Annotated in this window: 53 protein-coding genes (1 of these 53 running past the window's edge); 31 read left to right on the top strand and 22 right to left on the bottom strand. The window is 70.2% G+C overall.

The annotated features are described in order from the left end of the window. A protein-coding gene (gene typA / locus HNQ58_RS08730; protein WP_183948527.1) for a translational GTPase TypA crosses the window boundary here: on the bottom strand, positions 1 to 851 show its start. The gene continues 994 nt to the left of window position 1, outside the view; only the first 851 of its 1,845 coding nucleotides appear in the window; its start codon is at positions 849 to 851; the stop codon falls past the left edge of the window. Positions 852 to 1,039: 188 nt separating this feature from the next. Between typA and HNQ58_RS08725 the strand changes: the two genes are divergently transcribed. Together HNQ58_RS08725 and HNQ58_RS08720 are read left to right on the top strand one after the other, a co-directional pair. After that, positions 1,040 to 1,540 (top strand): peptidylprolyl isomerase, encoded by a 501-nt coding sequence (locus HNQ58_RS08725; RefSeq protein ID WP_183948526.1) that lies wholly within the window; start codon positions 1,040 to 1,042, stop codon positions 1,538 to 1,540. Positions 1,541 to 1,799: 259 nt separating this feature from the next. Next, complete coding sequence (locus HNQ58_RS08720; RefSeq protein WP_183948525.1) at positions 1,800 to 4,418, top strand: cation-translocating P-type ATPase; 2,619 nt, start codon at positions 1,800 to 1,802, stop codon at positions 4,416 to 4,418. Positions 4,419 to 4,433: 15 nt separating this feature from the next. Here HNQ58_RS08720 and HNQ58_RS08715 read toward each other — a convergent pair whose 3' ends face one another. Beyond that, positions 4,434 to 4,991 carry an NnrU family protein gene (locus tag HNQ58_RS08715; protein WP_183948524.1) on the bottom strand — a complete coding sequence of 186 codons (558 nt, stop codon included), beginning with the start codon at positions 4,989 to 4,991 and terminating at the stop codon, positions 4,434 to 4,436. A gap of 120 nt (positions 4,992 to 5,111) precedes the next feature. Between HNQ58_RS08715 and HNQ58_RS08710 the strand changes: the two genes are divergently transcribed. The 9 genes from HNQ58_RS08710 (at position 5,112) to HNQ58_RS08670 (ending at position 13,626) form a co-directional block, all read left to right on the top strand. Further along, positions 5,112 to 6,311, top strand: coding sequence for a pyridoxal phosphate-dependent aminotransferase (locus tag HNQ58_RS08710; RefSeq protein ID WP_183948523.1), 1,200 nt, complete (start codon positions 5,112 to 5,114; stop codon positions 6,309 to 6,311). A 9-nt stretch (positions 6,312 to 6,320) separates the two neighbouring features. Further along, positions 6,321 to 6,542 (top strand): type II toxin-antitoxin system HicB family antitoxin, encoded by a 222-nt coding sequence (locus HNQ58_RS08705; RefSeq protein WP_183948522.1) that lies wholly within the window; start codon positions 6,321 to 6,323, stop codon positions 6,540 to 6,542. Further along, on the top strand, positions 6,535 to 6,765 hold the full coding sequence (locus HNQ58_RS13670; protein WP_183948521.1) for a type II toxin-antitoxin system HicA family toxin: 231 nt from the start codon (positions 6,535 to 6,537) through the stop codon (positions 6,763 to 6,765). Before HNQ58_RS08705 ends, HNQ58_RS13670 begins: the two co-directional genes overlap by 8 nt. 19 nt (positions 6,766 to 6,784) lie before the next feature. Beyond that, a complete protein-coding gene (locus HNQ58_RS08695) occupies positions 6,785 to 7,771 on the top strand; it encodes a malate dehydrogenase (RefSeq protein WP_183948520.1) in 987 nt (328 codons plus the stop codon). Between the two features lie 127 nt (positions 7,772 to 7,898). Continuing rightward, positions 7,899 to 8,786, top strand: coding sequence for a methylisocitrate lyase (prpB, locus tag HNQ58_RS08690; protein ID WP_183948519.1), 888 nt, complete (start codon positions 7,899 to 7,901; stop codon positions 8,784 to 8,786). Between the two features lie 17 nt (positions 8,787 to 8,803). After that, on the top strand, positions 8,804 to 10,033 hold the full coding sequence (locus tag HNQ58_RS08685; RefSeq protein WP_183948518.1) for a nucleoside recognition domain-containing protein: 1,230 nt from the start codon (positions 8,804 to 8,806) through the stop codon (positions 10,031 to 10,033). A gap of 108 nt (positions 10,034 to 10,141) precedes the next feature. After that, a complete protein-coding gene (gene prpC, locus HNQ58_RS08680; RefSeq protein WP_183948517.1) occupies positions 10,142 to 11,290 on the top strand; it encodes a bifunctional 2-methylcitrate synthase/citrate synthase in 1,149 nt (382 codons plus the stop codon). Positions 11,291 to 11,423: 133 nt separating this feature from the next. Continuing rightward, positions 11,424 to 12,743 carry an MFS transporter gene (locus tag HNQ58_RS08675; RefSeq protein ID WP_183948516.1) on the top strand — a complete coding sequence of 440 codons (1,320 nt, stop codon included), beginning with the start codon at positions 11,424 to 11,426 and terminating at the stop codon, positions 12,741 to 12,743. 1 nt (position 12,744) lies between these two features. Further along, positions 12,745 to 13,626 (top strand): alpha/beta fold hydrolase, encoded by an 882-nt coding sequence (locus HNQ58_RS08670; protein ID WP_183948515.1) that lies wholly within the window; start codon positions 12,745 to 12,747, stop codon positions 13,624 to 13,626. 45 nt (positions 13,627 to 13,671) lie between these two features. Here HNQ58_RS08670 and HNQ58_RS08665 read toward each other — a convergent pair whose 3' ends face one another. The 5 genes from HNQ58_RS08665 to HNQ58_RS08645 form a co-directional block, all read right to left on the bottom strand. After that, complete coding sequence (locus HNQ58_RS08665) at positions 13,672 to 14,286, bottom strand: glutathione S-transferase family protein (protein WP_183948514.1); 615 nt, start codon at positions 14,284 to 14,286, stop codon at positions 13,672 to 13,674. Between the two features lie 104 nt (positions 14,287 to 14,390). Continuing rightward, the gene (locus HNQ58_RS08660; RefSeq protein ID WP_183948513.1) at positions 14,391 to 14,837 is read right to left on the bottom strand and encodes a cell wall hydrolase; all 447 of its coding nucleotides are present in this window, start codon (positions 14,835 to 14,837) and stop codon (positions 14,391 to 14,393) included. A 300-nt stretch (positions 14,838 to 15,137) separates the two neighbouring features. Continuing rightward, a complete protein-coding gene (locus HNQ58_RS08655; RefSeq protein ID WP_183948512.1) occupies positions 15,138 to 17,159 on the bottom strand; it encodes an NADPH-dependent 2,4-dienoyl-CoA reductase in 2,022 nt (673 codons plus the stop codon). 64 nt (positions 17,160 to 17,223) lie between these two features. Then, positions 17,224 to 18,009, bottom strand: coding sequence for a DODA-type extradiol aromatic ring-opening family dioxygenase (locus HNQ58_RS08650; RefSeq protein ID WP_183948511.1), 786 nt, complete (start codon positions 18,007 to 18,009; stop codon positions 17,224 to 17,226). A gap of 48 nt (positions 18,010 to 18,057) precedes the next feature. Then, positions 18,058 to 18,465 (bottom strand): DoxX family protein, encoded by a 408-nt coding sequence (locus tag HNQ58_RS08645; RefSeq protein WP_183948510.1) that lies wholly within the window; start codon positions 18,463 to 18,465, stop codon positions 18,058 to 18,060. Between the two features lie 110 nt (positions 18,466 to 18,575). On the opposite strand from HNQ58_RS08645, the gene HNQ58_RS08640 reads away from it, so the two are divergent. The 3 genes from HNQ58_RS08640 to HNQ58_RS08630 all read left to right on the top strand — a co-directional run bounded on the left by HNQ58_RS08640 (position 18,576) and on the right by HNQ58_RS08630 (position 21,406). Beyond that, positions 18,576 to 19,466, top strand: a complete 891-nt coding sequence (locus HNQ58_RS08640) for a LysR family transcriptional regulator (protein WP_183948509.1) — start codon at positions 18,576 to 18,578, stop codon at positions 19,464 to 19,466. A 212-nt stretch (positions 19,467 to 19,678) separates the two neighbouring features. Then, positions 19,679 to 20,722: an OmpA family protein gene (locus HNQ58_RS08635; RefSeq protein WP_183948508.1), complete on the top strand. Its 1,044-nt coding sequence runs from the start codon at positions 19,679 to 19,681 to the stop codon at positions 20,720 to 20,722. 114 nt (positions 20,723 to 20,836) lie between these two features. Continuing rightward, positions 20,837 to 21,406, top strand: a complete 570-nt coding sequence (locus HNQ58_RS08630) for a hypothetical protein (RefSeq protein WP_246417253.1) — start codon at positions 20,837 to 20,839, stop codon at positions 21,404 to 21,406. Here HNQ58_RS08630 and HNQ58_RS08625 read toward each other — a convergent pair. From HNQ58_RS08625 to HNQ58_RS08590, 8 genes are all read right to left on the bottom strand, one after another. Next, positions 21,393 to 22,421, bottom strand: coding sequence for an SAM-dependent methyltransferase (locus HNQ58_RS08625; protein WP_183948507.1), 1,029 nt, complete (start codon positions 22,419 to 22,421; stop codon positions 21,393 to 21,395). The two genes, HNQ58_RS08630 and HNQ58_RS08625, sit on opposite strands and share 14 nt — an antisense overlap. Positions 22,422 to 22,425: 4 nt before the next feature. Continuing rightward, on the bottom strand, positions 22,426 to 23,208 hold the full coding sequence (locus HNQ58_RS08620) for a DUF1295 domain-containing protein (RefSeq protein WP_183948506.1): 783 nt from the start codon (positions 23,206 to 23,208) through the stop codon (positions 22,426 to 22,428). After that, positions 23,205 to 23,762: a DUF2878 domain-containing protein gene (locus tag HNQ58_RS08615; RefSeq protein WP_221301229.1), complete on the bottom strand. Its 558-nt coding sequence runs from the start codon at positions 23,760 to 23,762 to the stop codon at positions 23,205 to 23,207. Before HNQ58_RS08615 ends, HNQ58_RS08620 begins: the two co-directional genes overlap by 4 nt. Next, positions 23,759 to 25,042, bottom strand: a complete 1,284-nt coding sequence (locus HNQ58_RS08610; protein WP_183948505.1) for an SAM-dependent methyltransferase — start codon at positions 25,040 to 25,042, stop codon at positions 23,759 to 23,761. Before HNQ58_RS08610 ends, HNQ58_RS08615 begins: the two co-directional genes overlap by 4 nt. Continuing rightward, positions 25,039 to 25,815 (bottom strand): DUF1365 domain-containing protein, encoded by a 777-nt coding sequence (locus HNQ58_RS08605; protein WP_183948504.1) that lies wholly within the window; start codon positions 25,813 to 25,815, stop codon positions 25,039 to 25,041. The genes HNQ58_RS08610 and HNQ58_RS08605 overlap by 4 nt, the downstream gene beginning before the upstream one ends. Then, complete coding sequence (locus HNQ58_RS08600) at positions 25,806 to 27,050, bottom strand: NAD(P)/FAD-dependent oxidoreductase (RefSeq protein ID WP_183948503.1); 1,245 nt, start codon at positions 27,048 to 27,050, stop codon at positions 25,806 to 25,808. Before HNQ58_RS08600 ends, HNQ58_RS08605 begins: the two co-directional genes overlap by 10 nt. After that, positions 27,047 to 28,015 carry an acyl-CoA desaturase gene (locus tag HNQ58_RS08595; protein ID WP_183948502.1) on the bottom strand — a complete coding sequence of 323 codons (969 nt, stop codon included), beginning with the start codon at positions 28,013 to 28,015 and terminating at the stop codon, positions 27,047 to 27,049. The genes HNQ58_RS08600 and HNQ58_RS08595 overlap by 4 nt, the downstream gene beginning before the upstream one ends. Positions 28,016 to 28,104: 89 nt before the next feature. Continuing rightward, positions 28,105 to 28,551, bottom strand: a complete 447-nt coding sequence (locus HNQ58_RS08590) for an OsmC family protein (protein WP_183948501.1) — start codon at positions 28,549 to 28,551, stop codon at positions 28,105 to 28,107. 66 nt (positions 28,552 to 28,617) lie between these two features. Here HNQ58_RS08590 and HNQ58_RS08585 point away from each other — a divergent pair, with 66 nt between their 5' ends. Then, a complete protein-coding gene (locus HNQ58_RS08585) occupies positions 28,618 to 29,451 on the top strand; it encodes a pseudouridine synthase (RefSeq protein ID WP_409616083.1) in 834 nt (277 codons plus the stop codon). Here the strand turns inward: HNQ58_RS08585 and kbl are convergent. Continuing rightward, the gene (gene kbl / locus HNQ58_RS08580; protein ID WP_183948499.1) at positions 29,414 to 30,607 is read right to left on the bottom strand and encodes a glycine C-acetyltransferase; all 1,194 of its coding nucleotides are present in this window, start codon (positions 30,605 to 30,607) and stop codon (positions 29,414 to 29,416) included. The two genes, HNQ58_RS08585 and kbl, sit on opposite strands and share 38 nt — an antisense overlap. A 166-nt stretch (positions 30,608 to 30,773) precedes the next feature. Here kbl and HNQ58_RS08575 point away from each other — a divergent pair, with 166 nt between their 5' ends. Then, positions 30,774 to 32,873, top strand: a complete 2,100-nt coding sequence (locus tag HNQ58_RS08575) for a toll/interleukin-1 receptor domain-containing protein (protein WP_183948498.1) — start codon at positions 30,774 to 30,776, stop codon at positions 32,871 to 32,873. Between the two features lie 120 nt (positions 32,874 to 32,993). After that, positions 32,994 to 33,470 (top strand): hypothetical protein, encoded by a 477-nt coding sequence (locus HNQ58_RS08570; RefSeq protein WP_183948497.1) that lies wholly within the window; start codon positions 32,994 to 32,996, stop codon positions 33,468 to 33,470. A gap of 15 nt (positions 33,471 to 33,485) precedes the next feature. On the opposite strand, the gene HNQ58_RS08565 is transcribed toward HNQ58_RS08570, so the two are convergent. After that, on the bottom strand, positions 33,486 to 35,192 hold the full coding sequence (locus HNQ58_RS08565) for a hypothetical protein (protein WP_183948496.1): 1,707 nt from the start codon (positions 35,190 to 35,192) through the stop codon (positions 33,486 to 33,488). 85 nt (positions 35,193 to 35,277) lie between these two features. After that, positions 35,278 to 36,633, bottom strand: a complete 1,356-nt coding sequence (locus HNQ58_RS08560) for a hypothetical protein (RefSeq protein ID WP_183948495.1) — start codon at positions 36,631 to 36,633, stop codon at positions 35,278 to 35,280. Positions 36,634 to 36,723: 90 nt separating this feature from the next. On the opposite strand from HNQ58_RS08560, the gene HNQ58_RS08555 reads away from it, so the two are divergent. Beyond that, a complete protein-coding gene (locus HNQ58_RS08555) occupies positions 36,724 to 37,404 on the top strand; it encodes a hypothetical protein (RefSeq protein ID WP_183948494.1) in 681 nt (226 codons plus the stop codon). A gap of 37 nt (positions 37,405 to 37,441) precedes the next feature. Here the strand turns inward: HNQ58_RS08555 and tdh are convergent, their stop codons facing one another. Next, positions 37,442 to 38,476, bottom strand: a complete 1,035-nt coding sequence (tdh, locus tag HNQ58_RS08550; RefSeq protein WP_183948493.1) for an L-threonine 3-dehydrogenase — start codon at positions 38,474 to 38,476, stop codon at positions 37,442 to 37,444. 177 nt (positions 38,477 to 38,653) lie between these two features. On the opposite strand from tdh, the gene HNQ58_RS08545 reads away from it, so the two are divergent. From HNQ58_RS08545 to HNQ58_RS08515, 7 genes are all read left to right on the top strand, one after another. Next, a complete protein-coding gene (locus HNQ58_RS08545) occupies positions 38,654 to 40,813 on the top strand; it encodes a S46 family peptidase (protein ID WP_183948492.1) in 2,160 nt (719 codons plus the stop codon). A gap of 104 nt (positions 40,814 to 40,917) precedes the next feature. Beyond that, a complete protein-coding gene (gene folC / locus HNQ58_RS08540) occupies positions 40,918 to 42,186 on the top strand; it encodes a bifunctional tetrahydrofolate synthase/dihydrofolate synthase (protein ID WP_183948491.1) in 1,269 nt (422 codons plus the stop codon). A gap of 106 nt (positions 42,187 to 42,292) precedes the next feature. After that, positions 42,293 to 43,252, top strand: a complete 960-nt coding sequence (locus HNQ58_RS08535) for an SPOR domain-containing protein (protein WP_183948490.1) — start codon at positions 42,293 to 42,295, stop codon at positions 43,250 to 43,252. Positions 43,253 to 43,271: 19 nt separating this feature from the next. Further along, a complete protein-coding gene (locus tag HNQ58_RS08530) occupies positions 43,272 to 43,805 on the top strand; it encodes a CvpA family protein (protein WP_183948489.1) in 534 nt (177 codons plus the stop codon). Between the two features lie 4 nt (positions 43,806 to 43,809). Beyond that, on the top strand, positions 43,810 to 45,279 hold the full coding sequence (gene purF / locus HNQ58_RS08525) for an amidophosphoribosyltransferase (RefSeq protein ID WP_183948488.1): 1,470 nt from the start codon (positions 43,810 to 43,812) through the stop codon (positions 45,277 to 45,279). A 122-nt stretch (positions 45,280 to 45,401) separates the two neighbouring features. Then, positions 45,402 to 46,205, top strand: coding sequence for a ferritin-like domain-containing protein (locus HNQ58_RS08520; RefSeq protein WP_183948487.1), 804 nt, complete (start codon positions 45,402 to 45,404; stop codon positions 46,203 to 46,205). 44 nt (positions 46,206 to 46,249) lie between these two features. Next, on the top strand, positions 46,250 to 46,966 hold the full coding sequence (locus tag HNQ58_RS08515) for a hypothetical protein (RefSeq protein ID WP_183948486.1): 717 nt from the start codon (positions 46,250 to 46,252) through the stop codon (positions 46,964 to 46,966). A 162-nt stretch (positions 46,967 to 47,128) separates the two neighbouring features. Here HNQ58_RS08515 and lpxH read toward each other — a convergent pair whose 3' ends face one another. Both lpxH and HNQ58_RS08505 read right to left on the bottom strand, forming a co-directional pair. After that, a complete protein-coding gene (gene lpxH / locus HNQ58_RS08510; protein ID WP_183948570.1) occupies positions 47,129 to 47,848 on the bottom strand; it encodes a UDP-2,3-diacylglucosamine diphosphatase in 720 nt (239 codons plus the stop codon). Between the two features lie 17 nt (positions 47,849 to 47,865). Then, positions 47,866 to 48,486: a peptidylprolyl isomerase gene (locus HNQ58_RS08505; protein WP_183948485.1), complete on the bottom strand. Its 621-nt coding sequence runs from the start codon at positions 48,484 to 48,486 to the stop codon at positions 47,866 to 47,868. Positions 48,487 to 48,595: 109 nt separating this feature from the next. Between HNQ58_RS08505 and HNQ58_RS08500 the strand changes: the two genes are divergently transcribed. From HNQ58_RS08500 to HNQ58_RS08485, 4 genes are all read left to right on the top strand, one after another. Continuing rightward, the gene (locus tag HNQ58_RS08500; protein WP_183948484.1) at positions 48,596 to 49,015 is read left to right on the top strand and encodes a DUF4399 domain-containing protein; all 420 of its coding nucleotides are present in this window, start codon (positions 48,596 to 48,598) and stop codon (positions 49,013 to 49,015) included. A gap of 108 nt (positions 49,016 to 49,123) precedes the next feature. Next, positions 49,124 to 50,536 (top strand): glutamate--tRNA ligase, encoded by a 1,413-nt coding sequence (gene gltX, locus HNQ58_RS08495; RefSeq protein ID WP_183948483.1) that lies wholly within the window; start codon positions 49,124 to 49,126, stop codon positions 50,534 to 50,536. Positions 50,537 to 50,567: 31 nt separating this feature from the next. Continuing rightward, on the top strand, positions 50,568 to 51,059 hold the full coding sequence (locus HNQ58_RS08490) for a transcriptional repressor (protein ID WP_183948482.1): 492 nt from the start codon (positions 50,568 to 50,570) through the stop codon (positions 51,057 to 51,059). Further along, positions 51,059 to 52,324, top strand: coding sequence for a succinylglutamate desuccinylase/aspartoacylase domain-containing protein (locus HNQ58_RS08485; protein ID WP_183948481.1), 1,266 nt, complete (start codon positions 51,059 to 51,061; stop codon positions 52,322 to 52,324). The genes HNQ58_RS08490 and HNQ58_RS08485 overlap by 1 nt, the downstream gene beginning before the upstream one ends. Positions 52,325 to 52,407: 83 nt before the next feature. Here HNQ58_RS08485 and HNQ58_RS08480 read toward each other — a convergent pair whose 3' ends face one another. Further along, positions 52,408 to 54,498 carry a TonB-dependent receptor gene (locus HNQ58_RS08480; RefSeq protein WP_183948480.1) on the bottom strand — a complete coding sequence of 697 codons (2,091 nt, stop codon included), beginning with the start codon at positions 54,496 to 54,498 and terminating at the stop codon, positions 52,408 to 52,410. 80 nt (positions 54,499 to 54,578) lie between these two features. Between HNQ58_RS08480 and HNQ58_RS08475 the strand changes: the two genes are divergently transcribed. Then, positions 54,579 to 55,001: a MerC domain-containing protein gene (locus HNQ58_RS08475; RefSeq protein ID WP_183948479.1), complete on the top strand. Its 423-nt coding sequence runs from the start codon at positions 54,579 to 54,581 to the stop codon at positions 54,999 to 55,001. A gap of 91 nt (positions 55,002 to 55,092) precedes the next feature. Further along, on the top strand, positions 55,093 to 55,239 hold the full coding sequence (locus HNQ58_RS08470) for a 30S ribosomal protein THX (protein ID WP_183948478.1): 147 nt from the start codon (positions 55,093 to 55,095) through the stop codon (positions 55,237 to 55,239). The last annotated feature ends 323 nt before the right edge of the window (positions 55,240 to 55,562 follow it).

Below are 55,562 nucleotides of genomic sequence, written 5' to 3'. Positions count from 1 at the left end.
CCGGAGATGGCGACGATGTCGCCGGCCTGCGCCTCCTTCACCTCGTGCCGCTCCAGGCCGTGGAAGCCGAGCACCTGCAGCACCTTGCCGTTGCGGGTCCTGCCGTCGCGGTCGATCACGGTGACCGGCATGTTGGTGCGGACGCGGCCGCGCTGGATGCGGCCGACGCCGATGATGCCGACGTAGTTGTTGTAGTCCAGCGAGGTGATGCGCATCTGGAACGGACCGTCCGGATCCACCGACGGTGGCGGCACGTGCCGGACGATCGCCTCGAACAGCGGGGTCATGTCGCCCGAGCGCACGTCCTCGGTCAGGCCGGCATAGCCGTTCAGGCCCGAGGCGTACACCACCGGGAAGTCGAGCTGCTCGTCGGTTGCGCCGAGGCGGTCGAACAGGTCGAAGGTCTGGTTGAGCACCCAGTCCGGTCGCGCGCCGGGGCGATCCACCTTGTTGATCACCACGATCGGCTTGAAGCCCATCGCGAAGGCCTTCTGGGTGACGAAGCGGGTCTGCGGCATCGGTCCGTCCATGGCGTCGACCAGGATCAGCACCGAGTCCACCATCGACAGCACGCGCTCGACCTCGCCGCCGAAATCGGCATGGCCGGGAGTGTCGACGATGTTGATGCGCCAGGTCTCGCCCTGCGGGTCGGTCCAGCGGATCGCGGTGTTCTTGGAGAGGATGGTGATGCCGCGCTCCTTTTCCAGGTCGTTGCTGTCCATCACCCGCTCGGCGACCTTGTCGCGTTCGCCGAAGGTGCCCGACTGCTTGAGCAGCTGGTCGACGAGCGTGGTCTTGCCGTGGTCGACGTGGGCGACGATGGCGATGTTGCGGAGCTTTTCGATGGACATGCGGGCGGGCGCCGGAGGCCGGGCGCCAAGGCTGCTGGGAAGGTAGCCGATCATTATAGCCGTCCCGGGTGGGTGCCTGCCTGTCGCCCCGGAACCTGTGGCACCCTATGCGGTTTCCAGGCCCGCCCGCCCGCCGCGCCGCGGCGGCCATTTCCGCAACCCCGCAACCTTCGTCCCGGACCCTGCCCATGACCGACCTGATCGCCACCTTCACCACCGCGCGCGGCGCCATCCGTGTCCGGCTGCATGCCGACCAGGCCCCGCTGACCGTGGCCAACTTCGCCAACCTGGCGCGCCGCGGCTTCTACGACGGCTTGACGTTCCATCGCGTGATCGCCGACTTCATGATCCAGGGCGGCTGCCCCGAGGGCAGCGGTCGCGGCGGTCCGGGCTACCGCTTCGAGGACGAGTTCCACCCCGAGCTGCGCCACGTCCGCGGCGTGCTGTCGATGGCCAATGCCGGCCCCGGCACCAACGGCAGCCAGTTCTTCATCACCCACGTCGACTGCCCGTGGCTGGACGGCCGCCACACCGTGTTCGGCACCGTGCTGGAAGGCCAGGACGTGGTCGATGCGATCCGGGGCGGCGACGTGATCGAGAAGGTCGAGATCGCGGGCGATACCGGTGCGCTGTTCGCCCGCTTTGCCGACCGGCTGGAAGGCTGGAACCGCATCCTCGACGCGGCCTGACCGGCCGGGGGCGGCAAATCGCCCCGTTCGGGAAGGTCTGAACACGTCCATCCTGGACTTGTCAGCCCACGCCGCATCCGGCGCGTGTCCGGACGCGGCTGCGACGAATCAGGCACTGGCGTGCTTGATTCGCGGGCCGGCCATTGCTGGCCGGCGGAACCTCTGAATTGATCAGCGGTTCCTTTGATCCAGGTCGGGGTGGCGCGCACGACCGCGGCTAGACTGCGGGCAGGTTCTTCGGCTTCCGCACCTGCCCGCCATGCCCGAGTCGTCAGCATCACGCGCTTCCCCGCCCGTCTGGCACGCGTTGCCGGTCGACGAGTGCCTGTCGGTCCTGTGTACCCATCGTGGCGGTCTGACCGCGGACGATGCCGAGCGTCGCCTGGCCGACCTCGGCCCCAATGCCCTGCCGTCGCCGCCGCGTCGTCCGGCCTGGCGGCGTCTGCTGGCCCAGTTCCACAACGTGCTGATCCACCTGCTGCTGGTGGCGGGCGTGGCGGCGGCGGCGCTCGGCCATCCGGTGGACGCGGCGGTGATTTTCGGCGTGGTGGTGGTCAATGCGCTGATCGGTTTCGTGCAGGAGGGCAAGGCCCAGCACGCCATGGAGGCCATCGGCCGGATGCTGGCGCCCAAGGCGCGGGTGCTGCGCGATGGCCATCGGCGCACGCTCGATGCCGAATGTCTGGTGCCAGGCGATGTGGTGCTGCTCAAGGCCGGCGACCGGGTGCCGGCGGATCTGCGGCTGATCGAGAGCCAAGGCCTGCGCATCGACGAGGCGGCGCTCACCGGCGAGTCGGTGCCGGTGGAGAAATGCACCGCGACGGTGGCGGAGGATACTGCGCTGGCCGAGCGGGTCGGCATGGCCTACGCCGGCACCATGGTGGCCGGCGGGCAGGGGGTGGGCGTCGTGGTAGCGACCGCGAACGCCACCGAACTCGGCCGCATCAGCGCCCTGCTCGGTCGCGTGCAGCCGCTGACCACGCCGCTGTTGCGCCAGATCGAGCACTTCGGACGCCGGTTGTCGGTAGTGATCGTCTCGCTGGCGGTGGCAATGGTGGTGCTGGGCTGGCTGCTGCACGACACCCCGCTGCTGGCCGGTTTCATGGCTGGGGTCGCCTTGGCGGTGGCAGCGATTCCGGAGGGCCTGCCGGCGATCATCACCATCACCCTGGCCATGGGCGTGCGGCGGATGGCGGCACGACAGGCGGTGATCCGCCGCCTGCCGGCAGTGGAGACCTTGGGCGCGGTCAGTGTCATCTGCACCGACAAGACCGGCACCCTGACCTGTAATGAGTTGGTCGCCGCCCGGATCGGACTCGCCGATGCTGCCTGGGCGGCGGAGCAGGCCGGGGCGCGGGCGCCGGCCCTGCTCGAAGCCGCCGTGCTGTGCAACGAAGCCGCTGCCGATGGCCACGACGGCGACCCGATCGAGCGGGCGCTGATCCGGCTGGCGCAGGCCGCTGGCGTGGATGTCGCCGCCCGGCGCGAAGCGCATCCGCGACTGGCGCTGCTGCCGTTCTCGTCGGACTACAAGTTCATGGCGACGCGGCATCCGGGCCGGATCTGCCTCAAGGGCGCGCCGGAAACCGTGCTGGCGCGCTGCGACCGCCAGCGCGTCGGCGATGACGAGCAGCCGCTCGATACCGACCACTGGCATGCACTGCTCGATGCGATGGCGCGCGATGGGCTGCGCGTGCTGGCATTGGCCGAAAAGCGCCTGGACGACGATGCGGCGTGCCTGGACCTGGCGATGGTCGAACGGGGGCTGTGCCTGCTCGGGCTGGTCGCCTTCATCGACCCGCCGCGGCCGGAGGTGCCGGACGCCATCGCCGCCTGCCGCAGCGCCGGCATCGCGGTGAAGATGATCACCGGCGACCATGCCGCCACCGCCGCCGCGATCGCGCGCGCGCTGGAGATCGCCGGCGACGATGGGGTGCTCACCGGGCCGGAGCTCGACCGTCTGGACGACCGGGCGCTGGCAGAGCGGGTGGAGGCGGTGAACGTCTATGCCCGCGCCACGCCCGAGCACAAGCTGCGGCTGGTGACCGCCCTGCAGGCGTGCGGCCGGGTCGTGGCGATGACCGGCGACGGCGCCAACGACGCGCCGGCGCTCAAGCGCGCCGACATCGGCGTGGCGATGGGCATCAAGGGTACCGAGGCGGCCCGTCAGGCCGCCGAGATGGTGCTGGCAGACGACAACTTCGCCACCATCGTCGCCGGCGTCGAGGAGGGGCGCGGCGTCTACGACAACATCCGCAAGGCGCTGATGTTCATCCTGCCGACCAATGCCGCACAGGCGCTGATCATCCTGCTGGCGGTGCTGGCGGGTCTGGCCGTGCTGCCGCTGACCCCGGTGCTGATCCTGTGGGTGAACCTGGTCACTTCCGTCACGCTGGCGCTGTCGCTGGCCTTCGAGCCGCTGGAAGCGGGCGTGATGAAACGTGCGCCGCGCTCGCCCACGCAGGGTCTGCTGGGCGGCTACATCGTCTGGCGCGTCGTGTTCGTCGGCGCGCTGCTCACCGCGATGAGTTTCGCCGGTTTCCTGTTGTGGGTGGACGGTGGCGGCGAACCGGCCCTGGCGCGCACGGTGGCGCTGAACATGCTCGTCGCCGGCTCGGTCGCGTATCTGTTCAACAGCCGCCGCTGGACCGCGCCCGGCTGGACGCCGGAAGCGCTGCTGGCCAACCCCTGGGCCTGGCTGTCGGTGGCGGTGCTGGCGCTGTTGCAGGCGGCGGTCACCTACTGGCCGCCGGCGCAGGCGGTGTTCGGCACGCAAGGGCTGGGCTGGCGCGAATGGGGCTGGATCGCCGCGCTGTCGGCGGCCCTGTTCATCGTGGTCGAGCTGGAGAAGGCCTGGCTGCGACGGTGGATGAACTGACCGGCGGGCGACCGGTCACGGCAGCACCGCCACGCCGATCAGCCAGGGGTGGGCCAGTGCGAAGCCGGCGTAAGCCGCCGCACCGGCCACCAGCACGAGTGCGTCCTTCCACAGCGGCTGCCGCTGCTCGGTCTTGCGTGCCCCGCGCAGGTTGGCCGAGGCCATCGCCAGCAGCGCGTAGCCGATGAAGCCGCCGAACAGCAGCAGCGAGGACAGGTCGCCGCGCACCAGCAGATGGCCGACGCCCCAGAGCACCACGCCCCACAACATCGGGTGGCGGGTGTAGCGCTTGAGGTTGCCCGGCAGGTAAGCCGCGGCGAGCAGCACGAAGGCGGCGAACAAGAGCGGGTAGACCAGCGGCCGGCCCCACGCCGGTGGCAGCCAGAGCGGTTCGTGGGGCGCCCTGGCATGGCCGAGCACGATCAATAGCAAACCCAGGGCCGACACCAGCGCGAACAGACCCCGGTAGGGCAGGGCGCCGAGCCGCTCGATCAGTCGCCGGCGCAGCGGCGGCAGCCAGGGCAGGGCGTGGATGGCGAAGAACAGGGCCAGTCCGAGGATCAGCAGGCTCATGCGCGCGCTCCGTGATGGTGGCCCGGACCAGCATAGCCAGACCGGCGGGCTCGGCGGAATCGGGGGCTGTGCTATCCTTCCCGGCCTCGTTTCCGGCCACTTCCCGTCGAGGAACCACCGATGCCGAAGCTCGCTGCGCGCGTGGGTCGCGCCAAGCCCAGCGCGATCATGCAGGTCGCCGACAAAGCCAAGCAGCTCAGGGCCGAGGGCCGCGACATCATCAGCTTCTCCATCGGCGTCCCCAACTTCCTGCCCGGTCCGCACGTCTACGACGCGGTGCGCAAGGCGCTCGACCACGACAGCGGCCAGTACGGCTCCAACCGCGGCGACACCGCCCTGCTCGACGCCTTCCTCAAGCACATGGAAGGCATCGGCATGACCGGCTACACGCGCGAGAACGTGGTCGTCACCATCGGCGCCAAGCACGGCCTGTACAACCTGTTCGAAGCCCTGGTGGACGAGGGCGACGAAGTGCTGATCCCGACCCCGTACTGGACCAGCTACCTCGACATCGCCGAGATCCTCGGCGCCCGCGTCACCCTGCTGCCGTGCCCGCCGGAGCAGAACTACAAGCTCACCCCGGCCCAGCTCGACGCGGCGCTCGGGAGCAGGCCGCGCCTGTTCATGTTCAACAACCCGTCCAACCCGACGGGCATGGTGTACACGCAGGACGAGATCGCCGCGCTGGCCGACGTGCTGGCGAACCATCCGGACACCTGGGTCATCACCGACGACATCTACAACCGGATGGTGTTCGACGGCCTGAGCTACCACAACTTCGTGCAGTTCCGCCCGGAACTGCGCGACCGGGTGATCTTCACCGACTCGATCTCCAAGACCTACGGCATGCCCGGCTGGCGCGCCGGCTTCCTCGCCGGCCCGGCGGACGCGATCCGCGCGGTGGTCACGCTCAACTCCAACCACATCACCAACGTCCCCGAGATCGTCACCGCCGCCGCCATCGCCGCGCTGAGCGGTCCGCAGGACGTGCCGGCGGCCAAGTGCGCCGAGTTCCAGCAAAAGCGCGACCAGGTGATGGAGGTGCTGGCGCGCATCCCGGGTGTGGTCTGCCCGCGTCCGCAGGGTGCGTTCTACGTGTTCCCGGACATCTCCTGCGCTTTCGGCAAGTCGCACGACGGCCGCCGCATCGGCAACGACGTCGACTTCTGCAACGCCCTGCTCGAAGCCAAGGGCGTGGCCTGCGTCCCCGGCTCGGCCTTCGGCGAGCCGCGCTCGATCCGCATCAGCTATACCTGCCCGACGCCGCAGCTGCTGCCGGGCATGCGGCGCATCGAGGAATTCTTTGCCGAGCTTGTCTAGGAGACCGTCATGACCCGACAGCTGACTGCGATCATCGAGCGCGAGGGCGACGGGTACGTCTCGCTCTGCCCGGAGCTGGACATCGTCAGCCAAGGCGGGAGCATCGAGGAGGCGCGCACCAACCTCATCGAGGCGCTCGAGCTGTTTTTCGAAACGGCATCCGAGCAGGAAATCCGCGAGCGCATGCACGACGAGGTCTACATTACCCAGGTCGAGGTCGCCGTTGCCTAGACTCAGGCGGCTCTCGGGCCGAGAGATCTGCGAGATTCTCGCCGCGCACGGCTTCGTGCAGGTGAGACAGCGAGGCAGCCATGTCGTGATGCAGCGGCGTCAGGCAGATACCACGACGACGGTCCCGGTCCCCGACCACAAAGAACTACGCATCGGTACCCTGCTTTCCATCATCCGCCAGTCGGGTGTCGAGCGCAGTGTTTTCGAAGAACAGTCACCGTAACCACACGTTGGATAAAACCATGAAGACCCCCCTCCGTGTTGCTGTCACTGGCGCCGCCGGCCAGATCGGCTACTCCCTGCTGTTCCGCATCGCCTCCGGCGAGATGCTCGGCAAGGACCAGCCGGTCATCCTGCAGATGCTCGAGCTGCCGATGGAAAAGGCCCAGGCCGCGCTGCGCGGCGTGATGATGGAGCTGGAGGACTGCGCCTTCCCGCTGCTGGCCGGCATGGTCGGCACCGACGACCCGATGGTCGCGTTCAAGGATGCCGACGTGGCGCTGCTGGTCGGCGCGATGCCGCGCGGTCCGGGCATGGAGCGCAAGGATCTGCTGCTCAAGAACGCCGAGATCTTCACCGTGCAGGGCAAGGCGCTCAATGCCGTCGCCTCGCGCGACGTCAAGGTGCTGGTGGTCGGCAACCCGGCCAACACCAATGCCTACATCGCGATGAAGTCGGCGCCGGACCTGCCGAAGAAGAACTTCACCGCGATGCTGCGCCTGGACCACAACCGCGCGCTCAGCCAACTGGCCGCCAAGGCCGGCGTGGCCGTGGCCGACATCGAGAAGCTCGTCGTGTGGGGCAACCACAGCCCGACCATGTATCCGGACTACCGCTTCGCCACCGCCAAGGGCGAGAGCCTGAAGGCGAAGATCGGCGACGAAGCCTGGAACCGCGAGGTCTTCATTCCCACCGTCGGCAAGCGCGGTGCGGCGATCATCGAGGCGCGCGGCCTGTCCTCGGCCGCCTCGGCCGCCAACGCCGCCATCGACCACATCCGCGACTGGGTGCTGGGCACCGATGGCAAGTGGGTCACCATGGGCATCCCGTCCGACGGCAGCTACGGCATCCCGCAGGACGTGATGTTCGGCTACCCCGTGATCTGCAGGGACGGCGAGTACGAGATCGTGCAGGGCCTGGAGATCGACGAGTTCAGCCGCGAGCGCATCAACAAGACGCTGGCCGAGCTGGAGGAAGAGCGCGCCGGCGTCGCCCATCTGCTGGGCTGAGCCGCGACGCGATCGCTGCGACGACGGGCGGCCTCCGGCCGCCCGTCGTTTTTTCCGCGCTTGCGGCGACGGCACGGGGGCGGCACGCCGACTGGGCTAAAATGCCGCTTTTCCGCCGGGAGTACGCATGAGCCAGCCCAGCCCGGGCGCGAAGTTCCGCGCCGCCCTGGCCGCCGAGTCGCCGCTGCAGGTGATCGGCGCCATCAATGCCAACCACGCCCTGCTCGCCAGACGCGCCGGCTACCGCGCCATCTACCTGTCCGGCGGCGGCGTCGCCGCCGGCTCGCTGGGCATGCCCGACCTCGGCATCAATACGCTCGAGGACGTGCTGATCGACACCCGTCGCATCACCGATGTCTGCGACCTGCCGCTGCTGGTCGACATCGACACCGGCTTCGGGCCGAGCGCCTTCAACATCGAGCGCACCGTCAAGTCACTGATCAAGGCCGGCGCCGCCGCCTGTCATATCGAGGACCAGGTCGGCGCCAAGCGCTGCGGCCACCGCCCGGGCAAGGAGATCGTCTCCACCGAGGAGATGGTCGACCGGGTGAAGGCGGCGGCCGACGCGAAGACCGATCCCGACTTCTTCCTGATCGCCCGCACCGATGCCATCGCCGTGCACGGCGTGGACGCCGCCATCGAGCGCGCCGTGGCCTGCGTGGAGGCCGGCGCCGACGGCATCTTCGCCGAGGCCGCCTACGATTTGGACACCTACAAGCGCTTCGTCGACGCGGTGAAGGTGCCGGTGCTGGCCAACATCACCGAGTTCGGCAAGACGCCGCTGTTCACCCGCGAGGAGCTGGCCTCGGTCGGCGTCGCCATCCAGCTCTACCCGCTGTCGGCCTTCCGCGCCATGAACAAGGCCGCCGAGGCGGTGTACGAGGCGATTCGCCGCGACGGCCATCAGCGGGCCGTGCTCGACAGCATGCAGACCCGTGAGGAGCTGTACGAGCGGATCGGCTATCACGACTACGAGCAGCGGCTGGATGCCCTGTTCGCCCGCAGGCCCGGCTGAGCGGGCCGGCCCAGGCCGTGCTGAACGGGCTTTGGCTCGGCTTTTTCCTGGTGGCGGCCGTCGCCGGTCTGGCGCGCTGGCTGCTGGCCGGGGAAGGGGAGGTCTTCGCCGCCATGGTGGCGGCGCTGTTCGACATGGCCCGGCTCTCGGTCGAGGTGATGGTGCTGCTGTTCGGCACGCTCACCCTGTGGCTGGGGCTGCTGCGGATCGGTGAGCGTGCCGGTGTGATCGATTGGCTGGCGCGTGCCTTGGCGCCGCTGTTCGCCCGCCTGATGCCGGAGGTGCCGCGTGGGCACCCGGCACTGGGGCTGGTCACGCTCAACTTCGCCGCCAACGGCATCGGTCTGGACAACGCCGCCACACCGATCGGGCTGAAGGCGATGCGCGAGCTGCAGGCGCTGAACCCCGAGCCCGAGCGCGCCAGCAACGCCCAGATCCTGTTCCTGGTGCTCAACACCTCCTCGCTGACCCTGTTGCCGGTCAGCATCTTCATGTACCGGCTGCAGCAGGGCGCCAGCGACCCGACCCTGGTGTTCTTGCCCATCCTGCTGGCCACCACCGCCTCGACTCTGGCCGGACTGCTGGCGGTGGCCTGGGTGCAGCGGCTGCGCTTGGGCGACCCGGTGGTGCTGGCCTGGCTGGGGGGCGCGGCGCTGCTGCTGGGGGCATTGCTGTGGCTGCTGGCCGGAATGACCGCGGTCGCGCTGGCGACCCTGTCCAGCCTGGCCGGCAACCTGTTGCTGCTGGCCGCGGTGCTGGCCTTCCTGTTGGCCGGCGCCTGGCGCCGGGTGCCGGTGTACGAGGCCTTCGTCGAGGGGGCGCGCCAGGGTTTCGAGGTTGCCCGCGACCTGCTGCCCTATCTGGTCGCCATGCTCTGCGCCATCGGCGTCTTGCGCGCCTCCGGGGCCCTGGACTTCGCGCTCGAGGGGGTGCGCGCCGCGGTCGCCTGGCTGGGAACCGACACCCGTTTCGTGGATGCCTTGCCGACCGCCCTGGCCAAGCCCTTCTCCGGCAGCGCGGCACGGGCACTGCTGATCGAAACCATGCAGCACTTCGGGGTGGACAGCTTCCCGGCGTTGCTGGCTGCCACCGTGCAGGGCAGTACCGAGACCACGTTCTACGTGCTGGCGGTGTATTTCGGCGCGGTCGGCATACGCCGTGCCCGTCATGCCGTCGGCTGTGCACTGGTGGCCGACGTTGCCGGCATCCTTGCCGCCATCGCCGTCTGCTACCTCTTCTTCGGTTGATGCTCGCGGCCGGGCGGACCTGCCGCCGTGGGGCCCGGGGGGCGAGGGCGGCCGGCGTGGCGGGGACGGAGCCAATATAATCGCTGTTTTCACACCCGGGACTGCACCGTGAGCGAATCGACCACGCCCAAGCCGAAGAAATCCGTCGCCCTGTCCGGCACCGCCGCCGGCAACACTGCCCTGTGCACCGTCGGCCGCAGCGGCAATGACCTGCATTACCGCGGTTACGACATCAAGGACCTGGCGACGAAGGCCACGTTCGAGGAAGTCGCCTACCTGCTGGTGTACGGCCACCTGCCGACCTTCAGCGAGCTGCAGGCGTACAGGCGCAAGCTCAAGTCGCTGCGCGGCCTGCCGGCGCTGGTGCAGGAGACGCTGGAGCTGATCCCGGCCAATGCGCATCCGATGGACGTGCTGCGCACCGGCTGCTCGGTGCTGGGCACCGTACTGCCGGAGAAGGACGACCATGCCGTGCCTGGCGCGCGCGACATCGCCGACCGGCTGATGGCCAGTTTCGGCTCGATGCTGCTGTACTGGTACCACTTCACCCACAACGGCCGCCGCATCGAGGTCGAGACCGACGACGACTCGATCGCCGCGCATTTCCTGCACCTGCTGCACGGCCACCCGCCGAGCCAGCTGCACGCCGACGCGCTGGACAAGTCGCTGGTGCTGTACGCCGAACACGAGTTCAATGCGTCCACCTTCACCGCCCGCGTGATCGCCGGCACCGGCTCGGACATGTACTCGTGCATCACCGGTGCGATCGGTGCACTGCGCGGCCCCAAGCACGGTGGAGCCAACGAGGTGGCGATGGAGATCATCGCCCGCTACCAGAGTGCCGACGAGGCCGAGGCCGACATCCGCGCCCGGGTCGAGCGCAAGGAGATCGTGATCGGCTTTGGCCATCCGGTCTACACGGTGGGCGACCCGCGCAATCCGATCATCAAGGAGATCAGCCGCAAGCTCTGCAAGGAGGGCGGCAACCAGGTGCTGTTCGACGTGTCCGAGCGCATCGAGACGCTGATGTGGGACATGAAGCGGATGTTCCCCAACCTGGACTGGTACAGCGCCTCGGCCTACCACATGATGGGCGTGCCGACGGCGATGTTCACGCCGCTGTTCGTGATCGCCCGCACCTCCGGCTGGAGCGCGCACGTGATCGAGCAGCGCATCGACGGCAAGATCATCCGCCCCAGCGCCAACTACATCGGTCCCGAGGACCGCGAGTTCGTGCCGCTGGAAAAGCGCGGCTGAGCATCGCGTTCCCGGACAGTGCGCACAACGGGCCGCCGCGCGCGGCCCGTTGCCGTCATGGCGGCGGGCGGGGGTGGGGCGCCGTCATGCGGGGAGTTCGCGGGTTTGCCCCGCTTCGGTCAGAATCGGCCGCATGAACGAACGGGTGCGCGCATCGCGGCGGGAGATCCTGGGCTGGGCGATGTTCGACTTCGCCAACCAGGCCTACACGCTGCTGATCATCACCGTCGTCTTCGGTGACCTGTTCACCCGCATCGTGGTCGGCGACGCGCCCGACTACCGCCTCGGCAACCTGCTGTGGAGCCTGTCGCTGGCCACCAGTTACCTGCTGGTGGTGGTCTGCGCGCCGGTGGCCGGCGCAGTGATGGACGCGGCTTCGGCCAAGAAGCGCTTCCTGTTCGCCAGCTACCTGCTGACGGTGGTCGCCACCGCGGCGCTGTACTTCGTCGCGCCCGGCTATGCGGCACTCGGCGTACTGCTGCTGATCGTCTCGAACTTCGCCTATTCGATCGGCGAAGCCTTCATCGCCAGCTTCCTGCCCGGGTTGGGGCCGCCGCGCGATCTGGGCAAGATTTCCGGCTTCGGCTGGGCGCTGGGCTATGTCGGCGGGCTGGTGGCGACGGTGTTTGCGCTGCTGGCGCTGGGCGAGGTCAGTGAGGAGAACTTCCAGCGCATCCGCTGGGTCGGGCCGTTCGCCGGCGGGTTCTTCCTGGTGGCGGCGATCCCCACCTTCCTGTGGCTGCGCGAGCGCGGCACGCCAAGGCCGTTGCCGACGCTGCGCGATGCGCTGGCGACCGGTTTCGGGCGGGTGCGCGGCACGCTCTCGCGCCTGCGCCTGCATCGCGACCTGGCGGTGCTGCTGGTGTCGGTGTTCTTCGCCATGAGCGGCATCTACATCGTGATCGCCTATGCCTTCATCTACGGCGCGCAGGTGATCGGCTGGGACGAACCGGTGCGGGTGGTGATGTTCGTGCTGGTGCAGATCACCGCGGCCGCCGGCGCGCTCGGCTTCGGCTGGCTGCAGGACCGCATCGGCGCGCTGCGGACCTATCGCATCACGCTGTGGACCTGGGTGCTGGCGGTGCTGCTGATCCACCTCACGCCCGAGCTGAGCGTGCTGCTGCGGAGCATGGGCATCGACTGGCAGGCGCAGCAGGTGTTCCTCGTGGTCGGCTGCGCGGCGGGCATGAGCCTGGGGGCCTGCCAGTCGGCGACGCGCACGCTGGTCGGGCTGTTCTCGCCGCTTTCGCGCAGCGCCGAATTCTTCGGCTTCTGGGGCCTGAGCCTGAAGCTGGCCGGCGCCTTCGGCCTGGTCGCGGTCGGACTGCTGCAGGCCTGGCTCGGTCTGCGCACGGCGGTGCTGTTCTGCGCGCTGCTGTTCTTCGCGGCCTGGCTGGTCAGCCTGCGGGTGGACCAGGGGCGCGGCGAGGCGGCGGCCGAGACGGGCGGCTGACATGGACGCGGTCTGCCGCTTCCGTGCCGCCGATGGCGTCGAGTTGGGCTATCGCCGCTGGCGACCCCGGGCCGAGCGGGGGATGCCGTTGGTGCTGCTGCATGGCGCCGCCAGCAACGGCACCCGCTGGTGGCATTTCGTCGCCACCACCACGTTGCGGCACGGGCATCGGCTGATCCGCCCCGATCTGCGCGGCCACGGCCTGTCGCTGTGGCGCGGGCCGGCGGACATGGCCCGCTGGAGCGACGATCTGGCCGAACTGCTGGATCAGGAACGGATCCCGCGCGCCCACATCGGGGGGCATTGCCTGGGCGCGAACCTGGCACTGCACTTCGCCGCCCGCCATCCGGGGCGCTGCGCCGGACTGGTGCTGATCGAGCCGATGGTCAGGTCGGCGCTGGTCGGCACGCTGGCGCGGCTGCGACCGCTGACGCCTTTGCTGCGGCTGCTGGTGGCGTTGCTGCGCGGCGGCAACCGGCTGGGCCTGCACCGGCGCCACCTTCGACCGCTGGATCTGGAGGCGCTCGACCGCAGTGTGCAGGGGGCGATCGGCTCGTCCGCGATGCTGCGCCGCTACGGCTCGCCCTGGCACGACCTCAGGACACTGCCCAGCGCGCAGTACCTGGCCAACCTGCTGGAAGTGCTGCGGCCGCTGCCGCTGGCGCGGGTACGCAGCCCGGGCCTGGCCGTGCTCTCGCGCGGCCGGCTGATGGCCGATCCGGCGCGGACCCGGGCGGCGCTGGCGATACTGCCGGGCATCGAGTTCGTCGAGCTCGATGCCCGGCACTGGATTCCCACCGAACAGCCCGACGCCATGCGCGAGTGCATCGATGCCTGGGTGCTGGCCCACGATGCGACGCAGGACTCGCTTGCACCGGAGTGACAGCAGGGCGACGCCTTTCCGGTTTCCGGTTTCCGATTTCCGGCCTTACTCCAGCCCCTGCGCCTTCAGCGCCCGCTGCACGCCGGCATCCGCCTTCATCCGGGCGAAGTGGGCCTGCAGCCTGGGCTTGTCGGCGAGATCGATGCCGTGCGCCATCGCCCAGCGCAGGATCACGAACAGGTAGGCATCGGCCGGCGACCGGTGGCCGGCCAGCCAGTCGCGGTCGGTCAGGCGGCTCTCGACCGGGCCCAGCAGCAGGGCGATGCGCGCGCGGGCGGCCTGCTTGAGAGCGTCGTGCTGCGACGGGTCGGGATGGAAGCGCGCCGGGCTGAAGATCGGCCCGAAGGCCTTGTGCACGTCCGAGTTCAGGTAGGCCAGCCAGCGGTTGGTCTCGGCGCGGTCGCGCAGGCCGTTGTCGCCGCCCAGGCCCGCCTCCGGGAAGCGGTCGAGCAGGTAGTTGAGGATGGCGACGTTCTCGGTCAGCACCCAGCCGTCGTCGTCTTCCAGGGTCGGCACCACGCCGGCCGGGTTGATCTTCAGATACTCGGGCGAGCGCAAGGCATCGCGGGCGACTTGCCGGGTGTCGTACGGGCAGCCGATCCACTCCAGCACGATGTGGTCGGCCAGCGAGCAAGTGCCGGGGATGAAGTAAAGCTTCATGGTGGGAGGTGGGGCTCATCGACGGGAGCGCCCACCATGCGACAGCGCCCCGGCTCGAACAAGCCGGGGCGCTGGAACGCTGCGTGTGGAATGGGGCGTCGGGTTTACGGCGCCAGCCGCATCACCCGGTAGAAGCTGTGATCGCCGATGACCGCGACCGGCTGGGTCGCCCAGGCGGGGTTGGCCAGATCATGGGCGGCGAAGTGGCTGGCGCCGGGCACGATCTCCCTGCGCTGGCCGGGCGGCAGCGACCACTCGCGCTGGGTCTGGAAGGCGATCCGTACCGCCTTTTCCCAGGCCGTGACGTTCTTCAGCCGGTGGCCGGGGTGGATGAGGGTCGGCGCGAACTGCCCACGGGCAGTGACCACCTCGCAGACGCTCTCGCCCCACAGGCCGCTGTCGCGGCGGCGCAGGGCCACTTCGGCGACGGCGCGCTGCCCGGCTTCGGACTGGTTGCGCGCCTCCAGGTAGATGGTGGTGGCGAGGCACAGCGGCTCGGCGGCCGGCTGCGGCAGGACCTGGGCAAGCCAGAGAATCCAGGCCAGCTTCATGGCGGTACTCCTTGCTCCGTTGCGCCGCATTGCCCGCGGCCGCTCGGAAACGGCCACCCAACCTGCCAACGGGGGAAGGGAAGGGGACGGGACAGTCGGCCTGGCGTGATGGGGACGGACGGGCTTTTCGGCCCGGCCGCCGGCCGGTGGATCCGGTCCGGCACCCCCGCGCGGCCATGGGCGCGGGGGCGGTTCGGGGGCGCACCCTAACGGCCAGAAACCGAACGCCAGCTGAACGTGGCGTCAGAACCGATTGATTCCATTCAGGTTTGCCCGCTGCGCGGAGCGTTCCGCCGGCGTTCAGAGCATGGCGGCGAGACGACTGCCCTGGTCGATGGCGCGCTTGGCGTCGAGTTCGGCGGCGACATCGGCGCCGCCGATCAGGTGCGGCTGCCGGCCGGCGGCCTGCAGCGGTGCGAGCAGCTCGCGCAGCGGCTCCTGGCCGGCACAGACCACCACGTGGTCGACCGCCAGCAGGCGCTGCTTGCCCTCCACCTGGATCCGGAAGCCCTCGTCGTCGACGCCCAGGTACTGCACCCCGCCCAGCATCTGCACACCCTTGGCCTTGAGTGTGGCGCGATGGATCCAGCCGGTGGTCTTGCCCAGTCGTGCGCCGGGTTTGCCAGGGCTGCGCTGCAGCAGCCAGATCTCGCGGGCGGGCGCTTCCGGTGCCGGTCTGGCCAGCCCGGCGCGGGCCTCGAAGGCCGGGTCCACGCCCCACTCGCCCATCCAGCGGACGGGATCGAGCGCGGGCGAGTCGCCGTCATGGACCAGGAATTCGGCCACGTCGAAGCCGATGCCGCCGGCGCCGACGATGGCGACCCGGCGACCCGGCACCACGCGTCCGGTCAGCACATCGAGGTAGCCGACGACCTTGGGGTGATCGCTGCCGGGGAAGCGCGCCTGCCGCGGCATCACGCCGGTGGCCAGCACTATCTCGTCGAACGGCCCCAGGTCTTCCGCCTTCACCCGCGCGTTGAGATGCAGGCGCACGCCGGTCTGGGCGATCCGGCGGCGGAAGTAGCGCAGGGTCTCGTGAAACTCCTCCTTGCCGGGGATCTTCTTGGCCAGGTTGAACTGGCCGCCGATCTCGCCGGCGGCGTCGAACAGGGTCACCTCGTGGCCGCGCTCGGCGGCGACCGTGGCGCAGGCCAGCCCGGCCGGGCCGGCGCCGACCACGGCGATGCGCTTGCGTGTCTGGGCGCGGGTGTAGATCAGCTCGGTCTCACGGCAGGCGCGCGGGTTGACCAGGCAGCTGGCGCGCTGGTTGACGAAGACATGATCCAGGCACGCCTGATTGCAGGCGATGCAGGTGTTGATGTCCTGCGCCCGGCCCTGTTCGGCCTTGATCACCCACTCGGGGTCGGCGAGGAAGGGCCGCGCCATCGACACCATGTCGGCCTGACCGGTGGCGAGGATGCGTTCGGCCACGTCCGGCATGTTGATGCGGTTGGTGGCGACCAGCGGCACGCCGACGTGCGGTCGGAGCTTGGCGGTGACACCGGCGAAGGCGGCGCGCGGCACCGAGGTGGCGATGGTCGGCACCCGCGACTCGTGCCAGCCGATGCCGGTATTGATGATGGTCGCGCCGGCCGCCTCGACCGCCTTGGCCTGGGCGACGATTTCGTCCCAGGCCGAGCCGCCCTCGACCAGGTCGAGCATCGACAGCCGGTAGATCAGGATGAAGTCCGGCCCGCAGGCCTCGCGGATGCGGCGCACGATCTCGACCGCGAAGCGCATCCGCTTCTCCGGGTTGCCGCCCCACAGGTCGCCGCGCTTGTTGGTGCGCGGGGCGAGGAACTCGTTGATCAGATAGCCCTCCGAGCCCATCACCTCGACCCCGTCGTAGCCGGCCTCGCGGGCCAGCCGCGCGGCATCGGCGAAGGCCTGGATCTGCCGCTCGACGCCGCGATGGCTGAGCGCGCGCGGCGTGAACGGGTTGATCGGCGCCTTCAGCCGGCTTGGCGCCACCGAGAACGGGTGATAGGCGTAGCGGCCGGCATGCAGCAACTGCAGGCAGATGCGTGCGCCTTCGGCGTGCACGGCGCGGGTCACCTGGCGGTGCTTGCGCACCTCCCAGGGCCAGCTCAGCTTGCCGGCGAAGGGCTTGAGCCAGCCGACCATGTTGGGCGCGAAGCCGCCGGTGACCATCAGCCCGACCCCGCCGCGCGCGCGCTCGGCGAAGTACGCCGCCAGCTTGGGGAAGTCGCGGCTGCGATCCTCCAACCCGGTGTGCATCGAACCCATCAGCACCCGGTTGGGGAGGGTGCAGAAGCCGAGGTCGAGCGGGGCGAACAGGTGCGGGTAGGGCGTGTTGCTCATGCGGATGCGAGGGGGTGGCACGGAGCGCCTACCCTGCCCGGAATCCGCCGGGGCGACAAGCCGGTCAGTGGAAGGCGTAGGCGTCCATGGCCAGCGAGCCGAACTGCCCGGAGTGATGCAGGCGCTCGACACGCGCCGTGTCGCCGCTGGCACCGAGGGCGAAGAACAGCGGCATCAGGTGCTCGACCGTGGGGTGGGCGCGGCGGGCGTGCGGGGCGCGCGCGCACCAGTCGAGCAGGGCATCGGTGTCGCCGGCGAGCAGGCGCGCGTGCATCCAGTCGGCGAACTGGCGTGCCCAAGGCGGGGCCGGCCCATCGGGCCGCCGCCAGTCCAGTTCGCCGAGGTTGTGGACGAAGCCGCCGGAGCCGATCAGCAGTACCCCCTCGTCGCGCAGCGGCGCCAGGGCGCGCCCGATCCGCAGGTGCCACGCTGCATCGCCGCGCGGATCGACCGCCAGCGGCAGCACCGGAATCTCGGCGGCCGGGTACATCCGCCGCAGCGGCACCCAGACGCCATGATCGAGGCCGCGCAGCGGGTCGACCCGGCCGGGCAGACCGGCCGCGCGCCACAGTCCGGCGATGCGTCCGGCCAGCGCCGGATCGCCCGGCGCAGGGTAATCGAGCGCGTAGAGCGGGGCCGGGAAGCCGGTGAAGTCGTGCACGGTCGCCGGCTTCGGCGCGCCGCCCACCGCCGGTACCGCGGCCGGATAATGCGCCGAGGCCACCACGATGGCGTGCGGCCTGGGCCAGCGTGCGGCCAGATCGTCGAGGAAGCGCCCGGCGGGCGAGTCCTCGATCGCCAGCATCGGCGCGCCGTGCGACAGGAACAGGGTGGGGAGGAGGGCGGTCATGGCACGCAAAGCCGGCGGGGCCACCGGGACGGCGGCCCCGGATGGGAGTCAGGCGCGGGCGGCGTTGAGCTTCAGCGCAAAGGCGCCCGGGCCGAGCAGGGCCTGCACCAGCGCGGTGATGCCCAGGAACAGCGGGAACTCCCAGCCGCCACCCGGCGCGCTGAACACCCAGCCGTTGCCGGCATGCGGGTAGATCGCGCCGAAGGCGATCACGGCAAGGCCCAGCGAAGCCCAGCGGGTCATCACGCCGGCGAGCAGGGCGAGGCCGCCGATCAGTTCGCCGGCGATGACCAGGTGGGCGAGGAAGCCCGGAAAGCCGATCGACTCGAAATAGCCGACCGTGCCCGGGATCGTGAACACGAACAGCTTCAGGCCGGCATGGGCCAGGAACAGGATGCCCAGCGAGAGGCGCAGCAGGGTGGCGGCGTAGTCTTGGGGCCGGAGGGTGGAAGTCATGGCGATATCCTCGATCAGGGGCCGGCGGGTGCCGGTGTGGGCATAGCTTCGCCAGTGCCAAACAGCAAGTAAATCGACAAAAAACGAAAACTTTGATTGCATGATTGCAAATGGACTGGGACGACCTCCGCTACTGCCTTGCCATCGCCCGCGCCGGCACGCTGGCCGGCGCCGCCCGTGCGCTCGGGGTGAACCACTCCACCGTGTTCCGCCGGCTCAATGCCTTCGAGGAAAAGATCGGCGTGCGCGTGTTCGAGCGGCTGCCGGCGGGCTATGTGCCCACCGCCGAAGGCGAGGAGATCCTGCGTCACGCCGAGGCGGCCGACGAAGCGGTGCTGGCGTTGGAGCGCACCGTCGCCGGCAAGGACTACCGGCTGGCCGGCCGGATCCGATTGACCACGGCTCCGAACCTGGCGGCCGACTTCGTCGCCGGCTATCTGCCGGACTTCCTGGCGATGTACCCCGACATCCGCATCGAGATCGCCGCCGGCGACCGCGATTTCGACCTCGCCCGTCGCGAGGCCGATCTCGCCCTGCGCGCCACCTCCACGCCACCCGAGTACCTGGTCGGACGGCGCGTGTGCGAGGTGCCGTGGTGGGTGTTCGTCGGCGAGTCCTATCTCGCCCGGCGTGCGCCACCGCGCGACATGGACGAGCTCGGGCAGCACCCGTTGATCGGCGCCGAGGCCAGTTTCCTGCGTGTGCCGGTGTTCGCCTGGCTGGAGGGCCGCCACGGCGAGTCCGCCTTCACCGTGCGCGCCAGCGACCTCAACACGATGGCGGCGCTGGCGGCGGCCGGGCTGGGGCTGGCGCTGCTGCCGATCGACCAGCAGATGCCCGGGCTGCTGCCGCTGTTTCCGGTGACGCCGAATTTCGAGGCCGGACTGTGGCTTCTCACCCACCCGGACCTGCGCCATGTGGCGCGGATCCGGGTATTTTCCGACTATCTGGCCGAGCGGCTGCGGGCCGATCCGCGGCTGCGGGCGCCGGGTTCCCGCTGACGCCCGGGCGGGTGTGCCGGCAAGGCCTGGTGTCCTGCCAGGCTTGGTTTCGGCCCGGTGTGGCGCCTGTGCGCAGCCTTTGTTAGAGTTTGGTTAACGCAGCTTTCACGGATGCGTTGTAAGCTGGACAAGATGGCGTGCAAACAATGGCCGTCGCGTTGGTGAGCCTGCTTCTCGAGAGGCGGCTGAATTCCATCATCAAGGAGCTGACCATGAAGAAGAAACTCCTGTGCTGTGCCCTGCTCGGTGCGCTGGGTGCGGCTCAAGCCGTTGTGGCCCAGGATTACGATGATCGCTGGTATGTGAGTGCTTCTGCCGGGCAGATCGGGTTCGACAGCAAGCGTGAGCTGAAGGATGCCGCGTTCGGCACCATCGGCTTGGGCAAGTTCTTCAGCCCGCGTTGGTCGGTTGATTTCGATCTGACCTACACCAATCCGCGCTTCGAGGCCAATGAGCTTCTGTGGAGCATGTACGGTGCCAGCGTCACCGGACGCTACCACTTCCGCAATGCCGATCGCGGCTGGTGGCCGTATGTCGGTATCGGTGGCGGCGTGCTGCGCAGCGAGGAGGAGTTCGATGCTTTCCCGAACCCGAACTCGCCCGGTGAGAACAAGACCAACAACCTCTTCGTGCAGCCGGTGGTCGGCCTGCAGGCCAGCTATGGCCGTGCCAGCGGCCGGGCCGAGCTCGGTTACCGTTTTGACTTCAACGACAGCAGCGTGGCGGCGCCGACCCGTGACCGGTTCAGCGACCTGCTGCTCTCGGTCGGCATCACGATCGCCCTCGGCCCCGAGCCGGCCAAGCCGGTCGAGCCCGAGCCGGTCGCTCCGCCGCCGCCGCCGCCGCCGCCGGTGCAGTACTGCCCGGATGGTTCGGTGATGGGGCCGGACGGCTGCCCGGTGCCGCTGACCATCGACCTGCGTGGCGTCAACTTCGACTTCGACCGCGCCACCCTGCGTCCGGACGCGATCGCCATCCTCAACGAGGCGATCGAGATCCTGAAGAAGTATCCGGACCTGCGCGTGGAAGTGGCCGGCCACACCGACCTGTGCGGCCCGGAGAGCTACAACCAGCGCCTGTCGGAGAGCCGTGCCCGCGCGGTGTACGAGTACCTCACCAGCAACGGCATCTCGGCTTCGCGCCTGGTCGGCCCGGTCGGTTATGGCGAGAGCCGCCCGCTCGAGCCCACGCCGCAGACCTTCCCGGCGTGCAAGAGCGAGACCAACCGCCGCACCGAGCTGAACGTGCAGAACTGATACCGCACGTCCCGCCTCGCGTGACCACGAAGCCCGGCCCAGTGCCGGGCTTCGTCTTTCCGCGTGCCGGTGTCCCGTGTCGGCCCGGCCGTTCAGCGGGTTCAGGCGCCGCGCTTGAATCGCCGCGGCGCGATTGCCTACACTGCGGCGGACTTCGTTGCCGGACACCCGCCGCTCATGCCACGCACCGCTTTCGTTGCCGCGCTGATCCTGTTCTCACTGGGTACGACGGAGGCGGTGGCGACGGATTGCGCCGGCAGCGCCGTGCCGTTGCCGCTGCCGGTGCGGCCGACGGCGATTCCTCCCGTCGCCCACGAACTGCCAGGCACTGGCAGCCAGCTCGGTGAACCGCGCGGCCTGCTGGCGCGTTACAGTGACGAATCGCAGTCGGTCGACCGCGTGCTGATGCGCTCCCGTCTGAAGGCCTGTCGGCAGGCGGCTGCCGCCGATCCCGGCGCCGGCTACACCCCCCGGACCGAATTCGACAACACGCCTTATCGCTTCAACGCGCGCAAGGGCTTCACTGCCGCCGAGTTCGAGGCGTGGATGAAGGAAAAGGGCATCCGCATCGTCAACGGTCGCGCCGTGATCGGCGGTGCGCCGCAACCGGCCGAGGCCGCAGCGCAGCCGGCCGCGGCCACTGCGACGACGCAGTGCGCGCAGGGTGCCGCTAGCGCTTGCTGAAGCGGTAGTGGGCGACCAGCCACTGGCTGCCGCCCTCCCAGCCGAACAGTTCCGCGCAGGCCATCCAGAACATCCGCCAGCGTTGCGCCCACAGTGCGCCCTCGCGCTCGCCGCAGGCGGCGCGCAGCACGGCCAGCACCTCCCCGCGGTTCGCGTCCTGGTTCGCCAGCCAGTGGTTGGCGGTTTTCTGGTAGTGCGTGCCCGGTAGCAGCCAGCGCTGCTCCAATGCCAGATGCTCCTGGAAATGCAGCAATGTGTCGGCCGCGGGCATCAGGCCGCCGGTGAAGAAGTACCGCCCCATCCAGTTGTCCTCGCCCTCGGTCTGGAACGGGTACATCAGGAAGCGGTGGCAGAAGATGTGCACGAACAGCCTGCCGTCGTCCTCCAGCCAGCCGGCGATGTTGGCGAGCAGATGCCGGTAGTTGCGCATGTGCTCGAACATCTCGATCGAGACGACGCGGTCGAAGCGTGTGTCCAGCGCCAGCCGGTTCACGTCGCAGGTGATGATCTCGACGTTGCCCAGGCCGCGCGCGCGGGCTTGAGCCAGGATGTGCTCGCGCTGCGTGCGTGAGTTGGAAACGCCGGTGATGCGCGCATTCGGGTAACGCTCGGCCATCCACAGCGTGAGCGAACCCCAGCCACAACCCAGTTCGAGTATGCGCTGGCCATCAGCCAGCCCGGCGCGTTCTTCGTACAGCGCCAGCATGGCTTCCTCGGCCTGGTCCAGGGTCTCGTCCCCGCGCGGATAGTAGGCGCAGCTGTACTTGAGGCGCTTGCCCAGGCACAGTTCGAACAATCGTGTCGGCACCTCGTAGTGCTGGGCGTTGGCGGCTTCCGTCTCGATGGCGATCGGGCTGCGCCGCAACGTGTCGAGCAGCGCGCGGAAGCGGGCATCGGCACGGGCGGGGTCGTCGATGTGCTCCTCGCGCAGGCGTCGCGCGCACAGGCGGCGGATGCCGTGACGGATCAGCGCGTCGGGAATCAGGCCACGTTCGGCCAGGGCGATCGGCGACATCGGTTCAGTTCCTCGGGCGGCGCGGCGGCCAGGGGATGAAGGGGCTGACTTCGCGCTGGTAGCGGCGGTAGGCCTCGCCGCGGCTGCGCAGGGCCTGCTGCTCGGTCCATGGAATGCCGGTGAAGCGGTACAGGAAGAGCAGCATCAGCAGCGGTCCGGCCAGGCTCAGCCACCACTGCGGCGCGCCGATGGCGAGCAACACGTAGGCGAACCAGTGCAGCCATTCGAAGAAGTAGTTCGGGTGGCGCGACCAGCCCCACAGCCCATCGCGGCAGACCTCGCCCCGATTGGCGGGGTTGGCGCGAAAGCGCGCGAGCTGGCGGTCGGCCAGTGCCTCGCCGCCGACGGCCAGCGCCCAGATCGCCAGCGCAAGCGCCGTCCACACGGTGAAGTCGCGCTCGGGGTTGCCGGCCGCCACCAGCATCGGCAGCGCGAAGATCGCGACGAACACGGCCTGCGCCTGGAAGAACACGAAGAAATAGCGTTGGTTGCCTTGCCAGTGCTCACGCAGGAAGCGGTAACGGCCGTCCTCGGGTTCGTGCAGCACGCGATGCAGCAGGTGCAGGCACAGCCGCGCTCCCCACAGGCTGCCCATCATCGCGACCAGCCCGCGCGGCAGTGCCGCGCCGTCGCCGAAGGCGCCGGCGAACAGCGCTGCCGCCGCCATCAGGCCGGCCCAGACCACATCGACGTAGCCGGCGTTGCCGATCCGTCGGCACACCCACCACGCCGCCGCCATGACCAGCGCCGAGGCGATCCAGACGATGAGCAGCCCGGTGAGGATCATCGCCCGGCCACCTTCGCGCCGATGCGCGTCCTGTGGATGCGGCCCACCCGCAGCAGCAATGGCACCACCAGCGCCCACGCCAGCGACACCGCCAGCAGCGCCGGCAGCGGGTCGCCGACGAATTGCACCGCACCGAAGCCACGTGCGGCGGCCAGGTAGGCCAGGGGGGCGCCGGCTGCGCCCAGCGCGGCAGCCAGCCAGGGCAGGCCGCGCAGTCGCGCCAGCGAGTGATTGAGGGTGAGCGCGAAGCCGAGCCACATCGCCATGATCCACGGCGGCGCCACGCTTTCCGGCCAGGGCGCGGCGAAGACGACCAGGCCGGCACGTACCCACAGGGTGTCGAGCGCGAAGCCGAGCGGCAGCGCCACGGCCAGCAGCGACAAGTCCTCGCGCCGGCGTCCGCCCCAAGTCAGTACGGCCGCAGCGAACGCCAGCGCCGCCAGCGGCCCGAGCCAGGACAGCCCGTTCGCCGCGCCGATCACGGCGGCGAACCAGACGAGCTGGAAACCGATGGCGTTGGCGAGCGTGGACAACATGGTGGGCGCGCGGGTCATGCGTCGGGAACGAACTGCGCGCGACGATTGCCCGGCTTGGCGAACAGCAGTTGGGCATCGCCGATACTGCGCTCCAGGAATCCGCCTTCGCAGTAGCACAGATAGAACACCCACAGTCTGATGAAGCGCGCGTCATGGCCGAGTGCACGCACCCGCTCGCGCGCAGCCAGGAAGCGCTCGCGCCAATGGCGCAGCGTGAGCGCGTAGCTGGGGCCGATGTCCTCCATGTTGAGCAGGCGCAGGTCGGTGACGCGCGCCATCGAGGACAGGATCGCGCTCACCGAGGGAATGAAGCTGCCAGGGAAGACATGGCGCTTGATGAAATCCACCTCGCGCAATGCCTTCGCGTAGCGGTGGTCCTCGATGGTGATGGCCTGGACCAGCGCCAGGCCATCGTCCTTCAGCAGGGAGGCGCATTTGCGCAGGTAGGTGTCGAGGTACTGGTGACCAATGGCTTCGACCATTTCGATCGACACCAGCTTGTCGTAGCGGCCGGTGAGGTCGCGGTAGTCCTCCAGCAGCAGCGTGACGCGGTCGGACAGGCCGGCGGCGGCGATGCGCTCGCTGGCCAGGGCGTGCTGCTCCTTCGAGATCGTCGTGGTGGTGACGCGGCAGCCGTAATGCCGTGCCGCGTGCAGCGCGAAGCCGCCCCAACCGGTGCCGATCTCGATCACGTGGTCGGCGGGCTTGAGGTCGAGCTTGCGGCAGATGCGGTCGAGCTTGCGGACCGAGGCCGATTCCAGCGGCTCGTCCGGCTCGGCGAATATCGCCGACGAGTACATCAGGTTGTCGTCGAGGAACAGCTGGAACAACTCGTTGCCGAGGTCGTAATGGGCGGCGATGTTGCGCCGGCTGCCGGCGCGGGTGTTGCGGTGCAGCGCGTGCAGCAGCTTCATGGCCAGCCCGCCGAGCCGCGCGCCGCCGGTCTCCATGCCGTCGAGCAGGTCGCGGTTGCGCACCAGCAGTCGCACCAGTGCAACCAGGTCGTCGCAATCCCAATGGCCGTCCATGTAGGCCTCGCCGGCACCGACGCTGCCGTTGAGCGCAACCTGCCGGTAGAAGTCCGGCGTGTATACGCGCACGCAGGCCTGCAGCGGCTCGGTCGTATCGGGGTCGGCGCGGCCGAGCTCGGTTTCGCCGAGCGCGTCGTGTACGGTCAGTCGACCGCGCAATCCGGCGAGCCGGGCCAGCAGGCGCTCACGCAGGAAACGGTCGAGGCTGCCGTAACGCGCGCTGTCGCGGTCGATGTCGCGGGGCAGGGAATCGGCGGGGGTACTCATCGGGTAGCGTTCCTCGCGGCGGTGTCGGGGTGGTCGTGCACCGGCACGCCCTTGAGCTTCAGGCGCAGGGCCTGCCAGTAGATGCCGGCGAGCACCCGCAGGGTCATCGCCGGGTAGCGCGCCAGACAGCGCGCCAGGTTCGGGCCGTCGAGCGGACGGCGCACCAGCACGAGGGTGGCGTCGAACTCACGACAGTCGCGCTCGCGGACGGTCATGTGCACGCGCAGTTGGTCGCCCGGCACGGTGAAGCGCCAGTCGTACTCGCGCGCCATCGCCATGAACGGCGAGACGTGGAAACGCTTGTCGAAACGCCAGCCCAGCGCCTTGCCGTGCGCCTTCGCTTCCCGTGCCGGCAGCACGTAGGCGTGGCGCTCGTTCCAGGGGGTGTTGTTGATCTCCGCCATCACCCAGTCCAGGGTTTTTCCGTCCGCGGCGAAGCCGTAGTAGAAGCTCACCGGGTTGAAGCAGTGGCCGAAGTAGCGCAGGTGCGTCAGCAACCGGATCGGCCCGGCCGGGCGCCGGCCGGTCCTGGCGGCCACGGTGTCGCGCACGCAGGCGTCGAGCGGGCGGCTGGGATCACCGTGGTAGTCGGCGCGGCGGAACCAGGCCAGGTTGGGGCGGTCCGCCGACCACAGCCAGCGATCGCGAAAGACCTGGTCGAGCTCGGCCAGATCCAGATAGAGCTGGAACATCCGGTAGCCGAATGCATGCTCGCGCGGCGCGAAGCGGCGGTGCCGGACCCAGCCCTCGTAGATGGCGCTGTTCAGTCCCATGCCGCCCCCAGCCCGCGAGCCACGTCCACCGCGCTGCGCAGGCCGTCCTCGTGGAAGCCGAATCCCCAGTACGCGCCGCAGTACCAGGTGCGGTTGCGGCCGTTGATCTCGTCGCGACGTGCCTGCGCGGCGATGCTGGCATGGGTGAGCACCGGGTGGTGGTAGACCATTCGCGCGATGATCCTGTCCGGGTCGATATCCGCGCTCCGGCCCAGCGTGACCACGAACGGTTCGGGCGAGTCGAACGACTGCAGCAGGTTCATGCAGTAGCTGACGGTGCATTGCGCCTCGGGCGTGGCCGGAACGAAGGCGTTCCATGCGGCCCACGCCTTGCGCCGGCGCGGCAGCAGGCGGGCGTCGGTGTGCAGGATGGTGTCGTTGGCCTGGTAGGGGATGGCGCCGAGGATGTCCTGCTCGCGCTGGTCGGCGTCGCGCAGCAGGCGCAGGGCCTGGTCGCTGTGGCAGGCCAGCACGATCTGGTCGAAACGCTCGCTGCCGGCGGCGCTGTCCACCTCCACCGCATCGGTGAGCCGGCGCACGGCATATACCGGGGTGGCGGTGCGGACCTGCACATCCCAGCGTGACCGCATCGCCTCCACGTAGCGGCTGGAGCCGCCGCGTACCACCCGCCACTGCGGCCGTCCCTCGACCTGGAGCATGTGGTGGTTGGCCATGAACTGCACCAGGTACTTGGCGGGAAACCTCATCACCGTCGCTGTCGGTGAGGACCACAGGGCGCTGGCCATCGGGATCAGATGGTCCTCGGCGAACATCGCCGAGTAGTCGTTGGCGGCGAGGTAGTCGCCGATCGTCGGGCCATCATCCGGCAGGTCGAGCAGCGTGGGTGCCTCGCGGTAGAAGCGCAGGATCTCGCGCACCATCCGCCAGAAGCGCGGTCGCAGCAGGTTGCGGCGCTGGCAGAACAGGCCGTCGAGGCTGCTCGCGTTGTATTCGAGCCCGTTGCGCGCGTCCTGCACCGAGAAGCTCATCGTGGTCGGCTGCGAGCCCACCTCCAGCTCGCCGAACAACCGGCACAACAGCGGGTAGTTGACCGGGTTGAACACGATGAAGCCCGAGTCCACGTGGTACACGTGCCCGCCGCGCTCGACGGCGTGGGTGTGGGTATGCCCGCCAAGCCGCGCCTCGCGCTCGAACAGCACCACCTCGTGTTTTCGCGACAGCAGCCAGGCCGCGCCCAGCCCGGCGATGCCGCTGCCGACCACCGCGATCCTCATGCACGCTCCCGACGCGATCCGAGCACCGCCGCGGGCACGGGCCTGAGGTCGCGCACCAGGCCGAGCAGCGCCAGCAGGCGCAGGCCGTAGTAGGTCAGGTCGATCTCCCACCAGCGGAAGCCCTGTCGTGCCGAGCCGGGATAGTGGTGATGGTTGTTGTGCCAGCCCTCGCCGAAGGTCAGCAGCGCCAGCAGCCAGTTGTTGCGGCTGTTGTCGCGGGTGGCGAAGCGTCGGCTGCCCCAGCGGTGGGCGAGCGAATTGATGGTGAAGGTGACGTGAAACAGCGCCACCGTCGAAACGAAGAAACCCCAGACGAGCAGTTGAGGCCCGTTGGTCTGCAGCGCCGGATAGGCCCGTTCGAGCCAGCTGCCGAGGAAGTACAGCCCTGCCGCCAGCGCGACCGGCACCACGATGTCGTAGCGGTCGAGCCAGCGCAGTTCGGGATAGCGGGCGAGGTCACGGATGGCCCGGTGGTCGGTATGGAAGCCGCGCTCACTGAGGAACCAGCCGACATGACTCCAGAAAAATCCGCGTGTCACCGGCGAGTGGAGGTCTTGCGCAGTGTCCGAATGGCGATGATGGTGCCGATGGTGTGCCGCCCACCACAGCGGCCCGCGCTGCACCGCCGAAGCGCCCAGCAGGGCGAACGCGAACTGCACCGGACGCGAGGTGCGGAACGCCTTGTGCGAGAAGTAGCGATGGTAGAAGGCGGTGATCGCGAACATTCGCAGCGCGTACAGCGCGAGCGCCACCGACAGTGCGAACCAGGAGAACCCGACCCACAGCACGCCCAGGCAGGCCGCATGCAGGCCGATGAACGGCAACACCCGCAGCCAGTCGATGCGGTCGGGGCTGCCCTCGGGCACCGGCGCGGTGGCATCGCCGCTGTCGAACCAGCGCCGCAGCGCCAGCCAGCGGTCGGGCCGGGGGGAGGTCAGGGAACGGGTGTCGTGCGATCCATCCATGCGCCAGACATTGCCGGGCGCGCGGTGATGGGGCAGTGAATCCGCGAGGCGTCACGGCTTTCACGCGGCCGTGACGGCGAGGTGTCCGCTCAGAGGGCGATGCTGACGGCGGTACGCACCGAGTTGGCGATGAAGCAGTTGGCGTGCGCCTTGGCGTGCATGCGCTCGATCGTGCTCGGGTCGGGCCGTCTGTCACCGCCGAAGTCGATGCGCGGACGCAGGCTGACCCGGGTGATCGCCAGCCGGCCCTGTTCATTCTTCTCCAGGAAGCCGACCGGGTGGTCCTCGTAGCGCTCGACCAGGTAGCCGCTCTTGGCGGCCACGGCCAGGAAGGTGAGCATGTGGCAGGACGACAGGGCCGCGACCAGCATCTCCTCCGGGTCGACGCCGGCCGGGTCGCCGAACCAGGCCGGCGCCGAAGAGGCTTTCACCGTCGCGCCGTTGTCGAATTCCAGCGTGTGGTCGCGGCTGTACTTTTCGTAGGTGAACTCGTGATCGCCGCGCGACCAGCGGACGACGGCGGTGTGTTCGGACATGGCGTGCTCCCGGAATGGCAGGGCAAGCGTAGCCATTTCGCCCCCGGCTGCGCCATGCTTCCGCCGATGAAAACACCATCGTCCCTGCGCACTGCCGCCGTCGCCCGCCGCCTTGGCGTCGCCCGCGTGCTGTCCAAGGCCGGGCTGTGCTCGCGCACCCGGGCGGCCGAGTGGGTGCGCGCCGGGCGGGTGGGTGTGAACGGGCGCATCGTGCGCGACCCGGAGCATCCGGTGGTGGAGGGGCGCGACCGGGTCACGGTGGACGGCCGGCCGGTCGAGGCGGCCGAGCGCGTGTACCTGCTGCTCAACAAGCCGCGCGGGCTGGTCACCACCGTCGCCGACGAGCGCGGGCGGGACACCGTCTACCGTTGTTTCGACGGCGCCGGACTGCCCTGGATCGCGCCGGTCGGCCGGCTCGACAAGGCCAGTGAAGGGCTGCTGCTGTTCAGCAACGACCCGGAATGGGCGGCGCGCATCGCCGATCCGGACACCGGCCCGGACAAGACCTACCACGTGCAGGTCGACACGATTCCCGATGATGCGCTGCTGGCGGCGCTGTGCGCCGGCATCGACGATGGCGGCGAGCACCTGGCCGCGAAGTCGGCGCGGTCGCTGCGCGTCGGCGCGAAGAACGCCTGGCTGGAGATCGTGCTCGACGAGGGCCGCAACCGGCAGATCCGTCGCCTGCTCGCCGCCTTCGACATCGGTGTGCTGCGGCTGGTCAGGGTCGGCATCGGCTCACTGGTGCTGGGGGATCTGGGCAAGGGCCAGTGGCGCCTGCTGCATCCCGAGGAAGTCGCGTCACTGGCGGCGGGGAAGGCCGGCGGCGGCGGAGTGCGCCGCGCGCCGCGGCGGCTTCCGGTCACCGGATCACGCCCAGTTCGCGACCAACCTGGGTGAAGGCGGCGATGGCGCGGTCCAGGTGCTCGCGGGTGTGGGCGGCGCTCATCTGGGTGCGGATGCGGGCCTGGCCCTTGGGTACCACCGGATAGAAAAAGCCGATTGCGTAGATGCCTTCCTCCAGCAGCCGCTCGGCGAACTTCTGCGCCAGCGGCGCGTCGTACAGCATCACCGGCACGATCGGGTGCTCACCGGGCTTGAGATCGAAGCCGGCGGCCGTCATCCGCTCGCGGAAGTAACGGGTGTTGTCGGCCAGCGTTTCGCGCAGGTCGCCGGCCGCGGCCAGCATGTCGAACACCTTGATGCCGGCGGCCACCACGTGCGGCGGCAGCGAGTTGGAGAACAGGTACGGTCGCGAGCGCTGGCGCAGCATCTCGATCACCTCCCTGCGACCAGTGGTGAAGCCGCCGAGCGCGCCGCCCAGCGCCTTGCCGAGCGTGCCGGTGATGATGTCGATCCGGTCCAGCACGCCCTTGACCTCGGCCGAGCCACGGCCGGTGGCGCCGAGGAAGCCGGTGGCATGGCATTCGTCGATGTGCACCAGCGCGTCGTACTTGGCCGCGAGCCGGGTGATCTCGTCCAGCGGCGCGATGAAGCCATCCATCGAGAACACGCCGTCGGTGGTGATCATGATCGTCTGCGCGCCGTCGGTGCGGGCCTGCTGGAGCTGCTTCTCCAGGTCGGCCATGTCGCAGTTGGCATAGCGGTAGCGGCGCGCCTTGCACAGGCGGACACCGTCGATGATCGAGGCATGGTTGAGGGCGTCGGAGACGATGGCGTCGTTCTCGCCCAGCAGCGGCTCGAACAGGCCGCCGTTGGCATCGAAGCAGGCGGCGTAGAGGATCGTGTCCTGCTTGCCGAAGAAGTCGGCGATCTTCGCTTCCAGCCGCTTGTGCAGATCCTGGGTGCCGCAGATGAAGCGCACCGAGGCCATGCCGAAGCCGTGCGTGTCGAGCGCGTCCTTGGCGGCCTGGATCACCTCCGGGTGGTCGGCCAGCCCGAGGTAGTTGTTGGCGCAGAAGTTCAGCACCCGGCGGCCATCGGCCAGCTCGATCTCCGCCGACTGCGGGCTGGTGATGACGCGCTCGGACTTGAACAGCCCCTGCGCGCGGATGGATTCGAGCTCGGCGGCGTAACGCTGGATGGCGGTGGACATGGGCGGTTCCGGGGCGTGGCTGTGCGGGGAGCGCGGATTTTAGCCCAGCCGGGAGCGTGGCCGTTTCGATGACGCCGCGGCGTTGCCTGTCTGTACGGTCCGATGCGCGAGGGGGCGCGCACGGTGCGCGAACGCGGCAGGCCGCGTTGCGGCGGAGGATGCCCTCATGCGCTACCGCGCCTTCATCAGCTACAGCCATCGCGATGCCCGTTGGGCGCGCTGGCTGCACCGTGCGCTGGAAGGCTACGCGGTGCCGCGCCGGCTGGTCGGCGCGGCCGGCGAGTTCGGCCCGGTGCCGTCACGCCTGCGGCCGGTGTTCCGCGACCGCGACGAACTGGCCTCCGCCGCCGACCTCGGCCAGCGTGTGAAGGACGCGCTGGTGGCGTCCGAGGCGCTGGTGGTGATCTGCTCGCCGGCCGCCGCCACCTCGCGCTGGGTGAACCAGGAGGTGCTTGCCTTCCGCCGCCTCGGTCGTGATGCGCGGCTGTATGCGCTGATCGTCGACGGCGAGCCCAACACCGGCGATGCGCGCGAATGCTTCCCGCCGGCATTGCGCGACGGCGCCGACGGCTTGCCGCCGCTGGAACCGATCGCCGCCGATGCGCGCCCCGGCGGCGACGGTCATGCGCTGGCGCGGCTCAAATTGCTCGCCGGCCTGCTCGGTGTCGAACTGGATGCGCTGCGCCAGCGCGATGCGCAGCGCCGTCATCGCCGCATGCTGGCAGTGGTGGCCGCCTCGCTGGCCGGGATGATGCTGACCGGCTGGCTGGCCTGGACCGCCAGCGTGGCCCGCGACGATGCGCGCCGCCGGCAGGACCAGGCCGAGGACCTGATCGAGTTCATGCTCACCGACCTCAAGGAGCGGCTGGAGGGCCTGCAGCGGCTGGACGTGCTCGACGCCGCCGCCGACAAGGCGCGCGAGTACTTCGACGCGCTGCCGCCGCGCGACCTGGACGAGGACGCGCTGGCGCGTTCGGCGCAGGCCCTGCGCCAGCTCGGCGACCTGCGCATGCGCCGCGGCCAGTGGGACGAGGCGCTGGCGGCCTTCGTCCGCGCGCGCGACATCGACGCCGAACGACTGGCGCGTGCGCCGGACGATACGCAGCGCATCTTCGACCTGGCGCAAAGCGAGTTCTGGGTCGGCAACGTGCACTTCCGCCGCAACCGCTACGGCGAGGCGCTGCTCGCCTTCCAGGCCTACCGCGATGCCGCCGCGCGGCTGGTACGGAGCGCGCCCGACAGGCCCGAGTGGCTGATGGAGCTGGGTTATGCGCACGTCAACCTGGCCAGCGCGCACAGCGGCGCGCGCAATCATGCCCTGGCCCTGGAGCACGCCGAACGCGGCGTCCACCATCAGCGCCAGGCCATCGCCCTGCGACCGGACGACGAGACGCTGCAGCGCGAGGTGATCGAAGCGGTCGCCTGGCTGGGCACCATCCAGGGCAATGCCGGCCAGCTGCACGATGCCTGGCGCAGCCGTGTCGAAGTGCGAGAAAGCTGGGAAGCGCAGGCGCGTGCGCATCCCGGCGACCTGCGCATCGAGCAGAAGCTGGCCTACGCCTGGCGTGGCGAGGCCACCGCCCTGCTGTGGCTGGGACGCGGCGAGGAGGCCTTGGCCGCCTATGGCGAGACCATGACGCGGCTGGCCCGGCTGGTCGCGCACGATCCGGACAATGCCGGCTGGGCGCGCGTACTCGCCAACGCCAGCGTCGATCACGCCCGCGCCTGGGTCGACCTGCAGCGTCCGGACGACTTCCCGGCCCCGGTGCTGGCGCGACTGCAGGCGATGGCCGACCCGCTCGAGCACAGCGTGCCCGAGCACGCCGCCGCGCGTGCGCAGGCACGTGCGCTGTTGGCCTGGCGCGCGGCGCGCATGGGCGAGCGCGAGGCAGCGCAGGCGCAGCTAGACAGCGCCTGGCGCTTCCTGGAAGGGCTGCGCGCGGCGCACCCGCAGGACACTACGATCGGCCGACACTACGTCGAGGTGGCGCTGCTGCGCCAAGCGACCGAACCGGACTGGCTGTCGCCCGCGCGAGTCGAAATGCTGGAGGCGGATGTCGACGATGCCCGGCTCGGTCTGGCCGAACGTGCCGCGCTGGCGCGATTGTGGATCGCCGCCGGCCGCCCGGACCGGGCGCAGGCCTCTGTGGACACGCTGCACGCGCAAGGCTTCGCCGAAGCCGCATTCCTGCGCGCCTGCCGGCATGCCGGCCTCTGCACGTCCGGGCCCGAGGTGGTGGCCGGCGCCACGACGGACAGGCGTTGAACTCCGGAGGCAGGGCCTGGCGGAAGGGCCGCGCAGGCGGCCCCGAGGGGACGGCAGGCCACCGGGTCGGCGTGGGCGGCGCCGCCTCGGTCCGTCCCGCGCCGCCCTGGAGCCACAGTCATGAGCGATGCCACCGTTTCCCTCGTTTTCAGCGTGTCCGGCCAGGGCAAGGTCTCGTTGGCCAGCGCGGCCGTCGCCGGCAACGGCGCCAGCGTCGATGCCAAGGGCAACGTCAAGGTCCTGCGCGACCGCACGGCCGACCTGGTGTTCTCGCTCGACCAGGCCTCGGCCAGCCGCTGGGGCATCACCGCGGTCGCCCTGAAGGGCCACAAGGTAGGCAAATGGGATGGGCTGGGCGGCAAGCCGGCGCTGACCGCAGGCGAGGAAGCCGATTTCAGCGCCGGGGGGCGCGGTTTCAACCGCGTCACCGGCCAGCTGCAGTTCGACCCGTCCGAGCGCCGCGCATCGGTCACCATCAGCGACGCCAACCGCCGTCCGTCCAAGCTCGACTACCGCCTGACCGTGGCCACCGCCAGCGGCAGCGCGGTCGGGCAGTTCGATCCGATGGTCGAGAACGAGGGTGTCAGCATCCGCTGAGGACGGGCGTCCGGCTCATCCAAGCTGGCTGTGCTCCAGCGGCCGGTCGCGGTGCAGCAGGGTCCACTCGGCGTGCTCCTCCAGCGCGGCGGCGCCCAGCGCCTGCAGGATGCGGCGGCGCTCGTCGTCGTCGCGGGCGCGGTCCAGCCGCTGGCGGGCGTTGCCGTAGATGCGCGCCATGAAGCGGTACTGCTTGATCAGCTCCTTGTCGGCCTTCTTGTGGGAATACGCTTCGCGCACGCCGGCGATCAGCGGCAGCATGCCCATCAGCACCAGCAGCCAGCCCTCGAGCGGCTCGTCGATCCACGGATTGAAGGCCAGCAGGGCCACCGCGGTGAGCAGCCCCAGGGCCAGGCAGGCGTGGCCGACCTTGCGGGTGCGCAGGTAGTGGCGGGCGCGCTCGTCGGCGCGATGGCGGAAGTAGTCGAACTGGCCGGACTCGCGACTGCCGACCCAGTGCTGCATCACCCAGTCCAGCCAGGCCGGATGCGGCCGTTCGCCGGGGTTGCCGTACAGGCTGGGCATGCGCATGACGTGACGGATCCAGCCCAGCTCGATGTCCTGCTTCTGCAGGAAGCTGTCGTAGGCGAAGCTCGGCGAGTCACGGTTGGCGGCGCCGGCCAGGGCGAGGTGAAACTGCACACGCAGGCCTTCGGCGAGCACGCGGTAATCCAGGTAGCGCCGATGCCATTGCCGCGATTCGCCGATGCGCCAGAGCGCGAAGCCGAGCGCGAACAGGCCGAGGAAGACGGCGATGAACCACTTCGAGGCGTCCAGTTCGGAGTAGGCCAGGAAGGACAGCCCCATCAGCACGGCCAGCACGTGGATCGCCAGCAGCGACTGGTGCACGCGGCGCTGAAAATGCACCGCCAGCCAGTCGGCGGTGGCGAACAGGCGGTCGATGCGCAGCGCGACCGCGGTCGGCGATGCCGGTGGGCGCGCCGGCAGCAGGGTCGTGCGCGCGCGATCGATCCGCATCCGGTAGCGTGCGAGATCGGCGTTGAACGCCGCCATCTGGCGGAACATGCGGTCGTAGCCGTTGGGCACCGGACCGTCGCCGGGCACGCGGCTCTCGGCGGTGAGCCACCAGGCGTCGCCCGCTTTCGTCGACGGCGTTTCGCCGCGTCGCGAACAGACGACGTGGTACACGAGGTCGCTGTCGTCGTCGGCGAACAGGTTGGGCGCGTCGCTGGCGCGGCGCAGGCCAGGCAGCTCCTCGTGCAGGTGGAAGTGCAGCACCTGGCCGGTGCCGCCGGGCGCGTCGGTGGGCCTGCCGTCCCACAGCGCCAGCAGGATCTGGCAGTGGCTGGAGATGAACAGGCCGAGCTGCGCGTACTGACGGTCGCGGACGGGCTTGGAGGCGAGGCCGGCGGCGGTGTCGCCCGGCGCCAGCGGCAATTCCAGGACATCGGCATCGGCGATCAGCGCGCGGAAGCGCGCCAGCGTCGCCGGGTCGGAAAAGTCGCGCTCGTAGTCGGGCAGCGGCATCGGCAGGGGGGCCGTCAGCGGGATGCGCAGTTCGCGCGCCACTTCCGCCACCAGCAGGTCGCCGCCCTCGGCCAGTGCGCACAGCAGGCGCAGCGGCGTGCCCGGATAGTCGCGCCGCAGGCGTTCGAGCAGCGCACGCACGGTTCCGCGCAAGGCCGGCTGCTCCGCATCGACCAGGTCGCGATGCGCGACCACGCCGATGACCAGTTGCGCGGGCTGTTCGCTGACGGGCACGGGTGCGCCTCGAATCGCAGGGATGGGTGGCCCGGCCGTCGCCGGGCACGATGCGCGGCATGCGCATCGTCTTTCCAACGCAGGCTCAGGGCGAAACCGGCGAAGCCACGTAGGGCGGGGCGCCGGCGTAGCGTACGTGCGGCACCAGGCTCCAGCCGCGGCGGGTCAGCATGCGCTCGCTGCGCGGGCTGAGCCGGCCACTCACCAGCAGGGTGCGGTAGCGGCGGTCGCCGATGCCGGGGCGGTCGAACCACTGCCGGATCTGCGGCGTCCAGCTCAGGTAATCCACCGGCAGCGGCAGCACGAATTCGCCGCCGCGGGTCAGGTAGGCCGGCAGCGCGCCGACCGGCACGAAGTGGCCGCCGTGTGCCTCGTCGCGCAGGTAGTGGTCGAGCAGGCGCAGGCTGTTGACCACGAAGCGCGCCTCGACCTCGCTCGCCGCCATCAGCGCGGTTTCCAGGAAGGCCTCGCAGCCGCCGGCCGGGCGCAGCCCGACCAGCAGGTCGACCAGCGCGGTCTGCAGGGTCGGCGTATAGGTGCCCTTGTGCAGGAAAGCGTAGCGCAGCTCCTCGTCGGCGCATACGCGCGCGAGCTGGTCCTCGTTGCGCGCACGCACGTCTTCGGGCGCCATGGTCAGCACCAGGCGGTCGACCTGCTGCACGTAGCCGAGCACCTCGCTGGCGCCGCCGGTGGCCAGGGCCAGCGCCTGGTTGATGCCGAGCTTGCCGCTGCTGGCGGCCCAGGCCAGCGCGTCCAGGCGCTCCTTGAGCAGCGGATTGCTGGTGTAGGGGTCGACCCCGAGCCGCTCGGCGATCTCGCGGCGCGCCTTGCCGTAGCCGGCCTCGTTCTTGATCAGCCGGCCCAGCTCGCGCGCGGGCTTGTCCCACCAGGGCCGGTCTTCGGCCGGGGTGGGATCGCGGGTGGCGGCCAGCGGGCCGTCGACCTCCTGGTAGGGCGAGCCTTCATGGCTGATGCGCTCGTCGATGCGGTGGCCGAGCTTGCGCGCCTGTGCGCCCAGTTTCGACAGCCTCTCGCCGAAGTAGCGCAGCACGCCCTGCGGCAGTCCGACCACGCTCTGCACCGGGTGGCTGGCGACGTTGGCGATCGCCTTCACCGGCGCGGCAACCGCCTCCAGGCCGCTGGCGCGCAGCGTTTCGCCGACGCTTTCCGAGTACAGCGCCTCCAGCGCCGGCATCTCGCCGACGCGGATCGCCAGCATCTCCACGCTCTCGGCCTGCAACTCGCCCCACGGCGTGTGCAGGCGGAAGCGCGCCTGGTAGCCGCGCACCTCGGCCCGGGCCTCGACCCGGTACCCGGGGCCGGCCAGCAGGGCGGGCGCGACCAGCTCGGCCGCCGGCAGCACCGGTTCCTGTTCGGCGTGCGCTGGGGCGCCCGCGCAAAGCGCGAGCACGAACGGCAGGAGGCGGCGCGACAGCGACATCGACGGGGCGAGGTGTGGACGGTACAGCGGCCGCCCATGATCCGGCTGGCGCCTGAACCGTCGCCGCACGGACAGGTTAGCATCGGGAGCATGAGCGCAGCCGATCGCGTCGCCCTTGGGGTTCCACTGTGGCCGTTGCCGCTGCTGGTGGCGGCGTTGCCGGTGCTGGCCACCCACCTGGCCTGGTGGTTGTCGGTGCAGGGCGACTACATCCCGCTGTGCAATCCGTACCTGGAGGGCTGCACCTCGATCAGTCGCGCCGCCCGCCACGGCCTCGGCAACGACCTGTTCCGCATGGCGATGCTGCCCTGCGCGACGCTGCAGGCGCTGTTCTGGCTGGCCGCGCACCGCTGGCTGCGCCGACACGACCCGGATGTCGGCCCATGGGTGCTGTGGCTGGGCGTGATCGGTGCCGGCTTCCTCGCCGTCTATGTCACCTTCCTCGGCACCGAGGGGGCGATCTACCAGGTGCTGCGCCGTTACGGCGTGCACATGTACTTCGCCGGCACCTTCCTCGCGCTGATGGCGACATTGCGGCGGCTGGCGCGCTGGCCTGGCGAGCCGGCCTATCGGCTGCTGCTGACGGTGGCGCTGGGGATGCTCTCGCTCGGCATCGCCAGCGTGGCGATCGACGCCACGGTCGCGGACCGCGCGCTGAAGGAGCGGTTGGAGAACATCCTCGAGTGGAACCTCGGCCTGTGGCTGACCGCGATGTTCGCGGTGTTCGCCTGGCGCTGGCGGCGCGAGGGGCTGCGGGTGGGGCTGCAGTGAGCGGCAGGCGTGGCGCGGGCCGCGCCTGCCAGGCGGATCAATCCCAGCTGCACACCACCTTGCCGCACTGGCCGGCGTCCATCAGGTCGAAGCCCTGCTGGAAGTCGTCGATGTGGATCTGGTGGGTGAGCACCTTGTGCAGCGGGAAGCCGCCGCGCACCAGCTGGGTCATCTTGTACCAGGTCTCGTACATCTTGCGGCCATAGATGCCCTGCACGGTCAGGCCCTTGAAGATGATGCGGTCCCAGTCCACGCCCGAGCCCTTGGGCAGGATTCCGAGCAGGGCGATCTTGCCGCCGTGGTACATGGCATCGAGCATGTCGTTGAAGGCGACCGGATGGCCGGACATCTCAAGGCCGACGTCGAAGCCCTCGATGCCGATTTCCTTCATCACGTCGTGGATGTTCTCGCGGGCGACGTTGACGGTGCGGGTGGCGCCCATGTCCTTGGCCAGGTTCAGGCGGTAGTCGTTGACGTCGGTGATGACCACGTGGCGCGCGCCGATGTGCTTGACCAGGCCGGCGGCGATGATGCCGATCGGGCCGGCGCCGGTGATCAGCACGTCCTCGCCGACCACGTCGAACTCCAGCGCGCAGTGCGCGGCGTTGCCGAACGGGTCGAAGAACGCCGCCAGCTCGGACGGGATCTCGTCCGGGATCGGCCACAGGTTGCTGGCCGGCATCACGATGTACTCGGCGAAGGCGCCGTGGCGGTTGACACCGATGCCGACGGTGTTCGGGCACAGGTGCTGGCGGCCGGCGCGGCAGTTGCGGCAGTGGCCGCAGACGATGTGGCCTTCCGCCGAGACGCGGTCGCCTTCCTTGTAGCCGGTCACGCCTGGGCCCATCGCGACGATGCGGCCGACGAATTCGTGGCCAATCACCAGCCCCGGCTTGATCGTGCGCTGACTCCACTCGTCCCACTTGTAGATGTGCAGGTCGGTACCGCAGATCGCGGTCTTCTCCAGCTTGATCAGCACCTCGTTGGGGCCGGGGGTCGGCACCGGCACCCGTTCCATCCAGATGCCCTTGGCCGGTTCGCGCTTGACCAGCGCCTTCATCGTCTGCGCCATGGAAATCACCGCTGAGGGGGCGCCGGGCCCCGGAAAGGGAAAGTGCGAATTATACGCGGCCCTTCCGTCGCGCCCGGCGGTCGGTCTGTCCCGCGCCCTATGCTGGAAGTCATGGGGCGGCTGGCGGGCAGTGGCCGATATACTCGGCCCTTTGCCGACCACAGGGGGATATCGCAGATGCGCAAAACCGTTCTGGCCTTGGCGCTGCTCGGCGCCGGTGGCCTTGCCGCCGCCGGCGAGGGCATGTGGGTGCCGCAGCAGCTGCCGGAGATCGCCGGCCCGCTGAAAGCGCGCGGCCTGCAGCTCGACGTCAACCAGCTCGCCGACCTCACCGGCGACCCGCTCGGCGCCATCGTCAGCATCGGTGGCTGCACGGCCGGCTTCGTCTCGCCGGACGGGCTGGTGGCGACCAACCACCACTGCGCCTACGGCGCCATCCAGCTCAATTCCACCGCCGAGCGCGATCTGCTCAAGGACGGCTTCTATGCCGCCAGCCTCGGCGAGGAGCTGAGCGCCGGCCCGAACGCGCGCGTGTTCGTGATCGACCAGATCCGCGACGTCACCGACCAGGTGATGGCGAAAGTGACCCCGCGCCTGGGCGGGGCCGACCGCGCCCGCGCCATCGAGGCGGCGCAGAAGGCGCTCGTCGCCGAATGCGAAGCCGACGGCGGCGTGCGCTGCACGGTGTATTCGTTCTTCGGCGGCATGCAGTACCGGCTGTTCCGGCAGCTCGAGATCCGCGACGTGCGCCTGGTCTACGCGCCGCCCGGCGCGATCGGCAAGTACGGCGGCGACGTCGACAACTGGATGTGGCCGCGCCACACCGGCGACTTCGCCTTCTACCGCGCCTACGTCGGCCCCGACGGCAAGCCGGCGGCGTATGCCGAGGACAACGTCCCGTACCGCCCGAAGCGGCACCTCAGGATCGCCGCCGAGGGCCTGCAGGCCGGCGACTTCGCCATGGTCGCCGGCTATCCGGGCGTGACCTTCCGTTACGCGCTGGCGGCCGAGTTCGAGCACAACGTCGAGTGGGCGTATCCGTACCGGATCGCGATGCTGGGCGATCTGCTCGCCATCGTCGCCGCGGCCGGCGAGCGCGATCGCGATGTCCAGATCAAGTACGCCAGCCTCAACGCGAGCTGGAACAACGTGATGAAGAACCTCACCGGCCAGCTCGAGGGCTTCGCACGGATGGACGCCGGTGCGCTCAAGCGGGCGCGCGAGCAGGCGGTGCTCGACTGGCTGAAGACCCGTGGCCGCGCCGCGCGCCCGGCGCTCGACGCCCACGCCGCGCTGCAGCGGATCCATGCCGAGCGGCGTGCCAGCGCCGAGCGCGATCTGCTGCTCAACACCTTTGCCAATCTCGGCCTGTTCGACGCCGCCAAGCGCATCCACCGCAACGCGATCGAGCGCGAGAAGCCCGACGCCGAGCGTGCCAGCGGCTATCAGCAGCGCGATCAGGCGACGCTGGAAGGCCACCTGCGTCAGCTCGAGCGCCGCTTCGACCCGGCGGTGGACCGCGCCCTGCTCGGCTACCTGCTCAAGCGCTACGTCCTGCTGCCGGCCGACCAGCGCCTCCCCGAGCTGGACGCCTGGCTGGGCGGCAGCGACGCCGCGACGATCGACGCCCGCCTGGCCACCGCCTACGCGGGCACCGAGCTCGGCGACACCGGCAAGCGTCTGGAATGGCTCAAGGCCGACCGCGCCGCCATCGAGGCCAGCGACGACGCCTTCCTGCAGTTTGCCGTGCAGCTGACGCCGGCACTGTTGCGGCTGGAGGAGGAGGGCCGGCGCCTGGCCGGCGAGGACCAGCGCCACCGCCCGGCCTTCCTGCAGGCGGTGATCGACTACAACCGCAGCATCGGCCAGGCGGTATACCCCGACGCCAACGGCAGCCTCCGCATCACCTTCGGCAACGTGATGGGCTACTCGCCGCGCGACGCGGTGAACTACGCGCCGTTCACCACCCTGCAGGGCATCCTGGAAAAGGACACCGGCGTCGATCCGTTCGACTCCCCGGCCAACCAGCTCGACCTGATCCGCGCCGGCGCCTTCGGCGGCCGCGCGTCCGCGGCACTGGGCAGCGTGCCGGTCAACTTCCTGACCGACATGGACGTGACCGGCGGCAACTCCGGTTCGCCCACGCTCAACGCCCGCGGCGAGCTGGTCGGTCTGGTGTTCGACATGAACTGGGAGAGCGTCAGCTCCAACTGGGTGTTCAACCCCGAGCTGACCCGCACCATCCACGTCGACATCCGCTACATGCTGTGGGTGATGGAGCAGGTCTTCCCCGGCCCGCGCCTGCTGCAGGAGATGGGGGTGAGGGCAGCCGAGTAGGCCGCGGCATCCGCCGGAAATGCGAGGGCCGGGAGCGATCCCGGCCTTCGCGTTTTCCGCCCGGCACCGCGCTTGCCGCGCGCCGCAGGCCGTAGAATTTCCGCATGTCCGTCCGATCCCTTCCCGACTGGCTGGAGTACATCCAGCGCCAGCACCCCCGCGCCGTCGATCTCGGCCTGGAGCGCGTCCGTGTGGTCGCCGCGCGGATGGGACTGCCGCGGCCGGCGCGGCGGGTGATCACCGTCGCCGGCACCAACGGCAAGGGCTCGACCGTGGCCTTCATCGAGGCCATCGCCCGCGCCGCCGGCTGGCGGGTGGGTGCCTACACCTCGCCGCACCTGCTGCGCTACAACGAGCGCGTGCGGGTGGATGGCCACGAAGTCGATGACGCCGCGCTGGTGGCGGCGTTCGAGCGGGTCGAGGCGGCGCGCGGCGACACTCCGCTGACCTATTTCGAATTCGGCACGTTGGCGGCGCTGGCGGTGTTCGCCGGCGCCGACCTGGATCTGGCCGTGCTGGAAGTCGGCCTCGGCGGCCGGCTCGACGCGGTGAACATCGTCGATCCCGATGTCGCCGTGATCACCACTGTCGACCTCGACCACCAGGACTGGCTCGGCGCCGAGCGCGAGGCCATCGGCATGGAGAAGGCCGGCATCCTGCGTCCCGGCCTGCCGGCGGTGCTGGGCGAGGCCGATCCGCCGTCGAGCGTGCTCGGCCACGCCTACCGGATCGGCGCCTTCGCCATCCGCGCCGGCTGCGACTACCTGGTGGACCGCTTCGACGATCACTGGGTCTGGCGCGAGCCGGGCTGCGAGCTTAGCCTGCCGTATCCGGGGCTGGCCGCACCGGTGCAGCTCGCCAATGCCGCCACCGCCATCGCCGCGCTGCGCGCGCTGCCCGACGAGCTGCCGGACACCGCCTTCGCCCGCGGCGTGCGCGAGGCGCGCATCCGTGGCCGCCTGCAGCGTTTCGAGCGTGATGGCGTGGAGGTCGTGGTCGATGTCGGCCACAACCCGCAGGCGGCCCGGCAGCTGGCCGACTGGCTGGCGGCGCATCCCGCGGCCGGCGTCACCCGGGTGGTGTTCAGCGCCCTGGCCGACAAGGACCTGGTTGGCCTGGTGACGCCGCTGCGCCCACTGGTGGCCGGCTGGTGGCTGGCCGGGCTGGCGGCGCGCAGCGAGCGCGGTCTGGATGCGCGGGGGCTGGCCGAACGCATCGGCGGGGTGCTCGGGGCGCAGGCACTGCGCGAAGACGATGTCGCGACGGCGCTGCGTGCCGCGCTGGCCGCCTCGCACGCCGGCGACCGCATCCTGGTCTACGGTTCCTTCTTCACCGCCGCCGCGGCGCTGGAAGTGCTCGAAGCCGGTGCGTAGGAACACGCGTGTCGTTCCGGCAAGGGTGCGTCCTTAAGGTCCATCAAGGTTCGCCGGCCGCGGAGGGCTATAATTCCCGCCACGCTTCCGCCGGCCGACGCCCTCGATGGATACCGCCCTGAAACAGCGCCTGATCGGCGCCGCCGTCCTGGTGGCGCTGGCCGTGATCTTCCTGCCGATGCTGCTCGAAGGCCCGGCGCCGGACGGCGGCGCCAGCCACGTGCCGCTGGAGATGCCGGCGCCGGCCGATCGCCGGTTCGAGACCCGCGAGCTGCCACTGGTGCCGCCGACGCCGGTCGGCGATGCCGCCCCGGCGGCACCCGCGGCCGATCCGGACGATCCGAACCGCATCGTCACCGTCGATGCCGACGACGCGCCGCGCCAGGATGCGCTGGCCGACGACCCGGCCACCGCGCCGGTCGATCTCACCGCCCGTGTCACCGCGCCCGCGCCGGCCACGCCGCAACCGCAGCCACAGTCTGCCGCCCCGGCGCCCGCCGCCCCGGCCCCCACGCCGCCTGCCGCCGAGATGCTGCACGCCGCCCAGGCCGGTGGCCGCTACGTGGTCAACCTCGGCAGCTACACCAACCAGGCCAATGCGCGCGCGCTGGTCGACGCGCTGAAGGCTTCGCAGCTGCCGGCATACGCCGAGGAGGTCACGATCGGCAGCCAGCGCGGTCTGCGCGTGCGCGTCGGCCCCTACGAGCAGCGTGCCAGCGCCGAGTCGGCCCGCCTGCGCGCGCTGCGCGTGCGCGACGACGTGCCGGCGACCGTCGTCGCGCTCGATGCCGCGACGCCGGCGCCGTCGCAGGCCGCCGCCGGTGGCGTCGCTGCCGGCTTCGCCGTGCAGGTCGGCGCCTTCCGCACCGAGGCCGATGCCATCGCCCTGCGCGACCGCCTGCGCAACGGCGGCTTCGTCGCCTTCAGCGAGCGGGTGCAGACCGAGAGCGGCACGCTGTACCGGGTGCGTGTCGGCCCCGAGCCCGACCGTGCCGCCGCCGAACGCCTGCGCGACCGGGTCAACGAGCGGTTCCGGCTGAACGGCATGGTCGTGGCGCATCCTTGAACGGCACGCCGCTGCCCGCATGCTGAACTGGGCCGACATCGTCCTGCTCGCCATCGTCGCGTTGTCCACGCTGGTGGGCCTGTGGCGCGGCTTCATCGTCGAGGCGCTGTCGCTGGGCGTGTGGGCGGTCGCGTTCTGGGTCGCGTTCCAGTTCGGCAAGCCGGTGTCGGAGCTGTTCGAGGGCCACATCGACACGCCGTCGGCGCGGCTGTTCCTGGCGCACGCCATGCTGTTCATCGGCGCGCTGGTGGCCGGCGGCCTGGTCACCTGGCTGGTCGGACGGCTGGTCGCCGGCACCGGCCTGTCCGGCACCGACCGTCTGCTCGGACTGCTGTTCGGGCTGGTGCGTGGCGCTGCGCTGGGCTGCCTGCTGGTGCTGCTGCTCGGGTTCACTCCGCTGCCGCGCGATCCGTGGTGGCAGGAGTCGCGACTGTTGCCCGGCTTCCAGCGGGGCGCGGAATGGATGAAGTCCTGGCTGCCGGACGCGGCCGCCCAATACGTCCGCTTCGGCGCGGACGAGCTGCCGGCGCCGCGTGCGCCCACCGGAGAGTAAGAGCATGTGCGGAATCATCGGAATCGTCGGCACCAGCGAGGTCGCGGCGGCGCTCTACGACGGCCTGACCGTCCTGCAGCACCGTGGCCAGGACGCGGCCGGCATCGCCACCGTCGATGGCAGCCGTATCCGCATCCACAAGGGCAACGGCCTGGTCAAGGACGTGTTCGGCGAACAGCACATGCGCCTGCTCACCGGCCGCGTCGGCATCGGCCACTGCCGCTACCCGACCGCCGGCTCGGAAGGTTCGGACGAGGCGCAGCCGTTCTACGTCAACTCGCCCTACGGCATCGCCCTGGCGCACAACGGCAACCTGATCAACACCGAGGCGCTGCGCCGGCAGGTGTTCGAGACCGACCGCCGCAACATCAACACCGAATCCGACTCCGAGGTGCTGCTCAATGTCTTCGCCCACGAGCTGGCCGAGCAGCACGCGCTGACCCCGCAGGCGGCGATCGCCGCGGTAGCCGGCGTGCACCGGCGTTGCGTCGGCGGCTACGCGGTGGTGAGCGTGGTGCTGGGGCTGGGTCTGGTCGCCTTCCGCGACCCGCACGGCATCCGTCCGCTGGTGCTGGGCAGGCGCGAGACCGCCGACGGTTTCGAGTACGCGGTGGCCTCCGAGAGCGTGGCGCTGGACATCCTCGGCTTCCAGCGCCTGCGTGACGTCCGGCCGGGTGAGTGCGTGGTGGTGACCGCGCGCGGCGATCTGCACGCCGAGGTCTGCGCGCCGCCGGCCGAGCACGCGCCGTGCATCTTCGAATACGTCTATTTCGCCCGTCCCGATTCGATGATCGAGGACGTCTCGGTGCACAAGGCGCGCATGCGGATGGGCATCAAGCTCGGCGAGAAGATCCAGCGCCTCAGGCCCGACCACGACATCGACGTGGTCATCCCGATCCCCGACACCTCGCGCACCTCGGCGATGGAACTGGCCAACGTGCTGGGCGTGAAGTACCGCGAGGGCTTCATCAAGAACCGCTACATCGGCCGCACCTTCATCATGCCGGGGCAGGGCGAGCGGGTGAAATCCGTACGCCGCAAGCTCAACCCGATCCCGCTGGAGTTCAAGGACCGGGTGGTGCTGCTGGTGGACGACTCGATCGTGCGCGGCACCACCAGCCGCCAGATCATCCAGATGGCCCGCGATGCCGGCGCCAGGAAGGTCTATCTGGCCTCGGCCGCGCCACCGGTGCGCTATCCGAACGTCTACGGCATCGACATGCCGGCCGCCGAGGAGCTGGTCGCACACGGCCGCAGCGAGGAGGAGGTGCAGAGCCTGCTCGGCTGCGACTGGCTGGTCTACCAGGACATCGCCGACCTGGAGGACGCGGTGGCGGGGCCGAAGCGGCGGCTGACCACCTTCGACTCGTCCTGCTTCACCGGCAGGTACGTCACCGGCATCGAGCCGGACTACTTCGAGCGCATCAGGCAGCAGCGTTCCGATGAGGCCAAGCGCAAGCGCCGCGCGTCGTGAATCGGCCGGAGCAAGGCAGAAACGCGTGCGGAGGAGTGGGACGAGGGAGCGGCATCGCGCCGGACGCATCCGTTCTCCCCTCGCTTCTCAACCCTCTTGACTCTTCTCGCCTCCCGCTCCGGATGAATTCGATCCACGCCGCCGCCCGCCGCTGTCTCGACGCCTGCGACCCGCAGGAGAAGGTCGCGCTGACCCTCGCCGCCGGCGCGGCGTTCGCGCGTGGAGAGCTGGCGCCTGCCGCCGACGACACACCGCCATTGCCGATCGGCGCGCCGGGGCGTCCGGAACGCCCGCGCCTGGTCACCCCGCGTGCATTGCCGCAGCGCGGTCTGGGTACGCCGGAGGGGCGCATCGCCTTCGTCCACGCCATCGCCCACATCGAGTTCAATGCCATCAACCTGGCCTGGGACGCGGTGTACCGGTTCCGCGGCATGCCCGCCGGCTTCTATGCCGACTGGGTGGGGGTGGCGGTGGATGAGGCGCGACATTTCCAGCTGCTCGCCGCGCGTCTGGCCGAGCTCGGCGCCGCTTACGGCGATCATGACGCGCACAACGGGCTGTGGGAGATGGCCGAGAAGACCGCGCACTCGTGTCTGGAGCGGATGGCGCTGGTGCCGCGCGTGCTGGAGGCGCGCGGGCTGGACGTGACCCCGGGCATGATCGAGCGGCTGCGCCATCTCGGCGACGAGCGCACCGTGGCCGTGCTGGAACTGATCCTGCGCGAGGAAGTGGCCCACGTCGCTGCCGGCAGCCGCTGGTTCCGCTGGTGCTGCGCACGCGAGGGCGTCGATCCGGACGAAACCTTCGCCCGGCTGATCGCGCAGCATGCCCGCGCCGCGCTGCGCGGACCGTTCAACCACGAGGCGAGGATGGCTGCCGGCTTCGATGCCGGGGAACTGACGGCGCTGGAGGCGCTGATCCGCTGACAGAGCCGCTCTACGAAATGGTGTTTCGGCGGTATGCTCGGCGGATGAATACATTCCACCGTTTCGCGCCCGGTTTCGTTCTCGCCTGGTGCGTCATCGCATCGTCTGGTTGCGGTCCCTCGCCGGAGGAGCGCCGCGCGGCGGCGCAGGCCGCCGCGGCGCAGCGCGCCGAGGCCGAGGCCGCCGAGCAGTGGCGGCTGTACGAGCAAAACCGCGAGGACGGCAACATCGAACTCGCCGCCGCCTATGCCGAGCTGATCGTGGCGCGCTACCCGGCTACCGAAGCGGCCAGGGCACTGGTCCCCATCATCGACGAGGTGCGCCAGCAGGCCGCCGAGGCCCGCGAGGCGCGCCGGCTGGCGTCGCTGTGGCGCTACCAGACCGCGCCGATGGCCGGCGGCATCCAGAAGACGGCGGTGATCCACAGCAGCGACGGCGGCCAGCCGAACATCCGGCTGGTGCTGCGCCAGCACAGCGAATGGGGGCTGAGCACCTTCCTGCTGCCGGATGCCGACGTGTTCGACTGCCGGCGCTGCCAGGTCGGCATCGCCTTCGATGCGGCCGCGCCGCGCCGCTTCGCCGCGACCAAGGCGGCCGATCCGCAGAACCCGGCCCTGTTCATCGACGACAAGGCCGCCTTTCTCGCTGCGCTGGCCAAGGCCAAGACGATGCGCATCGAGGTACCGGTCAAGGGCGGCACGCGCACGCTGACCTTCGAGGTCGGCGGCTACGCGCCGGCGCGGTTCGAGGCCGGTGGCTGAGTCGGGAGCCGGTAACCGGAAATCGGTAACCGGTAACCGGCTGCCGCTTGCGGCGGCTCGATCGACAATCGGAACAGCCCTCGCACGCGCTCTCCGATTTCCGGCTACCGGCTACCGGTTACCGAAACCGACAAGCCAAGCCAAGCTCCGGAAGCGCGCCGATCAACCCAGCGCGGCCAGCTCGAAGCCGTCGGTATCGACCCGCAACACCGAGCCCTGCCGGTACCAGTCGCCGAGCACGATGCGTTTGCGCGGATGGCCGGCGGCGACCAGCGAGTGCACCGCCGGGCGGTGGGTGTGGCCGTGGATCAGCAGGCCGACGCCGAAGCGGGCGAGGGTGGCCTCCACCGTGGCCGGCGTGACATCGGTGATCTCCTCGCGCACGCCCTGCATGTGGGCCTTGCTGGCGGCACGGGCCTGGGCGGCGAAGGCCTGCCGTTGCGGCAACGGCTGACGGAGGAAGTCGCGCTGCCAGGCCGGGTCGCGCACCTGGCGGCGGAAGGCCTGGTAGGCCTGGTCGTCGCTGCACAGCAGGTCGCCGTGCATCAGCAGCGCCGGGCGGCCGTACAGCATCGTCACGCAGGGATCGGGCAGCAGCCGCATGCCGCAGCGGCGGGCATAGCCCGGCCCGAGCAGGAAGTCGCGGTTGCCGCGGATGAAATAGACCGGCACCCCGTGGTCGCTGACGGCGCGCAGGCCGCCGGCGACGGCGGCGGCGACCGCGGACGGGTCGTCGTCGCCGACCCAGGCTTCGAACAGGTCGCCGAGGATGTACAGCGCATCGGCGTGCATCGCCTCCTCGCGCAGGAAGCGGAGGAACAGGGCGGTCGCTTCCGGACGCGCGTCGTCCAGGTGCAGGTCGGAAACGAACAGGGTGGCCACGGTGCGGAGCGGCTGGTTCACTCGCCGCCGGCAGGCGCCAGGATGGTGACCCGCTCGATGACCACCGGTGTCTTCGGCACGTCGCGCGGGAACGGTTCCTGCGGGCCGGTCTCGACCGCGCGGATGCGATCGACCACCTCCATGCCCTGCACCACACGACCGAACACTGCATAGCCCCAGGTGTAGGCGCTGGTCTCGCTGCTGAAGTCCAGACGCGGGTTGTCGACCACGTTGATGAAGAACTGCGAGGTCGCCGAATGCGGGTCGCTGGGCATGCGCGCGGCGGCGACGGTGCCGCGCAGGTTGCTCAGACCGTTGTTGGCCTCGTTGGGAATCGGCGCGCGCGTCGGCTTCTGGCGCAGGTCCGGCGTGAAGGCGCCGCCCTGGATCAGCAGGTTGTCGATCACCCGGTGGAAGATGGTGCCGTTGTAGTGGCCCTCGCGGGCGTATTGCAGGAAGTTCTCGACCGTGCGCGGGGCCCTGTCCGGGTACAGCTCGATCGTGATCTCGCCGAGCGTGGTGGTCAGCAGCACGCGTGGCCCGGGCGCGGGCGTGGCTTCGGCCGCGGCGGGGGCGGTCTGGGCGGACAGGGGCAGGGGCAGCAGCAGGGCGGCGAGAACCAGCAGACGCTCGAGCATCCGGGACTCCATGCGGAGAAGCTTGCGAGGCTGGCATATTAGCAGGCCGCCGGCCCGTTCCTGCCCTCCGGAGCGCGGTCGCGGCCGTTCATTTCCGGGAGACCCCGCCATGCGTCTGCTCACCGCCTGCCTGTTCTTCGCCGCCTTGTCCGTGGCCGCCGCCGGACTGCCGCGCAGCTCCGCGCCCGCCGAGGCGCGGCTGTACTTCATCAGCCCACAGGACGGCGACAGCGTCGACAGCGAGTTCACCGTCCGTTTCGGCCTGTCCGGCATGGGGGTGGCGCCGGCCGGCGTGGTGGCCGCACATACCGGCCATCATCACCTGCTGATCGATACCGATTTGCCACCACTGGACCGGCCGATTCCCAACGATGCCCGGCACCTGCATTTCGGCCAGGGCCAGACCGAAGCCACGATCCGCCTGCCGCCCGGGCGGCACACGCTGCAGCTCCTGCTGGGCGACCACGCCCATATCCCGCACGATCCGCCGGTGATCTCCGAGCGCATCACGGTCATCGTCCGCGACTGAGCGCCGGTCGCCGGCGCGCTTCGACGACCGGCCTGCCTGCGCGGGCACCCCGGGACTGCCGGCGGTCCGCTAGAATCCGCACTCTTTGACCTCACGAACTCCGGCCCGATGACCTGCCGTACCCGTTTCGCTCCCAGTCCCACCGGCTACCTGCACATCGGCGGCGCCCGCACCGCGCTGTACTGCTGGCTGGAGGCGCGCCGTCGCGGTGGCCAGTTCGTGCTGCGGATCGAGGACACCGATCGCGAACGCTCCACCGAGGCCGCCGTGCAGGCCATCCTCGATGGCATGGCCTGGCTCGGGCTGGCGCATGACGAGGGGCCGTACTACCAGACCCTGCGCTTCGACCGCTACCGCCAGGTCGCCGAGGATCTGGTCAGGGCCGGCAAGGCCTACTACGCCTACGAGAGCAAGGAAGAGATCGAGGCGATGCGTGCCGAGGCGATGGCCAAAGGCCTCAAGCCGCGTTACGACGGCCGTGCCCGCGACCTGAACCTGCCCGAGCGCAACGATCCCAACAAGGTGATCCGCTTCAAGAACCCGCTCTCGGGCAGCGTGGTGTTCCACGACAAGGTCAAGGGCCGGATCGAGTGGAGCAACCAGGAGCTCGACGACCTGGTGCTGATCCGCTCGGACGGCTTCCCCACCTACAACTTCGCGGTGGTGGTCGACGACATCGACATGAAGATCACCGACGTGATCCGCGGCGACGACCACGTCAACAACACCCCGCGCCAGATCAACATCTACGAAGCACTGGGCGCGCCGGTGCCGGCATTCGCCCACTTGCCGATGATCCTCGGCGCCGACGGCACCAAGCTCAGCAAGCGTCATGGCGCGGTCAGCGTGATGCAGTACCGCGAGGACGGCTTCCTGCCGCACGCGCTGCTCAACTACCTGGTGCGGCTGGGCTGGTCGCATGGCGACCAGGAGATCTTCTCGCGCGAGGAGATGGTCGCCCTGTTCCGGATCGAGGATGTCAACCAGAAGGCCTCGCGCTTCGATCCGGACAAGCTGTGCTGGCTCAACCAGCACTATTTCAAGCACGGTGATCCGGCGATGGTACTGCCGGAGCTGGAGTACCACCTCAGGCGGGCCGGGCTGGACCTGGCCAGCGGCCCGGCGCCGGCCGACGTGCTGGTGGCGCTGGCCGACCGCGTCAAGACGCTCAAGGAGATGGCCGAGCGCGCCAGCGTCTGGTACCGCCCGCTGCGCGAGTACGACGATGCGGCCGTGGCCAGGCACCTGGGCGCCGCCGCGCAGGCGCCGCTGGCCGACGTGCGCGAGCGTCTGGCCGCGCTGAAGGCCTGGACTCCGGAAGCGGTCAACGCCGCACTCGGCGAAACCGCGCAGGCGCTGGGCATCGGGCTTGGCAAGATCGCCCAGCCGCTGCGCGTGGCGATCACCGGCACCCAGGTGTCGCCCTCGATCGATCACACCGTGTATCTGGCCGGCCGCGACGAGGCGCTGCGCCGGATCGATGCCGCGCTGGCGCTGATCGGCCGGCGCGCCGAGGGCTGAATCGGCGCCCGTGGCGCGGTAGGATGCGGTCATGAGCCATGCGCACCGCCATGCCTGCACCGACCCGGCGCATCACGTCGATGATGCCGAGGGCTTCATCCGCGAGGTCGAGCGCGTCTGTCTGGAGCGCGGCCTGCGGCTGACGCCGCTGCGCGCCGAGGTGCTGCGGCTGGTGGCCGAGGCCGGCCGGCCCGCCAAGGCCTACGACCTGCTGGACCGGATGCGGTCGGTGCACGGCAGCGTCGCGCCGCCGACGGTGTACCGAGCGCTCGATTTCCTGCTCGAGAACGGCTTCATCCACAAGCTCGAGTCGATCAACGCCTTCGTCGGCTGCCATCACCCGGCCACCGAGCAGCACTCGGTGCCGTTCCTGATCTGCGACCGCTGCCATGCCGCGGTCGAGCTGGAGGACAGCCGCGTCGCCGACATGCTGGAGGCCAGCGCCCGCGCGCTCGGCTTCCAGCCGCAGGCGCAGACCCTCGAAGTACACGGCCTCTGCGCCGAATGCAGCGAAGCTTCCTAGTGAACGGACACCGCATTTTCCGTCCGGCCGCACTGGCCGGCGCGCTGGCGGCCGCGCTGGCCGCGCTCGCGGCGCCCGCCGCCGCGCAGGACTTTCCGGTCGAGGCGCCCGTGCCACCGCCCGCGCGGCAGGCGCTGGCCGGGGACGAGGCGGCGGGCGAGAGTGGCGAGCCGGCTCATGTGCCGCCGCCGCTGGTCACGCCGCTGCACATCCTCGACCGCCACGTGCTGCCAGGCACCCGCATGGTGCTGACCTGGAACGGCAGCCAGGGCTATGCCGGCAACGACATGGCCGCGCCGGTGATCGTCGTGCACGGCGCCCAGGCCGGCCCGACCCTGTGCCTGACCGCCGGCGTCCACGGCGACGAGATCAACGGCGTGGAGATCGTGCGACGGGTGATGAACACGCTGGCCCCGGAGCAGGTGAGCGGCACGGTGATCGGCGTGCCGGTGGTCAACCTGTTCGGCTACCAGCGCGGCTCGCGCTATCTGCCGGACCGGCGCGACCTGAACCGTTTCTTCCCCGGTACGCGCTATGGCTCGGTCGCTTCGCGCATCGCCCACAGCTTCTTCGAGAACGTCGTCCGTCATTGCGACGCGCTGGTCGATTTCCATACCGGCAGCTTCGACCGCAGCAACCTGCCGCAGGTGCGCGCCGACCTGCGCATTCCCGAGGTGCTGGAGTTCACCCGCGGTTTCGGCGCCACCGTGGTGCTGCACAGCAAGGGCAACCCGGGCATGCTGCGTGTCGCCGCCACCGCGGTGGGCATTCCGGCGGTGACCTTCGAGGTCGGCGCGCCGGCGCGCCTGCAACCGGAGGAGATCGAGACCGCGGTGGCCGCGATCGCCCGGCTGATGCACAAGATGGGCCTGGTCGAGTCCGAGTCGATCGAGCAGGAGCCGCAACCTATCTTCTACGAGTCGCGCTGGATCCGCGCCGACCATGGCGGCCTGCTGATCAGCGACGTTGAGCTCGGCCAGCGCGTGCGCCGCGGCCAGCGGCTGGGCCGGGTGATCGACCCGCTCGGCAACACCGAGCGCGATATCGTCTCGCCGATTTTCGGCCGCGTGCTCGGCATGGCGCAGAACCAGCAGGTGCTGCCCGGCTTCGCCGTCTACCATCTCGGCGAGGAGACCAGCGAAGAGAAGGCGGTCGAGGAGGCCGCCGCCGGCCACGCCGAGCCGCCGGTCGAGGAGGACGGCGAGCACGGCGCCCCCGAGGCCGCCGGCGAGCGCACGCGCGACCCCGAGGACGATTTCGAGTAGTCCTCGCGCTGGGCGCGGAGATGGACACGGAAACGAAGAAGGGGCCGGTGGCCCCTTCTTCGTTCCTGCGCCGGCGGATGCGGTCAGAACAGCGCGCGGATGCCGAAGGCGATGGCGCGGCCCGGCAGCGGCGCCAGGTCCTTCAGCAGCGAGGTGTGCGGCCGGGCCTCGCGGTCGGTCAGGTTGGTGCCGTCCAGGAACACCTCCCAGCCGACGTTGCCCACGTCCCAGTGGTAGGCCAGGTGGGCGTCGACCAGGGTGTAGCCGGCGCTGGCGTCCTCGAAGTCGGCGACGCGGTCCTGCCTGGCGTGGCGCACCGCGCCGAGGCTGGCGCGCCAGCCGCCCAGTTCCCAGCGCAGGTCCGCGCCCAGACGTGCGGCCGGGATGCGCGGCAGGTCGCCGCCGCCGTCGCGCAGACGGCCGCGCACCGCATCGCCGAACAGACGCAGATCCCAGGTGCCCTGCGCGTTCTCGGCCAGCCGGACCGTCGCCTCCGCTTCGATGCCGTTGAAGCGGGCATCGGCCTGGGTCCACTGACGCACCGGCAGGTGGTCTTCCTCCTCGCCGGTGTCGGCCAGGTAGATGAAGTCGCTGAAGCGGGTGTGGTAGGCCGAGGCCTTGGCGTCGAAACGGCCGTGGTGCCAGTGCAGGCCGAGCTCGATGCGGTTGGCGACTTCGGTGTCGAGGTCCTCGTCGCCGATCTCGAAGCTGCGGGTGGCGAGGTGCGGGCCGTCGGAGTACAGCTCCTCGGCGGTCGGCGCGCGCTCGGCGCGGTCGAGGCCGAACAGGACGTGGAGGTCCTCGCCGGCGCGCCACTTGCCGGCCAGCGAGAAGCTGGCGGTATCGAACTTGGCGGTGGGCTCGTCCTCGGCGTCGATCTTCACGCGGTCCAGGCGGCCGCCCAGCTCCAGCTTGAAGGCGCCGAAGTCCCTCTCCTCCAGCAGGAACAGGCCGAGGTCGCGGCTGAGCGAAGGCGGCACGAAGGCTTCCTCGCCTTCGGCCGAGAAGTCGCGCCGGCCGTACTGCAGGCCGTAGGCGCCACGCCAGCCGCCGAGCTCGGCATGCACCGCCTCGATGCGGCCCTCCGTGCCCTTGTTGGCGAACACGGTGCTGATCTCGTCGTCCTCCAGTTCGACGTGCTCGTAGTCGTTGCGGGCGAGGCGGAAGCTCAGCGACTCGTGGCCGGCGAAGGGCTGGTAGAGCGCGCCGCGCACATCGACCCGCTTCTGGCGCAGGTCGATGCGCACGTCTTCCTCGTGCTCGTCGTGGTGATCGTGGTCGTGGTCGTGATCGTCGTGATCGTCGTGATCGTCGTCGTGGCCGTGGGCGTGGCCCGGCACGCCGTAAAGGGTGTCGAAGAAGCTGTAGGACGCCCCGATGAAGCCGCGCTCGCCGATCAGCGACGCGCCGAAGCTGGCCGCCTTGGTGCGGATCGCGCTGTTCTCCAGCCGCTCGCCGTGGCCATGGCCGTCGTCGAAATGGTGGCCGGCCTCGGCCGGCACCGGGATCCGGAAGTCGTCGGTCTCGCGGCTGAGCAGGCTGGCGTTGAAGGCGAAGTTGCCGCCGCCGCCGTCGAGCCGGAGCATGCCGGTGCGCTCGTCGCTGACCGTGTTGCCACGCAGCTCGGCGCGGCCGCTCAGGCCGGAGTCGGTATCGGGCACGCGCTGCGGGATGCGGCCGTCGACCACGTTCACCGCGCCGCCGATCGCGCCGCTGCCGTACAGCAGGGTGGCCGGGCCCTTGAGCACCTCGATCTGGTCGGCGAGGAACGGCTCGATGCTGTTGGCGTGGTCGGCGCTGACGGTGGAGGCGTCGAGCGCCGGCAGGCCGTTGGCCAGCACCTGCACGCGGGCGCCGTCGAGGCCGCGGATCACCGGCCGGCCGACACCGGGGCCGAAGGCGCTGGACTGCACGCCGGTCAGACGCGACAGGGTCTCGCCGAGCGAGTTGCTCTTGTGGGCATCGAGTGCCTCGCCGGCCAGCACCTCGGCCGGACGGGCCAGATCCTCGACCGACTGCTGCAGCGGGGTGGCGGTGACGATCAGGGCATCCAGACGGATCGCCTCGCGATGCGGATCGCCGGCATCGGCGGCGATTCCGGCATGGGCGGGGGCGGTCAGCGTCAGGGCCAGGGCGGCGGCGAGGGGGTGCAGCGGGAGGTGCTTGCGGTTCATGGTGGGCGTCGCTTTTGTTATAGAATAACGGAACGGGAATGTTATACTGTTCCGAAATCGACGCAACCCGGCCGAAGGTCATGCCGCTTCCGAGCCCGACATCGATCACCGCCACCGTCGCCGACCGCATCGGCGCCAGTGGCTCCTTCCTGTGCGCCGTCCATTGCGCGCTCGGGCCGGTGATGCTGGCCATCCTGCCGACCGCCAGCCTGGGCGTGCTGTGGTCGGAGAGCTTCGAATCGATCTTCACCGTGTTCGCCACCGTGCTCGGCCTGGCCGCGCTGGCCTTCGGCTATCGCCGTCACCGCCGTGTCCATGCCTGGCCGATCCTGCTGTTCGGCTTGGCGGCCTTGTGGGCGGATACCATCTACGAACCGCTGCACACCCAAGCCGTGCCGCATGCGCTGGTGATGACACTGGGTGCGCTGCTGGTGGCGGTAGCGCACGTGGTCAACCTCAGGCTGTCCCACGCCCCGGCGCTGTCGGGCGACTCCCCCGACTGACGGCCGCCGCCCACAGGCTTGGGGCCGGCCGCCTGCGGGTGGTAGGCTACGCCCCCCGTTCCCACACCTTTTCGACTTTCAGGAGCATTCCATGGGCAAGGGCGACAGGAAGACCCCGAAGGGCAAGCGTTATGCCTCCAGCTACGGCAACGCCCGTCCGCACAAGGCCGTCAAGAAGGCCGCCGCCGTGACCAAGGCCCCGGTGGCCAAGAAGGCTGCGGTCAAGAAGAAGGCCTGACGCGCTCCGCGCTGCGGTCTGCGAAGCCCCGCCCTGTGCGGGGCTTCGGCGTTTTGGGGCTTGCGTATTGCCAGGGTGCGGCTTCAGCCGCGCCCGCTTTTTCAGTCCCTCCACATCAAGGGGAGGGCGTTGCTCGGGTTCGTGGGGTCGTCGCGATCCTCCGGTGCTACGCGCTGGGGTTTGTGCGCCTGTGAGTTCGTCGCGACCTGCCGGCGCTACGCGCCGGGTGTTTCGTGCGTCTGTGGATATCTCGCTAACTGGCCGGCCCTTCGGGCCGGGGGTTCCGTCCGCCTGCCGGCGGCCGGGTTACTTTTCTTTGCTTG

It is taken from the genome of Rehaibacterium terrae (genome assembly GCF_014202935.1).
Classification (GTDB): Bacteria; Pseudomonadota; Gammaproteobacteria; order Xanthomonadales; family Xanthomonadaceae; genus Rehaibacterium; species Rehaibacterium terrae.
Note: the sequence above shows the minus strand (reverse complement) of the source record. Positions and strands in the feature narration are given on the sequence as shown.

Bases quoted from the DNA above. Each gene is read 5' to 3' on its own strand.
- gltX (WP_183948483.1), top strand. From the start codon at position 49,124: ATGACCTGCCGTACCCGTTTCGCTCCCAGTCCCACCGGCTACCTGCAC.
- HNQ58_RS08505 (WP_183948485.1), bottom strand. From the start codon at position 48,486: ATGCTCGAGCGTCTGCTGGTTCTCGCCGCCCTGCTGCTGCCCCTGCCC.
- HNQ58_RS08650 (WP_183948511.1), bottom strand. From the start codon at position 18,009: ATGACCGCCCTCCTCCCCACCCTGTTCCTGTCGCACGGCGCGCCGATG.
- HNQ58_RS08625 (WP_183948507.1), bottom strand. From the start codon at position 22,421: ATGTCGCCGATCGCCCTGGCCGAACGTGGCCTGATTCCCGACGCGCTG.
- HNQ58_RS08725 (WP_183948526.1), top strand. From the start codon at position 1,040: ATGACCGACCTGATCGCCACCTTCACCACCGCGCGCGGCGCCATCCGT.
- purF (WP_183948488.1), top strand. From the start codon at position 43,810: ATGTGCGGAATCATCGGAATCGTCGGCACCAGCGAGGTCGCGGCGGCG.
- HNQ58_RS08670 (WP_183948515.1), top strand. From the start codon at position 12,745: ATGGACGCGGTCTGCCGCTTCCGTGCCGCCGATGGCGTCGAGTTGGGC.
- HNQ58_RS08480 (WP_183948480.1), bottom strand. From the start codon at position 54,498: ATGAACCGCAAGCACCTCCCGCTGCACCCCCTCGCCGCCGCCCTGGCC.
- HNQ58_RS08500 (WP_183948484.1), top strand. From the start codon at position 48,596: ATGCGTCTGCTCACCGCCTGCCTGTTCTTCGCCGCCTTGTCCGTGGCC.
- HNQ58_RS08705 (WP_183948522.1), top strand. From the start codon at position 6,321: ATGACCCGACAGCTGACTGCGATCATCGAGCGCGAGGGCGACGGGTAC.
- HNQ58_RS08470 (WP_183948478.1), top strand. From the start codon at position 55,093: ATGGGCAAGGGCGACAGGAAGACCCCGAAGGGCAAGCGTTATGCCTCC.
- HNQ58_RS08610 (WP_183948505.1), bottom strand. From the start codon at position 25,042: ATGAGTACCCCCGCCGATTCCCTGCCCCGCGACATCGACCGCGACAGC.
- HNQ58_RS08655 (WP_183948512.1), bottom strand. From the start codon at position 17,159: ATGAGCAACACGCCCTACCCGCACCTGTTCGCCCCGCTCGACCTCGGC.
- HNQ58_RS08475 (WP_183948479.1), top strand. From the start codon at position 54,579: ATGCCGCTTCCGAGCCCGACATCGATCACCGCCACCGTCGCCGACCGC.
- prpB (WP_183948519.1), top strand. From the start codon at position 7,899: ATGAGCCAGCCCAGCCCGGGCGCGAAGTTCCGCGCCGCCCTGGCCGCC.
- HNQ58_RS08570 (WP_183948497.1), top strand. From the start codon at position 32,994: ATGAGCGATGCCACCGTTTCCCTCGTTTTCAGCGTGTCCGGCCAGGGC.
- HNQ58_RS08535 (WP_183948490.1), top strand. From the start codon at position 42,293: ATGGATACCGCCCTGAAACAGCGCCTGATCGGCGCCGCCGTCCTGGTG.
- HNQ58_RS08695 (WP_183948520.1), top strand. From the start codon at position 6,785: ATGAAGACCCCCCTCCGTGTTGCTGTCACTGGCGCCGCCGGCCAGATC.
- HNQ58_RS08585 (WP_409616083.1), top strand. From the start codon at position 28,618: ATGAAAACACCATCGTCCCTGCGCACTGCCGCCGTCGCCCGCCGCCTT.
- HNQ58_RS08640 (WP_183948509.1), top strand. From the start codon at position 18,576: ATGGACTGGGACGACCTCCGCTACTGCCTTGCCATCGCCCGCGCCGGC.
- HNQ58_RS08595 (WP_183948502.1), bottom strand. From the start codon at position 28,015: ATGGATGGATCGCACGACACCCGTTCCCTGACCTCCCCCCGGCCCGAC.
- HNQ58_RS08575 (WP_183948498.1), top strand. From the start codon at position 30,774: ATGCGCTACCGCGCCTTCATCAGCTACAGCCATCGCGATGCCCGTTGG.
- HNQ58_RS08520 (WP_183948487.1), top strand. From the start codon at position 45,402: ATGAATTCGATCCACGCCGCCGCCCGCCGCTGTCTCGACGCCTGCGAC.
- HNQ58_RS08490 (WP_183948482.1), top strand. From the start codon at position 50,568: ATGAGCCATGCGCACCGCCATGCCTGCACCGACCCGGCGCATCACGTC.
- HNQ58_RS08675 (WP_183948516.1), top strand. From the start codon at position 11,424: ATGAACGAACGGGTGCGCGCATCGCGGCGGGAGATCCTGGGCTGGGCG.
- HNQ58_RS08710 (WP_183948523.1), top strand. From the start codon at position 5,112: ATGCCGAAGCTCGCTGCGCGCGTGGGTCGCGCCAAGCCCAGCGCGATC.
- HNQ58_RS08635 (WP_183948508.1), top strand. From the start codon at position 19,679: ATGAAGAAGAAACTCCTGTGCTGTGCCCTGCTCGGTGCGCTGGGTGCG.
- HNQ58_RS08605 (WP_183948504.1), bottom strand. From the start codon at position 25,815: ATGGGACTGAACAGCGCCATCTACGAGGGCTGGGTCCGGCACCGCCGC.
- HNQ58_RS08555 (WP_183948494.1), top strand. From the start codon at position 36,724: ATGAGCGCAGCCGATCGCGTCGCCCTTGGGGTTCCACTGTGGCCGTTG.
- HNQ58_RS08660 (WP_183948513.1), bottom strand. From the start codon at position 14,837: ATGAAGCTGGCCTGGATTCTCTGGCTTGCCCAGGTCCTGCCGCAGCCG.
- HNQ58_RS08590 (WP_183948501.1), bottom strand. From the start codon at position 28,551: ATGTCCGAACACACCGCCGTCGTCCGCTGGTCGCGCGGCGATCACGAG.
- tdh (WP_183948493.1), bottom strand. From the start codon at position 38,476: ATGGCGCAGACGATGAAGGCGCTGGTCAAGCGCGAACCGGCCAAGGGC.
- HNQ58_RS08615 (WP_221301229.1), bottom strand. From the start codon at position 23,762: ATGACCCGCGCGCCCACCATGTTGTCCACGCTCGCCAACGCCATCGGT.
- HNQ58_RS08645 (WP_183948510.1), bottom strand. From the start codon at position 18,465: ATGACTTCCACCCTCCGGCCCCAAGACTACGCCGCCACCCTGCTGCGC.
- HNQ58_RS08620 (WP_183948506.1), bottom strand. From the start codon at position 23,208: ATGATCCTCACCGGGCTGCTCATCGTCTGGATCGCCTCGGCGCTGGTC.
- folC (WP_183948491.1), top strand. From the start codon at position 40,918: ATGTCCGTCCGATCCCTTCCCGACTGGCTGGAGTACATCCAGCGCCAG.
- HNQ58_RS08665 (WP_183948514.1), bottom strand. From the start codon at position 14,286: ATGAAGCTTTACTTCATCCCCGGCACTTGCTCGCTGGCCGACCACATC.
- HNQ58_RS08545 (WP_183948492.1), top strand. From the start codon at position 38,654: ATGCGCAAAACCGTTCTGGCCTTGGCGCTGCTCGGCGCCGGTGGCCTT.
- kbl (WP_183948499.1), bottom strand. From the start codon at position 30,607: ATGTCCACCGCCATCCAGCGTTACGCCGCCGAGCTCGAATCCATCCGC.
- HNQ58_RS08515 (WP_183948486.1), top strand. From the start codon at position 46,250: ATGAATACATTCCACCGTTTCGCGCCCGGTTTCGTTCTCGCCTGGTGC.
- HNQ58_RS08720 (WP_183948525.1), top strand. From the start codon at position 1,800: ATGCCCGAGTCGTCAGCATCACGCGCTTCCCCGCCCGTCTGGCACGCG.
- HNQ58_RS08600 (WP_183948503.1), bottom strand. From the start codon at position 27,050: ATGAGGATCGCGGTGGTCGGCAGCGGCATCGCCGGGCTGGGCGCGGCC.
- HNQ58_RS08560 (WP_183948495.1), bottom strand. From the start codon at position 36,633: ATGTCGCTGTCGCGCCGCCTCCTGCCGTTCGTGCTCGCGCTTTGCGCG.
- HNQ58_RS08715 (WP_183948524.1), bottom strand. From the start codon at position 4,991: ATGAGCCTGCTGATCCTCGGACTGGCCCTGTTCTTCGCCATCCACGCC.
- HNQ58_RS08530 (WP_183948489.1), top strand. From the start codon at position 43,272: ATGCTGAACTGGGCCGACATCGTCCTGCTCGCCATCGTCGCGTTGTCC.